This is a genomic window from Kocuria sp. CH-021 (genome assembly GCF_049716185.1).
Lineage (GTDB): Bacteria > Actinomycetota > Actinomycetes > Actinomycetales > Micrococcaceae > Kocuria > Kocuria cellulosilytica.
This window is the reverse complement of record NZ_JBNAFK010000018.1, coordinates 1-57,671: the sequence shown is the minus strand read 5'-3', so window position 1 is coordinate 57,671 and position 57,671 is coordinate 1. Positions and strand designations below refer to the sequence as shown.

Here is a 57,671-nt window from a genome sequence, read left to right as displayed (position 1 = left end):
GGCCCTGTTGCCGGCCAGGTGTCAGACCTGAACGGGTACATCACGTGGGGACCCCACGATGGCTGAGGAGGAAAGCTGCGGCAGGCTCGACCTCGTCTGCAACACGAAGGAAGGAATCAGCGATGCGCTCACCGGGGCAGCCGGGGATGCGCTGGATCAGATCGCGGACGGTGTGACCTCCGCCGTGGTCGACACGATCGCATCTCTTGGATCCATGTGGACCACGGTGGGTAGCGCCAGCCTCATTAGCGAGAACGGCGGCGCTGCTGAGGCTCCGGTCCGGGGTGTGTTCAACGATCAGGTCGATCTGCTGCTGAGCTACGCGAGCTGGATCGGGCTGGGTGTGTGCGTGTTCGGGGTGCTGTTCCTGGGCATCGTGTTGGCCACCAACGCCCGCCGCGGCGACGGGGCCGGCCTGGTGAACACGGCCACCGTGCTGGCCTCCGGGGCGGCCCTGATTGGTGGGGCCACCAGCCTGATCGGCTTCCTCGTCCCCGCCCGGGCGCCGAACCTGTCCGGGTCGGTGGGGTTCATCCAGGACCAGACCTTCTACCTCACCCTGGCCGTGGCCGCGCTGAGCGTGATGATCGCCGGGGCTCAGATGGCCTGGACCCAGCGCGCTGAACCGGCCCGCGACCTGCTGAAGAATCTGCTCACCCTGGCCGTGGTCACGGCCTCGGGGGTGACGATTCTCAACGTCCTGGTGGCCGGCACCGACGCCCTGGCCGTCCAAATCATCGACTCCGCCATCGGGGAGGACTTCCAGACCGACGTGCTCAAGCTCCTGGCCCTGGACAACGCCACCAGTACAGGTGCGGCGGATCCGGTGTGGTTGGGCGGCAACGTCATCCTGATCATCGTCGGCGGGATCGTGGCGATCATCGTGAACCTCATCCAGTTGATGCTGATGGTGCTGCGCACCGGGATGCTGTTCCTGATGGCCGGGATCCTGCCACTCTCCGCCGCGTTCCTGAACACCGAGACGGGCAAGAACTTCTTCCAGAAGGTCATCGCCTGGACCCTGGCCTTCGCCTTCTACAAACCCGCCGCCGCGTTGATCTACGGGTTGGCGATCAAGATGTCCACCACCGGGGTGTGGGAGGACTCCGGCAGCGGGCTGATCCAGTTCGCCGCCGGGCTGATGATGATCGTCGCCTCCGTGTTCGCCCTGCCCGTGCTCATCGGCTTCCTCAGCCCCGTGCTGGGCTCGATGTCCTCCTCCGGCGGTAGCAGCGGCGGGGCGCTGGGGATCGCGGCGATGGGCGCGGCGATCCCGCAGGGCGCCTCCCACCTGGCCCGGTCCGGGCGCGGGTTCGGCTCTGACTCCTCCTCCACGCCGCCCTCGAAGAGCGGCTCAGGTTCCGCGCCCGCTAGCCCGTCGCCAGCTGCCGGTGGAGCCAGCGGCGCCGCTGGGGCCAGTGCCACGGGCACGGCGGGCTCCGCGGGTGCTGCGGCGGCCGGCGCTGCAGCTGCACCCGTGGCGGCGGGCATGGCGGCCGCCAACGCCGTGCAGAAAACCGGGGAAGCCGTCTCCCAGGCCACCGAGTCCAGCGCGACGGCCGGCACCTCCAGCACCGGCGGAAGCACCGGCGGCACCGGAGCGGCGGGAGCGGGCTACCCGGGTACCCCCGGCCAGGACGGTGCACAGAAGTCCTCGACGGGAACCGGGGCGCAACCGACCCCCGGCACCGGGGCGGCACCTCGCACCGGAGCTGGGACAGGGGCTCGTTACACGCCCGGCTCCGGTGCTGGTGCACCACCGGCACGCTCCGGGGCCCGCCCCACGGGCCCCACCGGCGCGGGACAAGCGGCGAAGGCCGCCCAGCAACAGGCACGTGCGTTCAAGGCGCAGATCGCCAACGAGACCGGAAACGAGGGCCGCCCTGATGGCGCAGACCGAAGCTAGAACGGACGAGAGCCGGCCGCGGGTGTACGGCAACTTCCGCACGCCGGCCTCCAAGGGCTTGGCCGGGCTGTCGACCGCCGGCACCGTGTTGCTGATCGGTGGGGTGGTCGGCGGGATCCTGCTGATGATGCTCAACCTGTGGCTGGTGGCCCTGGGCTTCGAAGCGGTGATCCTCACCCTGATCGCGCTGTCCATGCAGAAGAACAAGCACGGACGCACCCTCATTGAGCGCATCGTGCGGCGCGCCGGGTGGGCAAACACCCGTTACAGCGGAGCCAATGTCTACCGGGCCGGGCCGGTGTCCCGGGTGCCTTCAGGGACCACGAAGCTGCCCGGGGTCTCGGCCCGATCCAGGATCACCGAGCACGTCGACGGCTACGGCCGCCCCTTCGCTCTGCTCGAGGTCCCGCAGAAACACCACTACACCGTGGTGTTCTCCTCCGAGCCCGACGGTGGAGGCATGGTCGATCAGGAGCACATCAACCGGTGGGTGGACCGCTGGGCGCACTGGCTGGGCATGCTCACCGACGAACCCGGGCTGACCGCGGCCTCGGTGACCATCGAGACCGCCCCGGACTCCGGGTACCGGCTGGCCCGGAAGATCGAAGCCCGCATGGTCGACAACGCACCCCAGTTCGCCCGCGACGTCATCAACGAGACCGTGCAGATGCTGCCCACCGGGGCCACCGTCACCCGGGCCTACATCGCGGTGACCTTCAAAGCCTCCGTGCGGGCCGGCGGGCGCATCCGCAACGCCGCCGAGGTGGCGGACGATCTGGCCTCACGGCTGCCCAATCTCACCCTGTCGCTGAACGACACCGGGGCCGGGGTGGCCGCACCATTGACCGCCCAGCAGCTGTGCGAGGTCATCCGGGTGGCCTACGACCCGGCCGAGGCCATCCTCTTCGACCGGGCCCACGCCCAGGGGGTGGCCCCGGAACTGGACTGGAGTGAGGTCGGCCCGCAGGCCGCCGACACCTTCTGGGACTGCTACCACCACAACAACTCCTGGTCGAAGTCCTGGGCGATGTCGGTGCCTCCGCGCTCGACCGTTCAGGCCAACGTGCTCCAGGGGTTGATCGCTCCGAATCCGGAGCTGGTGCGCAAGCGCGTCACCCTGCTCTACCGGCCCATCGACCCGGCGAGGGCGGCGCAGATGGTGGAAACGGATATCAACACCGCCACCTTCAACGCCTCCTCCCGCAACCGCGCCACCGCCCGCGACACGAGAGAAACCCGCGCCGCCCAGGCCACCGCCGCCGAAGAGGCCGACGGGGCCGGCCTGCTGAACTTCGGCCTCGTGGTCACCGCCACCGTCCGTACCCGCGGCGAGCTCGACGAGGCCGAAGCCATCATCGAGAACCTCGGGACCTCGGCGCGGATCCGCCTGGAGGAGGCCTACGGGGCCCAGGACTCCACCTTCGCCGCCGGCCTCCCGCTGGGCGTGGTCATCCCGGACCATCTGGCCCTGCCTTCGACCGTGAGGAACGCCCTCTGATGGCCACCACGAAACGCGATCAGATCATCCTCCCCGCCTCCCGGGGCAACGCCTCAACCACCGTCCTGGACCGTGCCTTCGCCCGGGTGAAGCTGGGCAAGGTGTTCGCCAAGCCCAAGCGCACCGGCAGCACCTCGGTGACTGCCGCCTCCACCCGTCGCCCGGGCCCGCGGGGCCACAAGGGCCGGGGACTGGGCGAGGCGCAGCTGCTGCACCCGATCCGGGAGATGCGCGGCACCAACTACCAGGTCTGCGGACTCTTCCCCTTCCCCATGGGCGGGGGCTCCCCATTGGAAGGCGTCCCTTTGGGCCGGAACCTGCTCTCCGGGGAGCCGGTGTGCTGTGACCCGATCTCCTGGTTCCAGAAGCTGCGGGTGATCGCCAACCCCTCGGCCTTCATCATGGCCAACCCGGGGCTGGGCAAGTCCTCCCTGCTGCGGCGGATGGCCATCGGGCTGGCCGCCTTCGGGGTGTGGCCGATGGTCCTGGGAGACATCAAGGGCGAACACGTCGCCATGATCGAAGCCCTCGGTGGGGCCGTCTTGCCGTTGGGCCGCGGGGTGGGCCACATCAACCCGCTCGATGACGCCGGAGCGGTCGCGGCGGCCAAGCTGCTCTCTGCCGCGAAGGCGGAGGAGCTGCTGGCTGATCTGCACACCCGGCGCTTTGACCTGATCCGGTCGCTGATCGCGATTCTGCGCAAGAAGCCGCTGGACGAGCGCGAGGACCAGATCCTGGATCGGTGCCTCACCGTCCTGGAAGCCCGCCACGCCGAGTCCGGCACGGTCCCGGTCATGGCGGACCTGCGCCAGGTGCTCAAGGACAAGCCGGTCGAGGTGCGCGAGGTCTCCCTGGATCGCGGCAACGACGAGCGTTACGAGGCCATCACGGAGGGTCTGGAGTCCTCGCTGAACTCCTTGTGCGGGACCGGGGCCTTCGGGCAGATGTTCGCCCGCCCCTCCACCAACAAGATCGATGCCTCGAGGCCGATGGTCTTCGACCTCTCTCGCATCTCCCAGTCCGAGTCCGACCTGCGGGCGGCCACGCTGTTGGCCTGCTGGTCCATCGGCACCGGAACGGTGCGGACCTCCAACATGCTCGCCGATGACGGGGTGATCGCCCGGCAGCGGTTCCTGCTCATCCTCGATGAGCTGTGGAACACCCTGGCCGCCGGGCCCGGCATCGTCGATCAGGTCAACGCGCTGACCCGTTTGAACCGGGAGATGGGGGTCGGGCAGATCATGGCCTCCCATACCCCCTCCGACCTGTTGGCCGTCCGCGGCGAGGAGGACCGTGCCAAGGCCAAAGGCATTATGGACCGCTGCGGGATCAAGATCCTGGGTGGGCTGGCCAAGTCCGAGATGCCGCTGCTGACCGAGTCGGTGCCGCTGTCGATGCGTGAGCAGGAGCAGCTGGCGATCTGGCAGGACCCGCCGGCCTGGAATCGCCGGGGTGATGAGGAGATTCAGTACACCAACGATGACGTGTACACCCCCACCGGCGCATCGGCCATCAATGAGGCCGAGCTGCGGGCCTGGTTGGAGGACCCCAAGAACCGCCAGTGGTACTTCGACGATCGCACCACCTCCCCGCCGCCGGGTCAGGGGAAGTTCTTCATCAAGGTCGGTGCGAGGGCCGGGATTCCGTTCTCGATGGAGTTCACCCCCACCGAGCGCCGGTCCCAGGTGCACGACACTGAGAAGAAGTGGCACGAGGCCAAGTTCCGCGCCGCTCAGGAGAGGGGCGAACGATGAGCTCCCTGGACCGCAAGTACAAGGCCGGTGGCGGGGAAGTCGCCCTGCTGCTGACTCTGCTCTTCGCCCTCGTCGGCATCCCGGCCATCCTCTACGTTCTCGCCAGCGCCGGCCATGCCCTGACCCCGCGTACCGACCCGCTGCCCACCGGGTACTGGGAACGGTCCCTGGGTGTCTTCACCGGAGACCTCCCGTGGCGCACCACCGAGATCGTCCTGGCCGCCGCCCTCGGGCTGCTGGCGGCAGCCCTGTTCGTGCTGTGGGGCTTCAAGCGCCACCAGAAGGCGAAGAAGGTCGTCAAGCACGACCGCGCAGCGCCGCGCATGGCGTCGGTGCGCGACGTCGCCCCCTTCACCGAGAAGCAGGCCAAGGCCAAGGCGGCTCGCTTCGGGGTGGAAGCACCGGGGGTGATGATTGGGAAGATGGTCCGCGGCGGGCATACGTTATATGCCTCCTGGGAGGACACCCTCCTGCACATCTGGGGCACCCGTACCGGCAAGACCACCTCCCAGGCGGCCCCGTCGATCATCGAGGCCCCGGGACCGGTGATCGCCACCTCCAACAAGCGCGACCTCTCCGATCTGACCCGCGACGTCCGCGCCACCGACGGCGACGTCTGGGTCTTCGACCCGCAAGGAGTGGCCGGGGAGACACCCACCTGGTGGTGGAACCCGCTGACCTACGTCACCGACAGTGAGCGCGCCGCCGAGATGGCGAACAACTTCGCTGCCGGCTCCCGCCCCGCCGGAGCGAAGATGGGCGATGCCCACTTCGACTCCGCCGGCAAGGACCTCTTGGCCGGGCTCCTGCTCGCCGCCGCCTGTGGCGGGGAGCCGATCGAGCGGGTGCACTACTGGCTGACCCGCTCCACCGACGACACCCCCGCCAAACTCCTCGACGCGCACGGGTGGGGCAAGGAAGCCGACTCGGTGGCCAGCACCATCCGCCAGCCCGAGAAGTACCGGGGCAGCGTGTACTCCACCGCCCTGCAGATGGCCGCGTGCCTGAAGAACGAGAAGATCGCCGCCTGGGTCAACCCCACGGGACCGGACGATGACCGCCCGCAGTTCTCGCCGTCAGCGTTCGTGCGGGGGAAGCACACCCTCTACGCCCTCTCCAAAGAAGGGGCCGGCACCGCCGGTCCCCTGGTGACCGCCCTGACCGTGGCCACCGTGACCGCCGCCGAGGAACACGCCGTCACCCAGGCCGGAGGCCGGCTGGCCACCCCCATGGTCTGCGTGCTCGATGAGGCCGCCAACGTCTGCCGCTGGGCGAACCTGCCCGACCTCTACAGCCACTACGGGTCCCGAGGGATCGTGGTCTCCACGTTCCTGCAGTCCTGGTCCCAGGGCGTGGACGTGTGGGGAGAATCCGGGATGCGCAAGCTGTTCTCCACCGCCAACGTCGTCACCTACGGCGGCAACGTCAAAGAAGAGGGCTTCCTCAAGATGCTCTCGGAGCTGATCGGCAAGTACACCTACACCTCCGTCTCCTCCTCCCGGCAGAAGGACAGTGGTTCCACCTCCCGCCAGGACGCCACCGACGACATCCTCTCCGTGGCGGACCTGGCCGCCCTGCCCAAGGGCAGGGCGGTGATGCTCGGCTCCGGGGCCCGGGCCGTGCTGCTGCGCACCGTCCCGATCAACGACCGCCCCTACGCCGACGCGGCCGCGGCCTCCGAAGCCGCACACAACACACCCACCGACGCCCCCGCCGCAGCAGCGCCCGCACCCGAAATCCAGGCCGCTGAGCCGAGCCCGGCCGAGCCCACGGGGAACCGGTGGGCGGCACTGGTGAAGGAGTAGACCATGGACATGGGTGCCCGCCGCACCAACTGCCACGACGACATCGACGACGAAACCCTCGAGGAAACCGGACCGGGGGAGGGGGAGCGGGAGCTCGTCTACGCGAACGTGGCCGAGTTCGTCACCGAGCACCTGGCCTACCAGTACCGGCGCGACATCGACCTCGCCGGCCGGGCCACCACCTTCACCTGGTGCGCCCAATGGTGGCGCCACGAAGAAGCCGTCAGCCGCCTCACCGGCCTCTGGCGCGCCTGGGAGAACCTGCGCACCGATCCCACCACAGGGTTGGCGGTGTGGTGGCGCGACTACGCCGACCCCACCATGCGAACACTTTTCGACGAAAAAGGGCCCTTCCACGGCTGCACACCCAAAACACACGGACCCAAAGGGATACCCCTACCACTGGATCCACCACCTGCTGGGCTTTTCGAGTAAGCGGCTCAATTAATTCCACACACGGGTGTGCACCAGGGGGATGCACCCGTCAAACCGCTCTTCCCTAAAACACTGTGATCAAAAGTTTGACATATAAGCGCATAAGTGGCTCTTCAACAAGTAGTGTGAGACCGATTGGCCTAACCCCGTACGGGACATGACGGACTCCAACGCGCGGGCCATAAAGGCACTGGTAAAGCGCACCTTCTACTGCTGACACAAAAACCGTAGCCTACAACCAGCAAATGAGGGCGGAGCTGTTGGACGATCACTTGCGCGCTCGGCGTGGCACCACGGTCAGTTCAACAACGGCGATGTGTCGGGTTCGGCTTCCCCGCACCACACACTCCATGCGCCGTCATTTTGTCTTGAACCACAAGAACAATCTGTATCTCATGGAGGGAAGTAAATGCTACCAATTTTCGCTAGACGTATACTCATCACTCGAATACGGCTTATTGAACCACATGACGCATTTCCAGTCATCGCGAAACTCGAACAAACGAATATTTCGGAAAGTGGCATCAATTTCTTTTCCATTGCGAGTACCCTTGAGATAAACAAGGATAATCACGATAGCCTGCGTACCACGAACCTCGATCAGAACAATCTTACTTCTCAGTTCAGAAGTTAAATTTCCCTCGTTCTCAAGTGACGCCAGAAACTCTTCTTTAGTGGCGATTGTTCCATCCCCTCGACGAAATACCATCTCATCGTCCAAGTAGCTTTGGAACTCCGCGCGAGTATCTATCATTTTTTCTTCAGCATCGACTCTATCGGAGAACTTCGTCTCCCCAACCATTTCCCTGGAGGCCTGTAACTCGAGTTCTCCAAACCTAAAATTCATATCGGCAAGCTGAACCACATGTTGTTTTTCAAACATCATATTCCTTATCGACATATAGATACTACGTTTTAAGTGAAACGACATTAGCCTGAATGATATTGTCCAGGAAACACATTGCCACTTCATTTTTCTACAGCCCCAGCTACAAGTCGTAGGCAATACCATAGTGAAAAAACAGAAGGTATTGAGCCGGACAAATTCTAGCCGGTATTCGGGCTCCGTTGTCATGCTGCATCCATCAGCCGATACCTCCACTGTTCAAGCGGTAGCCGGAAGGTTGATCCGGAGGAAGAACGCTCATTTTCCGACAGTGATGGTCAGATATCAGGGATCGACCGGCGATAGACCTGGACGGGCAAGATCCACTAGATCGCCGGCCAGGGACAACCGCGATAAGGTCAGTTCGATGTCCCGGTAGAATTCCTGGTGTTCTACGGCATCCAGAGCATTCTGGTAGGCAACGACACGCTCTGCCAATATCTGGAGGGGCAGCTGCCTGACCTCATTAAGGTAGTCGACAAATCCTTTGTCTACGGGTGCAGGTGACGGCTTATCACCTGCAGGATCTAGATGAGCCAGGAACTCCCGAGAGCCAAAAAGGCCGACACCATCTACCCACATAGGACGCCCGTTTAGTAGTGCCACCAGCATTTCGTCGTTGACACGTGCTGTGGGCAAACCCAAGTCCAAGAGGCAGTCAACCAAACGGAGTGCCCCGTCGAGCTCATCTGCAGCAATTCGCAGGGGGTCGTTGACGGTGACGTATCCGAGTTGCTTGTTCCACAACGTCGGATAAAAATGATCCTTCCACAACCAACGACGTGAGACGTCGATATCTGACAACGCGGCGGTTAAATCCAGGTCACCTTCACTTTTGATATGCCACCGCATCTTAGACCATGCCTCGCCAAACGACGCTCCCATGTCGTCGTCGTGGGAGCCTGCGCCGATCACTTGTCCCTGATACGTGAGTTGAGCGGTGTACTCAGTACCCGTGTGACGAATGTACACGTCCTTCGTTTTCGGAGGTTCCGGCGGTTCGTCGGGGTCAATAGGTCTAGGAATACCGGGGCGATGATCAGGGACTGTCACCCACTCGCCCCACTCGTATTCTCTGACGGTGACGGTGACTCGCATCACAGGCTTGGCGGGAGGGCTATTGGTAAAAGTGGCGTTTCGGAAGACCGCCGGGACATTCTGCACCAGGCGCGGGGCCAACTCGAAGCCAGGTTCCGGGTCTGCCGCACCACCACGCCAGACATACACTCTGGGGACGTAACCGTAATCGTGACGAGGGTCGGCACGAAACACGGGCACGCGCACTGCTGCTGGATCAACTTGCAGAATCGCTGGTAATACGTCACCAGCCTCCCATTGATCTTCAGCGGCCTGTATCTGCTGTTCATATAAGAGGTACTTATTTTCGAGATTTTCAACGGCCCGCTCGAGAAGATTTCCGCTGTCGCGCTTGGGAATCTGTCGGAGCGCGGAAAGAATGGCGTGTCCAGGAGCCGCGACTTCGTCGCGTCGCGCATTAGGAGCTGCGCTGGTAGTTTGGGCAGCCAGCGCGGTCCACTCACCTTCCAGTTGACTGTATCCACACGCGGCAATCATCCATGTGTGGGCATTGACTAGCCGTTCGGTCTGCCCTGTGGGTGCAAATGCAGGCCACCCTTTTTCAGCTACAACCTTGTTTAGATACGCGACATTTTCGAGGGGGAGACCCTTCAACTCGTTGTGAAGATCAGCGTCAGCTACACTTTTGGAATTTACCGGAACTTCGATGTCCTTAGCACAGTGGACTGTTGCCCATGCACGGAAAGTACCTTCGTAGCTTTGAAATTCGGCGGGAGTCATGAGAGGGTTTACCGCAGATTTAGGCCGCCCCAGAGCCTGAACAAACGTGGTTTGCAATTCCTGTCTGTGCGTTTGTTGGAAAAAATCGATGATTAAAGCCTGTTGCCGGTACAATTCAGCTTGGATGGCATCCAGCTCATCGAGAACCGTTTCCACCCTGCGGTTCACCTGCCCTACTGCGACGTCGATTTCATCAAGTTTACTTAACACGTCGACGTAAATTTTGTTCAAGGACTCATCGATGCGGTCGAAGCGCTGTGTCATATCAGTGTGAAGCTGTTGCATATCCTCGCGGAGGGCCTTGATCTCATCAAGAATCATCTGTTCGGGGGTGGGTCCACTGGGGCCGAAGGCCCCGATAAGGGCGACAGCTGCCCCTATAAAGTTTCCGGTTGCCGCAGCAGAGCCCAGGGCGGTGGCGACCTTGAAGCCTTCGCTTAATGCAGATGCCGCTTTCACCATGGCGACGCCTGCCTTGACAACTGCCAATCCCGCCGTACCGACCCGCTGAATATCGCTACCCAGTTTTTTGTCGAACAACCCAACGACTATCGAAGCAACTTCGATGCCTTTTTGGACATTCGCCCACCTTTGTTGGATTTCTGCTTCGAGGGCTGCCTGTCGCTTTAATGCCTCTTCTTGCGCGCTCTTGTTCTTAAGCCAAGTTACCAGGTTTGTCTGCTCAATTTTTAGTGCTTGAAGTTCTTCTTGGACGGCGACCATGTCTTCGTGCAAAATTTTTGTGTTGTCTTGGTATTCAGAAATGAGTGAATCTTTAAGTTCGTCTAGGTCAACGATTACCGTGAGATCGGTCTGCACGGAAATTTGAAGGAGCTCATTAAATACATCGGGATTTGCGTTAATGACAGCCCCGGGTCGAACATCAACTTTGTCTGATCCAGCTGCAGCAAGATTTGGGAAAACTATTGCCGCTGCCTTTTGGCAGGCTTCGTCCTCTAAGCATTGGTCATGGAAGTCCTTGATCATGCTTGAGCCTGTTTTATTATACTCATCAACTAGGTCATACGTTGCGTACGTGCTAAAGAGGTTGCGTTGTTCTCGTACAAGATCTTGGACGGGCGTTAGATCTAGGGCATTTTCACCCATGTCTTTGAGAACATCAGTAGCTTCCGACAGAAGCAGGCCCGCAGCTGCTAGTGGGGGACTCTTCGCAGCTAGTGCCAGAGACAACCCCTTCGCCGCACCCGAGGTGATGCCTGCTATTCGCAACGCATCTCGCGCTGTGTCGTCAAAGTCGGAACCCCAGGCATCTCGCCCTTCCTTGTATTTTTTTTCCAGCTGTGTCTTGTATTCTACGGTGTGTTCTACAATCTCCTCTTGCGACAACCCTTGCTTAGCCAGACCCGCCATGAACTTCAGCACAGCCGCGACGGGAGCGCGTTCGGTTACCTCAGGATATTTTGCCCTTATAGCAGCCTCAATTAGTTCCGGACTCGTTTCTATTTTTGTATTTGCCACTGGGTACCCCCTACGTTCCGTTTTCCCTGCAGGCTGACATATAATTTCTTTGCCGAGAGATTCGAAAGTTCTGCCGTTGCAGATCCTGGGTTAGTCATGAAATATCGCACATGAATCCGTCGTCATTAGACTTACGGGACACTTCCCCAGACTCATGGTGATCGACAATATGGCTTTAGGGTAAAGTCCCATGTCAGACGTCGGGCAAACGTTTCTCGCGTACGCCCCAATGCGACGATTCGGATTCGATGAGATAACGACGAGACCTGCATGGTGCGCCTTCGACGAAGGTCTAGCCCATGCTGGCGATGCGTGCCCTGCAAGTCGCTTTACGAAGGGGGGGTGTTGAAGAGACGGGAAGCGGGCGCGTCACTTAAATAAAGGTGGCTGCAATGTCCGCCCGCAGGCAGAAGTCCCAATATGACTCACACTGGCCGCGGCATGTGGACGGCCGCGCTATCCACTGACATTAAAGTTAGATGCTACTAGCGTCCACGCTGAGCCTGACCCGAAGTCTTGCTCGCAAGGTAGCGCGGGTTGCCCGCGGCGGGAGATGGCTTGGACCGTGACGAGCCGCTATTGCGGAAGACCCGTGGTGATCCTTCAGCGCATGTGGTTGATTGGATGTGCACACCGCCTCGGGGGTCGGATTGGGATCTATGAGGTTTTCAGGGGGTGCTCCGCCGATGTCTAGCCCCTGCCTGCGGCGGGGCTATGGGCCGGCCGGCCTCGTTGCGCGTCCGCTGGCAGTGACTTAAGTGATGGGGCTGGCCTGGTTTGAGATGCCCGGGTCGATGCAGGATGTGGGGTGGAGTGACTAGCAACGGTGCTGTTGTCTCTCGATGGTCGAAACCTCTTGGATACTCACCTCGGGGTGATTGCCGCCGAAGATTAGTGGGGCCCGGTGGTCTCCCACGTTGTGGGCCTGCTCGGGGTATCAATCCTGACCGCATATGGGGCTGGCGGTGGACATCGGGGGACTGGCACCAATTCGCCGGCCGGTCCCTGGCCGCCTACGTCGGATCGATGCCCGCCGAGCACTCCTCCTGCACCTCGAGGGAGTAGGAGCCGATCACCATGACCGGCAACGGTTACACCAGCCGGTAGCTGGTGGAGTTGCCTGACAGCACATGAAGATGTACCTCAACCCTTCGCAGATGATGCACAGTCGGTGAGCCATTGCCTCCCCGGCAACGGCGACCCGCCGCCGTCGCCCGGGAGCTATGAGGGTGGTGCTGGTCGCTAGCCACCCTTGAGGACACGTCCCGGCCCGAAGTGAACCTTTGGGCCGAGTGAACCAGATCGGGGTCCGGGCCGGCACAACGTGGCCCGCAGTGAGAGCCCACGTGCGTGGGTAAGGCCACCAACCTGCGATGCGGCAATGAGCCGCCGGAGACGTGTTCGTCCCCGTTCTCGTGGCAACGCTAAAATCTGATGATCTAGCCCCGGTACCCACTCACCGAATCCCGTACCTACCGGATACCCCGTGGCGAAGAACACCGGGACGCTAGCGATTCCCGAACTTCCTCCCTGACCTCTCGACAGGCACTCCCTACATATCAATTACGGCGCGGAGAGCTTGCTATAGCGCATGTGCGCCGCTGACTTTCTCTTGAACACCAAGGGGAGCATGAGAGATGATCGACGCTGGATGCGAAAGGGAGCAGCGCACATGCTGACACCTCGATGGCACCGAATTTGCCAAGAGGAAGTCAATCGAACTGCCACCCTGCGTAAACAATTGTTGCCATTGGATGTAATTGTGCGGGCACGCGAGGTCGTCATGCTAGACACTCCATATTATACCGAACCAATATATCTCCAAGTGGATGTAACTCCATCCAAAAACGCACCACAAGGTCGGACTGTTTTTGGAAAACATGACCGATGGCCAGATCCACCTCGTGTTCATTCCGAATATCGCAATGAAACTATAAAGTTTCTAGGACGTGCGGGATTTCCCCTCAGTCCTGTACCTCGCTCTGGTGGCATGGGTGCAATGTTCGGTGCTGAAATCGGGATGGCCATAAAGGCAGCAGGCTGGTTGTTCCGGGCAACTGAGTGGGCTCAATCAATGCGCGCCAAACAAAGGCGTGCCGCAAGGCGCAAATTGTTGCCTGAATTAAATCTCATCATCAGCATTAACAAAGCACAACACGCGGTTTTACCAGCCCTTGCCGTTCTTCCCGAACTGATCGATCACTTGAAAGAAGAATTTCCACAAATTCGACCCTATGTAATCCTGGACTGTGCTGATTCCGATTTTCCCTGCACAATCCACTTTGCGCCGGACACCATAAATGACAAGCTGGCCTTAGTCACCATCAAGTATATTACAAAAACAACCATCGAGGGAAACCCTTTCATTGGATACAGAAGGCGCCCCGCTCGAATTTCATGGACGCAGAGAAAAATATACTCGGATTATTGGTCACTTTGGGAGTTCATGAACCCTGGCGAACCCAACCCAATGAAACGCGCTGGCACCGCAGTAACTGCAAAAGAGCAATTAGACATACAGGATGAATAAATAGCAATTCCACTTTCAGGTATTTATCAAAATAGATTATCAATTGAAAACTCGTCTAAGAATTAGCGATACAATTTTGTGGCATCTTTTCGGGCATGCCCCGGGAGCAGGCTTGGCCAAGCGCCGACCGTCCGAGCATCCAATCGCGGGAAACGCCTTGACCAGAGGTACAAGGACCGCCTGAAGTTCGACTTGACATAATCTCTGTTATCGGCGTTAAAGCAGGCCGAGTAGCAACAGATGAGAGAACTCGTCCCACCCTGCCTACGGGCGTCTGCCTAAGCCGCGACAGGGTGTGCGGCGCATCGGCGGGGTCCCCGAGGTCTCGGCGTCTGTTGCGTCCGTGCAGGCCAGCGGGTCCATATGTCGTTAGATGAGAGATTCGCGCGGACAGCTGATCCATGAACGGATCCTCATGCGTACCCCGGAGCCATCGTCGCTGAGGGCATCGGTGATCTCTGACTGAGGCTCGGGGGCGCGACACAGACGGGTGGCCGCTCCAGTAAACTGGCCTGCCCGCGCAGCACGGAACTATTCGTCCATTCTCGACACGTCTCACTACCGGTTGAACCCGCGGGAGTTCTTGCAGCTGGTGAAACTCCCGTTCGGCCGATTCTGCTGGGGTTCCGCGGTGATCTGTGGTCCGCCGGGCTGTAACGGACATCGGGTTGCTCACGGGGATATTGCGGCGCCGTTGCCCAGCATATGTTTTGTGCAGGGCCGCCACCAACTACGTCGAGCATTGGGTTTATGAGGCCAGGCTCTATAGCGCCGCCTACCGTTCCCGGATCAAAATTCGTGTCATGCGGTTCGTCGTACTCCGATGTTCAAGTGGCTTCTGTCGACCGTAGGAGATGGTAAACCCACCGTCAGCCATTTTTCCCCCCAGGTGGCTTCGAAACATTACGGTATCGATCTTCAGTTTTGGGTGTAAATTTTCCCCTATCCACACCCTACCGTTAATGCCCGGCTTGCCCGTAAACGGAGCAGACCACGACAGCGTTGCTGTGACGCCCTCGTTCTCAAACTGCCCTCTCCAGACGATTGTGCATTTAGTCCCTTTGAATATTGGCCAGGTGCTCTTTGCGCCGAGAACGACGCCCCTGTTCGGGCCGATCTCATTAGGTGGCCTTACCACCCAAACAGTATGACTACGCTCTTCCCTCAAATGGGACCATGTGATGTCTGTACGATTGTCGATGGTGATGCGAGCAGGATGACCGCTAATAAGTTTCAATAGGTTGTCAGTGAAACCAATTTTCACGTCCACCTGTGGATCTCCCACCAGATCATAAGGAATAGCAGTGGGGAGTTTGCGCCTATCTCCGGGAGCCAATTTATTCATGTGTTACACGTCCTTCCGCCAGCCACGCGACTTCGACCTGGGACCCCAAAAGCTCGCTGCCGCGTGAGCACACGGCCTTTGAGGTTAAAAATAATAACCCTCCGTGATCGGCGCGATACTACTGGCCAGTTGGAAGCGCACCGCAGGGTTGGTTTCCCGCAGCGCGTGAAGATTTGCTGTCATACGTACTCGCGGCCGACGTCAGCACGTGCAGTGGTAGGCCGTAGGTCGTTCCCCTCGGTGATCGGGTAATACCTCGTCCGCGGTTTTCCACGGTCGGTGGGGGCGTGGCCAGTCCGGGATCAGCGGCGTTCCTGCCGGGATACACCCCCGGAGCCACCCCGGCCCCGCACCGGTCACCCCTGGCCACCGCCGGCCCCGTGGGTCGTCAGGCCCCACGCCTACGCTGACACCATCAGCCCACGACCCCAAGGAGTTGCCACGTACGACAACGACACCGACGACCGCCCCCTCATCGTCCGCGAAGCCGATGACGTCGACGAGTCCGTGCGCGCGCTCAACGACGCCACGATCGATGCTCACTCCATTCCCGCTCCCGTCGTCTACGACGCCCTCGGCAACCTCAAATTGGCCCTCGGGTACAGCACGCACCAGGCCCTCACCCAAGTCGCAGACGGACTCCTGCGCTCCCTAGACACTCACGATGTCTACGACGACAACGGAGACCCCACCGATAACGCCGCGGCCGCCGCCGCACTCATGCGCGAGGCCGCCGGCCTCGCCACGCAGATCGGGACGCTGCCGGAAGAAGTCCAGTCCCGCATCAGCCGCCAGAGCTACAACGCCCCCGACGCGCCCTGAGCCCCGCGACCTGCCCTACCTCAGCACGGGGAGGCACCATGGAGCTGCCCGCAGTCGAGGACAATAGCCGCCACGCCGCCCGGCTGCCGTGGGACACCCAGAACGAGCTGCGTTCCGACTGACGGCCGGGCGCTGACCCCACCAAGAACTAGGCTGCCGCGCTCCAAGAAACGAGAGAGCACATCGTTCACGCGGAGATTGTCCTCGAGCGCACCGCCGGCTGACTCGATCGCCTGACCGACCAGACAACCTCCCCGCAGAAGCGCCGGTGTGTGTGCACAGTGGGCGCCCGAGAAGTCGATTGACGCGCCGGGCGGCCCCTCCCCGGGTCACCGGCAGAGGTGGTCGCTGAACCCCGACACCACAGACGGTTCCCATGCCGCCTGACCACGGGCAACCCCAGGAGGTGGTGCTGCGGTGGAGGCGTGGTTTTGGGTCAGGTGGCGGGGAGAGAGCCGCCGTCGGTGCCCTCGAGCACATACCGAAGATCCGCAGGATCGGGCCACCGGTTCAGAAGTTCCTCGGCGATGTCGTTGGCGCCCTCGTCCACGACGTCGTCCGCGATGTCGACGGCGAGATGGGCCAGCTTGCCCTGATCGAGCTGCAGGCTCACCTGCAGCTCGGTGCCATTGGAAGCTCGGAATCGGGCCTGGACCGGGTAGACCTGGTTGTGAGGCACCACGCGGACTATCTCATCGGGCACCTCGAACCCCACCATGGTGGAGAACCCGTCGTCGCCGTCGTCAAAGTAGGACTCCTGAGCCACCGCCAGCTGCGTCAGCAGCACGTGAGCGTCGGGAGTGTCGCTGGCCTGCAGGATCCCGCGGACGACCTCGCGTACTTGCCGTGTCACCGGGCGAGTGCGCATCAGATCCTCCGGCCGCACCTCAGGCTCGGCGCCGGTGGATGCGCGATCCACGGCGAAGGACACCAGGACACTAGCCGCCGAAAGCGCAGCCACCCAAGGCCGAGGATGACGCACGCCGGCCGCCTCCAACCTGGTCATGATTCGAGCATCGAGGGTTTCGGACGCCTCGGCCAAGGCCCAGACCGTCCCGCCGGCGAGCAGACCGGCCACCACATTGCCAGGCACGTACACGGTCCGGTTCCGGTCAGTGGTGACTGCAGTCCACCACGCCGTCGTCGTGGCCAGGCCTGTCCGGTAGGCCCGACGACGTGCCGGGCTCAGCCGGGCAGGGTCCACGAGACTCAAGGCGCCGAAGGCAACAGTCGATGCAACGCCGAAGACCGGCGAGGTGGGGTCAGTGAACCTGGCGAGACCATTGCGCATGGAAGCATCCTTTCGGGCTGATGGCATTAACCCTAAGCATCACCAGCACCGGGATGTACTGCGTCTTTAGGGTCCTACGGGCTAATAGGGTCCGCCCAGCTTGGGGGCAGAGTAGTTCGGCTTTCGGCTGTCGCGGGCGGAGGGACGCAGGTCACCCCACCACCTTCCTAGGGGGACCGATGCACGGATAGGCGACGAAGACACATCCATCGTTAACGTCACTTATCCGCGGCAGTCCCATTCGGTCACCTTCGGCGCATGTCGGCAGAACTTCAGCCCAGACCGAGTCCGTGCTCTCGCTCCTGCCCACGCCCGAGATTCTTCCGGACACGCGGGGAGCGTTTGGGGAAGCGCACCGCGTCAATGGGAGGCGTGCCTTGGTCCCGGTCGGCGGCCAGGCGGGCCTGCACACCGTCACGGCCTTCCTCGGTACCGCCGTGGGCTGCCATGAGCTTGTCTGCCAGGCGGGCCCGGCGGTCTCCAGAGTCCCAGAGCTCTTCGGCCTCTGCGGCGGCGCGGCGGGTATCCGTGTTGTTCTGCAGGTCGCCTTGTGCAGCCGCGGCGGCGTTGCGGGCGGCTTCGGAGTAGTCCCGCTGCGCGTCTGTTGCTTCGCGAGCGGCCAACTCGTGCTCGGGGGAATCGATGCGCTGTTGCTCCGTGGTGTGGTCGGTCAGGTAATCCGCCACGGACAGTCCGTGGCGGTCCTTCACTTCCTTCTCGATCCGTCCTCGAGCGGCCTCGGCGACCTCGTCGTGATGCTCCCACTGTCGAGCCAGTCCGTAGTGGCCGGCGATGTCGGCCGGTTTCGCGAATTCCCAGAATCGATCCTGTTCCACCGGCGCCAGTTCGGTGCGCATCACGGCGCGTTCGGCCTCGAAGCGTTCCTCGAGTTCACGCCGTCGGTGCTGCTGTTCCATGAGGCGTTGACGGAGTCGCTCGGCGCGTTGGCGGGCCATCATCTCGCCCCAGCGCCCGGCCACGGCCATCGCCGCTTGAAGGTCCCGGGAGAGCAGGTCGTTCACGCCGTCGGGTTGTGTGCTCGTCACTTACAGCTCCATTCCGTGCTCGTCTCGGGTGTGCTCCACGTACGGGCGCACCGTGGCAGTGGGTCCCTGCGTCTCCCGCAGTACCCTGCGCTCACGCGCGGGGCCGGCGTGGGAAGCCGACCGCGTAGGGGTGGAGGGCCCGACTTCCGGCAGGGGCTCGGCGACCACAGCCAGGTGCTGCTCGAAGGCGTCGTTGATGAGCTGGGTCTCGCGCAGGTCCTGGTTGGTCTGGTGCATCTCGTAGAACGCCTGGGTCATCCGCAGCATCTGGTTCATGATCAGCGCCTGCGCCACCGGGGACGGCGCCTGGGTGGCCGCCAGCAAGAAGGCCGTGGTGCCACTGGTGCGCAGCGGCGCCTGAAGCGGGGTGGTGATTTTCACCCCGGACCGATGGGCGGAGCGGGCCAGCACCCGGGCAGTCCGTCCCAGCGGCCCCTGGCCGTCCTCGGTGGCATGGGACCAGGCGGCGAACACCCCGGAGGCTTCCCGGGCCGCGTGCGCCCAGGACTGGTGGTCGTCCGGGGCGATCTTGACCAGCCGCCGGCGGACCTCCTTCAGCTCCCCGGCCAACCGCCGGGCGGTCTCCTCGTCCAGGGCCGCATCGGGGGCGTCGGGGTGGACGATGCGGCGGTGCCGCTTGGCCGCCATCCACTCCTCGGACGACTCTTGCGCCGAGACCGGGGTGTCCGGCCAGCGGGTCCGCAGGGACGGCAGCGTGAGGTCCTGGGCGAGCTTGCCGCCCCCGAACCACAGCGGCCGCATCCCCTTCGGCGGGCGCTCCGCCACGGAGTATCCGGTGACCACCGAGTCAGTGCCGGCGGCGAACCTAGGGTGCACCAGCAGGTTCGCCCGACGCATCTGCCGCACGAACTGCGCCTCCGATTCGGCGGCCACCGCGCACGCGCGCACGGTGCGCTCCAACGCGAACCGGGTCGGCTCCCGAGTGCTGTCCCGTCGCATCTCGCCCTGCTGCAACCACCGTTCGGAGTGGTTGCCGAGCTGGATGAGGTTGAAGTCCTTCTCGATACCTCGGGCGGCCTTCTGCGCCCGCGCGTAGTCGTTGCCGTCGGCCCACTTCGTGCCGTCCTCCCGGATCGTGGAGGCCATGATGTGGATGTGGTCGTTGCCCTTGGTGGAGCGCCCGTGATGCACCGCGACCCACTGGCACGGGGCCTTGGCTTGCGCGTCGGTGAAGTCCATCTCGTCCATGAATCGTTGCGCGATGTCCGACCATTCCTGATCGGTGACCTCCCGGTCCTGGTACGGGATCGACAACGAGCAGTGCCAAACGTGCTTGGCGTCAGCGTCCACCCCGAAGGCGCGTCGGTTCAGATCAACCTCCCGGGCGATCGACACGGCGGCTTCCTCATTGAGCTGCGCGTCGTCGTGCCAGGACATGATGAGCGGCGAGCCGTTGATCAAGTGAGGGTCGGTGTGCTCGTTGGCCCGGCCCGGACCCACCAGGTACTTCATCAGCCCGATCGGCTTGTCGCCCTTGGTGATGTTCGGGATCACGGGATCAACTCTTCGATCTTGGCCAGCACTTCCGCACTGAACCGGCGAGCCTCGCGCATCGTCTCGACTGTCTCGGGAAGGACCTCGCCGGTGCTGTTGGCGTGCCGGGCGATCTGGTTCACGTTGTTCGAGATCGTGGCCATCAGCCGGCGCATCGCCAGCAATTCCGCCAGCTGGTTCCGCCGCAGCTGCACCGCCACCGGATCGGCCGAACCGAACACCGCCTGCACCATCAGCGCCGAGGGTGAGAGCCCGGTCTGCTGTTCCAGCACCATCAGCTGAGCACGCTCGGCTTCCGACATGGAGACCCGGACGTACTGGGTCTTGCCCTCGATCCGCTTGCGGCGGGACTTCCACACTCGACGCGGATTCTCCTGCTCCATCACAGCACCTCCTCTCCTTGCCGGCCCAGCGCAGCGCCCCCACCTTGGTGGGCCCCACACGACCAGTGTGCCACCGCAAAACCGGCAGGGCCAGCGGTACACCCGTTTTATGGCACATAAAACATAGCTTTGCTCCGCTGGGGCACCACGGGTGCGAAGCGCCGGCTCAGCGGGCGCTTCCTCTAGAACGAACGGTGTGCGTCCGTTAACCTGGGGGCATGGCGAAGCTCACTGACCCCCAGCAAGCAGAAGAAGCCGCGCAGCGGCTGCTCAACGACCGGATGGACTACGTCCGCCGTGCGATCACCGCGCGTGGCGCCCTCGACGAAGCCCGTGAGGCCCTCAAGGAAGCCGAGAAGAACGACGTTCAGGCGTTCCAGGCCGCGGTGAACAACGGCGGCTGGACCGCCGAGGAGCTGCGCAAGATCGGTCTGGCCGCACCCGAGAAGGTCCAGCGCGTGCAGCGGCGTAAGGCAGCGAGAAATGGTGCCAGTCCTTCGTCGGACAGTGCTCAGGAGCAGCTGGCGGAGTCGGCTGACACTGCCTCCTGACGGAGTGAACCGTGGCTGAGGCACTGGCCCCGTGCCCACATGGGCACGGCAAAAGCTCCAATCGCTCCGCGGCTTTTCCCGCACCCATGATGGACACGGGGACCCCATCCGACCACCCGACCACAGCCGGCAGGTCACCTCACGCACAACCGTGACACTTCCGCTTCCGCCGACCGTGGACGGCTTCCACTGCGGGTAGCCACCGAAGCGAGCCGTGGGGTGCTCCACCGATGCGCAGCCACCGACGGCTTCTCCCCGTTATGTCGGATTGCTCAATGCTGGAGTAACGACATTGAGAATTCATTGACCGCCCCGCGCACCGGGAAGATGATCACAGCACCCGATATGCGATTCGGGACCACGCCGCTCTCGCCTCAGCCGGTGCACAGCGGCCAGAGAAACGGGAGCCACCATGACATCACTACGTCGCCTCACTACCGCGCTCACAGTCGCCGGACTGCTGACTCTCGGGGTCGCCGGCCCCGCCGCCGCCGGGCCCAGAGACAACCCTGATGACATCAAGTCTGGAGAACCCACCACGCAGGAAGCCACCGCTGTCGAGTACGGACTCATCGTCGGCCTCGTAGCCATCGCATAGTAAGCGTCGGAGAGGAGTCAGCCCGTCCTATTCAGTGCGGGCTCACTCCCCTGCTCAGTCCCACAGACAAGCCCCGATGCTCGCATTGGTCACATCACGACGTTCTCTCTCGTACCTGTTCTCATGCAGAGCCATCGGTTCTAGGTTGGGGCGCACGTCGTCCAACACCAAGGAGGAACCATGATCAAGTGGACATCGAAATTGAGCACCGCGACACTCGCCGCTGCTCTTGTCATGGGGGCCTCTGCGATCGTGGCCGCACCGGCTGCAGCCGCTCCACCGGACAACGCCAGTTGCACGGGCCGGACCGTCTCCAATGGAGCGCAAAACGCCCCGGGCCCGTTCGGGGGCATCGTCAACCAGTACGCGACCTACTACGGAGATGAATGGGGCGAGAGCATCTCCAAGGAAGCACGCACCAAGGGTGAATGCCCGGAGCCTTTGCCCTTCCCTCCGGCGGAGTAGCTACAACAAGAAGTGCGCAAGGAGATGACATGAGAATCATCCACTGCGCCGGCGCCGCTCTGGCCGCCGCGGCGCTGCTCGCAACCGGGATCACCGGCCCAGCCACCGCCGACCTCCGACCGCTCACCGACGACGAACGCGCCGCTGCCCGGGAAAAGGCCACCAGGGCTAGAACCGCCTCGGAACATCCACAAGACGGCATCTTCGTTACCCAGCGCGTCAACGAGAAAGAGCCCAGAGAAAGGACGCCGTAGCCCGTCGCGCTGCTTCGACAGGCAGTCCACCCTCACTGTGGAGAGGTCGCTCAACGTGGATTTCCACAGAACGGTGTCCGCCCCCGTTACTTTCTTCGGGGGCGGACACCGTTCGTCTGAGCTCCTCTCAGCGTGGGTGCTTACAACTCCATTCCACCCGCCTCTGGGCGCTGCTCATAGTGCCGGGACGCCACCTGCGGGAGGTGCTCCGAGCCGGCTCCACCACCTCTGGCATTGTTGCGGCCGGCGGTGGGAGCGCCGGGGAAGTTGATGCGCATTCTCTTCTTCAACGCCTCCAGCTCCGGGTCCAGGGTCGGTTGTGGCGTCTCTTCTCCGCGCATCGCACGTCCGATCCGTTCGACCTCCCAGCGGGCGGCTTCCAGTGCGTCCTGGTGCTTGAACGGCACGCCCAGCGCCTCCCGGGCGTCGACGGCTTCCTGCTGGGCGGAGGCCAGTCGGGCTTCGCGTTTGGTGACTTCCTCGGGCAGTGCCCGCACCTGATTTTCCAGTCGCTGGATCATGCCCACACTCGGATTCAACGACGTCGCCCGGGTAACTTCCACGGCGACACCGGGGGCGTCGTCGATGCGCAGCTCCACCGGGGACGCGCCCAGATCGGCCAGGTTGCCCGGCCGCTGCACCACCCGGATGTCGTGTCCGCCAATTTGGCCGGCGACCCCGAGGTCGATCTCCCCGCCCCGGGGCGGGCGCGAGGTGGCGTGGACACCGGCCCACCGCTGCCATGCTTCCGCCGCGTCGGCGCGCTTGTCGTAGGTGGCCCCGTCGATGGTCATCCGGAACTTCTCCCCGCCGAGCTCATCGGTGGTGCGCTCCGCCGCTGCGCGGAGCACGGGGATCTCTTGCTCCAGCGCGTCGGCGCGCGCGGCCGCGGCGTCTTTGCGGAACACCAGCGAGGACTGGTTGCGGTGCCAGGCCCGGTTCAACCGCTCCAACCGGGCAAGCTCCTGATCAGCTTTCGACTTCTCCAAGATCAACGGGTTGCCGCTGGAGATCGCCTTGACCTCGGCGAAGGACAGCGTGTTGTCCCCGACGTCCTCGATCTCGCGCACGTCCAGGCGCCCGCGCATGATCTGGTCGATGAACTTCGACTTCCGCTCCAGCGTCTGCCACATGAAAGTGTCAAACGACCCCTTGGTCACCACCTGAGAGATCGCCACCTCCGGGTTCTGATTGCCTTGCCGGATGATCCGCCCGTGGCGCTGGGCGACATCGGCCGGGCGCCACGGGGCGTCCAGGTCCACCAGGTGCACCGCCCTGGCCTGGATGTTGGTGCCCACCCCCATCTTCTGCGTGGATCCGATCAGCACCGCCACCTCCCCGGTGCGTGCGGCCGAGAACAGCCGACCCTTCTCCGCATCGTTCTTGGCTTCGTGCATGAACCGGACCTTTTCCGCCGGCACCCCCCGCTCGGCTAGCTGGGCGCGCAGTTCGTCGTAGACGTTCCAGGACTCCGAGGGGGTGCCCAGGTCGCAGAACACGATCTGCAGCGCACCCCGGGTGGGGTGCTCCTCCCCGGTGGAGGGATCCGTGAACACGTCCTCGCGGTGGTCCTCGTACACGCGGGCCATCAGGTCCGCGGCGGCGCTGATCTTGGTCTCCGCCACGACCGACCCCAGCTCCGGGTCGATCAGGCGCAGGTCCAGGGCGGCTTTGCGCCCGTCGGAGCTGATCTTGAGCATGTTGTCCTCGGTCGGGGACACCAACCGCGCCTGGATCGCCTCGGCCCGCCGGCCGATCTCCGCGATGTAGTCCTGCAGCTGCGCCGAGGCCTCCACGGCCACCATGCGCGGCAGCCGCTTCCCGTCCTCCCGCACCACCAGGTCGGGGGTGGGGAGTTTGAGGTCCTCGGCGGTCTTCACGTCGGCGAAGGTGTGGAACATCTTCAGCAGCTCCGGGACATTCTGGAACTTCGTGAAACGCTCCTTCATCTTGAAGTGGTCCCCGCCGGCCACCGAGAGTTCCATCTCGGAGACCACCTGACCGAAGGTCGCCGCCCACGAGTCGAAGTCGTGGATCCCGGCCCGCGCCAACAACTCCGGGCCCAGGTAGCGCTGCATCACGTACATCTCGGTGACCGAGTTCGCGATCGGTGTCGCCGTCGCCCCGGTCATCACCCGATCCCCGTGCACAGAGCGCAGGTACTCCACCTTGGAGTGCAGGTCGCTGGCCCGCTTGGACCCGTCGATCGCAGCGTCCTGGATATTCGAGGCGGTGTCGAGGTTCTTGTACTCGTGCAGCTCATCGACCAGCAGGTAGTCGATGCCGGTCTGCTCGAAAGTGATCCCCGGATCCGTCGCCCGGTCAGACTTGGCCTTGAGCTTCTCCTCACGGGCCTGGAGTCGGGCTTCCATCCGTTTGATCGACATGGTGTCCGCCCCGCTGGCCGCGGCCCGCTCGTTGGCGGCCTCGAGCTCGGCCCGTTGGCGTCCCATCTCGGCCAGGTCGTAGGCGGCCTTGGATTCCTCGGAGAGCTCGATGCGCTCGAACGCGGTGCGGGTCATGATGATCCCGTCCCAGTCACTGGCCGCGGCCCGGGCCACGAACACCCGCCGCTTGTCCCCGGCCAGATCCTCCGAGGAGGCGGCGAGGATCTGCGCCTGGGGGTAGAGCTGCAGCCACTCCCGGGAGAACTGATCGAGCATGTGGTTGGGCACCACGATCACCGGCTTGCGCGCCATGCCCAACCGGCGCAGCTCCATCGCCCCGATGACCATCTCGGCGGTCTTGCCCGCCCCGACCTCGTGGAAGAGCCCCACCGAGGGCTCCGAGAGCATCCGCGCCACCGCCGCCCGCTGGTGCGGGCGCGGGGTGAAGTTCTTCACCAGCCCGGGGAAGGACAACCGCTCCCCTTCCACGGTGTAGTCGCGCAGCACGATGGAGTTGAACCGCCGGTTGTACTCATCCACCAACCCCGCCGCCCGAGCAGGGTCCTCCCACACCCACTCGCCGAACCGTTCCTGCATCAGGGACGCCTTCTCCTGGGCGGCCGTGGTCTCGGTGGCGTTGACCACCCGGCGATTGCCCTCCGGGTCCGAGGGGTCCGGGTCGGTGACCTGCACCCGGCGCTGCTCCAGCAGCTTCTTGAAGATGTCCCCGGCCGCCATCCGCTCCGTGCCCCAGTCATTGCGGGCCGCGAAGACATGACGGCTGGCTTTCACATCCCAACTTGCCCCGCTGATCCGGTCCACCCGCGCACTGGGGTCCCTGATGATGTGGCGCAGGAACTGCTCATGGATCTGAGGTGACACCCACACCGCGCCGATCCGGGCCTCGATCTCATCGGCCCCCAACGGGGCCGGCAACACCGCCTCCAGGGCCGTCACGTTGGTCTGGAACCGGCCATCGGCGGCTGCCGCGGCCCGGGCGGTGTCCAGTTTCTCCCGCACGTCCCCGGACAGGTACTCCGCGCGGGTCTCGTAGATACCGTTCTCGCCGGGCACCTCGTAGACCAGCTCACCCAGTGCCTCGCGCGCCCCGGTCTCGTCGGTGCCCAGCAGCCGGGCGATGTGGGGCAGGTCCACGGTCCCCAGGGTGTCCAAGGTGACGGCCAGGGCTTCATCGGGGGTGTCGACCCCGAGCACGGGCCGGCGCGGCTGCACCTGCCGCTCCGAGAGCAGGCCGGCTGCCACCGCGGTGCCCGCGCCCTCGTCGAAGTGCTCCAGACCCAGCACCAGCGGCCCGAACGGGTCCCCGCGCAGCAGCCGCACCGCCGGCGGGGTGACTCGGGCCAGGATGTCCGCCCCGGCCTCGTCGTACTTGCCGGTGCGGCGTTCGGTGAACCGGTTGATCGGCCCATACCGGTCCACATACGCCTCATAGCTACCTGCCAACTGGGTCCTCATGGCCTCGAGCTCCGGGGTGTCCTCGACGTTGGCCGCCTCGAGGGTCAACACCGTCCGGGCCGCATCCCGCAGACCCAACAGGGCCCGCAGTTCGCCCTCCTGGGTGCGGGGCACCTTCAGCGGGGTGTGCACCCCCTCCACGGTGACCTGAGTGAAGCCCGCCTCCCCGCGGTCGGTGATGTGCCCGATCTGCTCCTGCTCACCAGCCGGCACCAGGGCCGCGACCTCGAGCTCCTGCTCGCCCGTGCGCTCGGCCATCCCCCGCCCCGCCGCCAGGGCTTCGGCTGTGATGTCCGATAGCTGCTCGTGCAGCCGGGCCCCGGTCGCCGCCAGGTCCCCCGCGCGCACGGTCAGGGTGGCGGCCCCGTACATGCCGTTGCCGATCACCGGCTCACCGAGCACCCGGGCGGGGTGGGCGAGGAAGTAGACGTTCATCCGCCCCTGCTGCCCGTCCAGCTCCACCGGGGCAGTGTCCACCCACGACAGATCCAGCGGTTCCTCCCCGGGCAGTCGGCGGCGGAAGATCAGCACGTCGGTCAGCGCGTCCGTGCCGGCCGCCCGGCGGTGGGCCCCGGTGGGCAAGCGCACCGCCCCCAGCAGATCGGCGGTCTCGGCCATCTCCCGGCGGGCCGCGGGATTCTGCGCATCCAAGGTGAATGCGCTGGAGAGCACCCCGACCACCCCGCCGGGGCGGGTAAGGGCCAGGGACTTGAGGATGAAGTGGTTGTGCATCGAGTGCCCCGCCGCGTTGTGCCGGGGATCGTGCAAAGAGTTGCGGGAGAACGGGACGTTGCCCACCGCGGCGTCGAAGACGCCACCGGGCATCCGGGTGTCCGCGAACGACTCCGTGCGGATGGTGGCCTCCGGGTAGATGGCCTGGGAGATCGCCGCGGTCACCGGGTCCAGCTCCACCCCGGTCATCTGCGCCCCGTCCGGGGCCAGGCCGATGAAGGTGCCGGCCCCGGAGCCGGGCTCGAGCACCCGCCCGCTCTGGAACCCCAGAGCCTCCAGGGCGCCCCAGACCTCGGCGGCGATCGACGGGTCGGTGTAGTGGGCGTTGATGACCGTGCGCCGGGCGGCGGCGTACTCGGCCTCGTCCAGCAGCTCGCGCAGTTCGGCCCGCTCGGCCTCGTACTCGGTGCGGGACTCGTCGAAGATCTCCGCGACCCCACTGGCTCCCCAGGATCCCCAGCGGGCCAGCGTGGTGCGCTCGGCCTCGGTGGCGGCCCGCTCTTCGGCCTGCAGGGTGCGTAGCACGCGCAGCGCTGCCAGATTGGCCCGGAATCTTGCTTGGGCCCCGGACGGGGCCAGGTCGTCCTGGGCGCGGGGGACGAAGCGCCCCGGGCCCACGGACTCCGAGGAAGCCGGGGCTATGCCTGTTCGGCGTCCAGCCGGTCCACCTCTTCCCAGTACTCCCGGTCCTCCCGGTTCAGCTGCTGCACGATCCGCAGCCTCCGCGCCACCCCGGACTCCTCCTCGTTCTCCTCTTCCGGTTCCTCCTGCACCGACGGGTCCGGGGTCAGCATCTCCGCGCGCACGATTTCCTCGGCCTGCATCTTCGACGCGTTCAACCGCCCCACCTTCTCCAAGTAGGACTCCCCCACCGGGTCCGGGCCGGCCAGCTCCATCATCAACTCGCCCACCCGCTGCGCCGCCTCCTCCCCCAGTGCCTCGAACCACTGATCCGGGTCCGGGATCAGGGCGTACTCCGCCGGCGCGGTCGCCTTCCACGCTTCCTGCGCGAACTTGCCGTACATGTTCATCACGAACCTCCTCGGGTTCCGGGAAGAGAAAGGCATCAATACTCAACTGCCCCTCGACTTGTGTCCTCTTGCGGGCTCTGACCATGGGGATCTCCTGAGTGCAATTGGGAATCTCCCTCACACGCTACCCAGCAACCCGCAGCCCATCTTCGAGTACACGCACCACCCAACCCCGATTATGTTGATATGTCAACATCGGAGTGAATCGCCTACTCCTTCCCCCGTCTGCTTGAGGACCTCAAGCGCAGCGGCGCGGTCCCTGCAATCATCCAGCGCTTCAGCATCACCTGGCTGCTCACCGTCATCGTGATCAACGCTGGTCTCGCCAAACAGAAGAACCACCCCCGAGGGCCGTGCCCTGGGATGGGTCCAGGCCTGTCCCAATCCGACCTGCCAGACAGAGTTTCTGAACCGAGCTCACAACCAGCGCCGGCGCTACTGCTCTCCACGATGCTGTACCCACACGCGCGTGGCACGGCGCCGTCAACTCCGTAGCGAGTAGCCACAACTGGGCACGAACCCATCGGACTGAGCGGCCCCAAACCGACTGTATGCAAAGCGTTCCTTTAGGCTTCGTTTGAGTTGCTGCACACGACGAAGAGGGGCGCATGGCACGGCACTTTGGACACGTAGATGGTCAACGTGTCGGGCAGGTCTATGAGAACCGCGAGGAATTGTCCCGTCACCGGGTTCATGGTCCGCCGCAGGGCGGCATTTGGGGCACCCCCGCGGAAGGATCTTCTTCCATTGTTCTCAATGGTGGCTACCCTGACGACGAAGACCACGGCGACTTCATCATTTACACCGGTCACGGCGGGCAGAAAAATCGAAGGCAGGTCGCCGACCAGCGCCTCGACGACTCCGGCAACGCCGCTCTAGTTCGCAGCGAACTTGATGGTCTGCCAGTACGCGTCATCCGCGGATTCAAGGGGGACCCCCTCCATTCGCCGACGAGTGGGTACCGTTACGACGGTTTGTACCGGGTGATGGATCACTGGTCGACAACCGGCGTCAGCGGGTTCTTGGTGTGGCAATTCCGCCTTGAAAAGATGGCGGAGGACGTGGATTTCACGGTTTCCGATACTGCAGCGCCGCCACCGGGCAACCACAATCCTCGACGTCGAGCCGCGACCATTCAGCGAACTATTCGGACGACCGCTGTGTCCGAGTGGGTGAAGCGACGCCACAAGCACACCTGTCAAGTGTGCGGACTCAGCCTCATCACTGCCAGTGGCAGCGGGTACGCCGAAGGAGCACACATCCGTCCACTCGGGCGGCCGCACTCGGGCCCTGACGATGCGAGCAACATCCTCTGTCTGTGCCCCAACCACCATGTTCTGTTGGACAAGGGTGGCATCACCATTGAGGACGACCTCACCGTCCGCGATCGAGCCGGCGACAGCATTGGCACGTTACGGACGGTGCGTGGGCATCGGGTAGACATCCAGCAGCTGAAGTACCACCGAAAGACCTGGGTGTCTGCTTAAACCGAGTCTGTGTAATCCAGATGCCTTGCCCCTAAATCTAGCAACCCCCTTTTTGCCCATTCGTTACAATGACAGTTTCGAGCTGCACATGCGTCAGTGCAGCACAAGAGTTTTCCACTGCCAGAAGTCTATGAGAGTGGAATTTACACACACAACGGAGAGTGAGTAATTACCCAATGGCTCTATCTGCACGGCAATCGGATCACGAACCATACGAGCTGGCCGAGCGACTTGTTTGGCTCTGCCTCACCTCGGATGGCTCGTTGTACACGGACGATGAAGTGTGGACCGTTGACCATGTGGAGTGGTTACGCCAATCCATGACGGGGAAGAACGCGGACTTGAGCCCACGGGATTTCTACACAAAGCTCGACGACCAGCTGGAGCAGCTGGCACGCGAGCATCCGGATCGAAAAAAGCCCGTCGCCAGACTGCTTGTTGAGATGTTGCATCTGTTTTATGCATACAACGTCGATGTCAGTGCTACAAGAACCAACCGACGACTTGAGTTTGTGTATGACGCCTGTGAATATACCCCTCAAGAGCGCCAAATGGCCGAGAGTTCACCGTGGATTACCCAGGGCATTGGCCGCGTGGGAATGGCCCAGGTTCAACTGTTCGATTGCCTCTGTTTTCTGATGGACTTAACGACCTCCCTTAAACAGGAAAACAATCAGTCCGAGGTCGAGCAAATGTTTCTGGAGGCAGAAAGCGGCTGGCGCGATTTTGTCCGGCGGATCGAGTCACTGTCGGAGGGCAGGCGAGACCTCATGGTCTATTATACCGTACCTCACCTGATTTACCCGGACTACATCGAGGACTCCTCCACACAGGGCCACCGCCAGCGTATTGTCGCCGCGTACGATGAATTATTGCCAAAGAACTCCGATGACCTGAACACCGATGAAAAGCTCTGGGAAATTCGATCTGCTTTGGTCGAACAGCAGTTAATCGACGACCCCGCCCTAAGTTTCTATGACGAGCCTCTCGCGTCTGGTTGGGGCCGAATCGAAGGGGAGGATGAAGCATTCTCAGATATGCTGGCCGGTCTCGAGTTTAAACAGCAAATCATTCTCTATGGGCCTCCTGGCACTTCCAAGAGCCATGATGCAAAGCAACTTTCCAGAGCCCTCATCCAACGAGAGCGGATCGCGAGCATCGGAGCGGTCGCCTATCTAAAGGAGCGCCGCATCAAGGCCGGCAACCAAAGCGTTGACGATATTTACACTAGCTACGTCCATGAATTACAGATGCATCCAACATTCGCCTATGAGGACTTCATCGGGGGATGGCAGTTCCGCGATGGGGCAACAAAGTTTATTCCAGGCTTCCTCCCCCGCCTCGTCAATCGAATTAATGACATGAATCAGGCCAGCACGGATGAAGGACGCAAACCGATTCCTCACGTCCTAATTCTCGACGAGATCAATCGTGTGGATCTCAGCCGCGCCATGGGGGAAGCATTTACCCTACTCGACGGACGCGGGAACTCCGTGATCATCCCAGCCCCATCGCCTGAGACATACGAGGAAGAGGGATATCGACTCAGCCTCCCGGAAAACCTTTACATCATTGGTACGATGAACGAGATCGACCAGTCGCTTGAGCTCGTGGACTATGCCATGCGTCGCAGATTCTTGTGGTTCGAATGCACCTACTCCCCCGAGCGATTGCACCAAATCATCCGACATCGCTGGGATAATACTGACACCACTGGGCGTCGACAGTTTTCACGAGTCGAGGCAGCGTTCACCGACTACGTCGCTGCATGCTCCCTTCTAAATCAGCGAATCCGCGAGTCACCGGTACTCGGCCGCGACTACGTAATTGGTCAGACGGTATTCGGTGAAATCGTCTACTTCGTCGGGAAGAAGCTCTCCGCAACTCCTCAGACCAGCACCCCGATATGGACCACTAAGGACGAAGCCGCGGAACCGGTTCAGCGGCTATGGGACCTGTCAATCCGTCCGTTGCTCAAGGAGTATCTGCGCTCAGCTGACCCAGACAGCCGAGACCGCACCGTCGATGAACTTGGTGCCACCTTCTTGCGCCGCCCCGTCTCCTAATGGCACCGGCCGACTACATCTGGCACGATTGCCGACCCATACGGGAGGCTGATCCTGCAAGACTGAGAGAGCTTGCCTCGTGGCAGTTCCCGGAAGAGGCTGTCCTTTCCCTTGGAAGGGCTGGTAGTGGTCGTACACGCCCTCTCGAGTCGCTTGTGGCCTGTGGACCGGACGGGCAAACCTGGTGGAGTGGCAGGTATATAGGTCATGTTCAGCACGCGGGCATGTCCATCGACATCCGTCCCCGAGTCGGACGCAATGTCCTACTGGAATGGCTCGGGATGCCCCCCGACCGTCTACGCATCTCAAAGGACGACAAAGGACAAACGGACAGTCAAACCTTCGTCGTGGTGCTCATCGCGTTGCTGTGGCGCGATTCCTTCGACCGAGCCGCGCGGTTCGGAGCTCTTCCCTCAGTCGTCCGAGTCGAGAAGGGCCACGGCTCCGTGCTTCGTGGACGTCTTGATGTCAGAGGAACAGTGCGACGTTGGCAGGCGGGGTGGGACGACCTCGCCTTTACACACCGAGAAAAGGAACGCGACACCCCCTTCGCTCGCGCAGCGGTGCGTGCCTTTGACGTCCTGGAACACCACCTTCCAAGTCTTCTGGACTTGCTGCCACCTCACCTACAAGAGACCCTCCAAAAATTTCAAGCCGTCGTGGGACGGCGCCCAGCGCTGCCCACCTGCCAAGAAATCGATCGCACGCGCGTATCGCCGATGACCATCGACTACAGACCATTCGGCCGGTTCTGTCTCGACGTCGTCAACCGGCTTGGCCAGCTCTCCGGACCAGAAGAGAGCGAACAGTCGTGGACACTACTCGTTGACGTCGCCGAGCTATGGGAACACCACGTCGAACGCGCGCTGGTCGAGGCATTACCCGACGCCCGGGTGGTGAGCGGTAACCGTGCCGCACGCGACGCGCACCTACTTGTGAACTCTGCTGGTCGGCGTCGTGCGGCTTTAGTTCCAGACTTTCTAGTGCTCGAACCAGGCACAGATCGCGTCCTCAGCGTGGTAGACGCAAAATACAAGCCCCACGATGGCCCGTATCCATCCAACGCCAGAGAAGACCTCTACCAGCTGACGGCATATCTGGACCACTTCGGATCGAATCAGGAACCCCTGACAGGATTGCTCGCTTACCCAGCTCTTGACACCGTGGACGAGCAAACCTCAAAAATCGAGAACTCATTGGATGGCGTCTGGTCCATGCAATCGGGCAAGAGGATCGCCTTCGGGCGGATCGGTTTGACCCGCGAGGTGGCAGGACCCGACATGGCACGCGTTTTCAGCGGGCTCGGACTGGCAACGCGCCCCGCCGTAGGGCCGGCTCCCTCATCCGCCACAGCTCGAGGCCGAGTGAATGAAAATGTCTGCACCAACACATAGAGTGGAAATCAACGGAAGGGGACAATGGTGGTCGAACTTAACGCACTCCTCAACAAACTTCAAGAACGCACTGCTACAAAGTTCGAACGGATGCCGTCGGTTGTACTCAAAGATGGCGCCTTTGACATCACCAAGCTGCCGGTCGACAAGCCGGAATGGCACCGACTCACAGATCTGGTAGCTGTGATGTTTGACCTGAAATCTTCAACTAATTTGGAAAAGGGGCGTAAGCCGGCCAGCACAGCCAGCATCTATGACTCGGGCGTTGGAGGTGTCGTTGAAATCTTCAACTCCTTTGATGCCGACTTTGTCGACATCCAGGGGGACGGGGGCTTTGGCTTGTTCTGGGGGGAACGCAAGTACGAGCACGCAATGTGTGCCGCTATCTCCATTCACACCTTTAGTGACGACTTCGAAAACCAGCTCGAGGCTAAATGGCCAGAGGCGCCATCAACGGGTTTCAAGGTCGGCATCGCAAGCGGACCGATACTCGCAAAACGCGTAGGTCTCGCTAGACATCTGGACATGCAGGAACCGGTATGGGCTGGCCGGCCAGTCAACTACGCAGCCAAAGCTGCTCAACAAACTGACCCTGGGAAAACTCTTGTAACAGGTAGCGTCTGGGATGCAGTATCAAGTAACGATTACATCGCCTTTTCTTGTGGTTGCAACGGAGGGGTTGAAGGTGGCGATCCCTCATTCCTATGGGAAGAACGAACCTTGGACAATATCCCCGACGCGAATAAATATGGTCAGGTTCTGAAAAGTGGTTGGTGCGTCAATCACGGCGAAGAGTATTGCAATGCAATCCTTAATGGCAGCACCTACCGTGAAGAAATCGATGAAAACTTACGCAGTAAACTCACGTTGGTTGCGGCCGGTTCCGAGGGGGCCAAGGTGAAGGCACGTAAGGAACGACAGGCTGAGCGCAAAATTCTCGAGTCGGAGGTACTCGCCCTGCGAGGAGATCCACGAGCTACCTATAACCAGGTGAGCCGATGAAACGGTGTGGCAAAGACCGCGACAGCCCAGCTCCTCATCTCGCCCTTGCCAACACAATCCTGCGAGAAGCCCGAGAAGAACTGGCACGCGCCGATGGTAAGGCTTCAATACTGCTCGCCGCCATCGGCGTCATCATTGGAGCGATCATAGCCGCGATCCTAGGAGGATCGTGGCATCCAACTCACCTCGACGACAATATCCAGTGGCTTTGGTGGATCGGAACGGCGATTGGGTTAGCAGGTGCCGTCGCTTTCGGTGCTGCCGTGTTTCCGCGAACAACATACCGAGCAAAGCGTCGATCAGGCATCGTATCGTACTTTGGAGACGTAGTCGGCCTTTCTAAGGTTCAGCTAAAGGAAGGCCTGATTACTACGGCCAAGGATCCCAACGCCGCAACACTAGATCAGGTTGAGGCCATTTCATCTGTCGTTGATAAAAAGTACCGCTGTATTCAGGTTGGAATGATCTGCGTAGGAGCCGCGGCACTTTTCTGGTTGCTTGCGGTTCTTATCGGCGGTTGAATAATCCTCCGCTGATTGCCAACAACACCTCTATTTTACCGAATGCATTTTATAGGATTGACAGATTCTGACACTCATGGCAAGAGCAGGTCACCGATCCCCTCGATCGACTTCTAAAAATCGACATCAATTTCGTGGGTGAGTGTCCGGTAACCGGCCATATGTAAAGCCGGGGACGGAGCCGTCTTGGCTTTGCTCTCCATCTGGCAACCAACGGCCCTAAAAGGGTGGCTGACCTCTCTGACTCAGTCAGGGAGGTCACCAACCCTTGCTGAAACAGGGGGTGGGGAACTTGCACGTGCTTGTTCCTCACCCCCTGTTGGACTGTTCTTGTTACTTGGTGGGCGCCTGCCCGGACACGGCGGCCTCCTGGCCGGAGGCGAGGGTTCCCGTGGCCAGCTCCTGGAAGGTCTGGGCGACCCAGTCGGCGACGTAGGCGCTGACGTAGGGCAGGTGGTCCAAGCCGATGTGCTCGGCCCCGCCCTCCTCCTTGGTGAAGATCCGCAGCTGTCGCTTGGGGCTGTTGACGGCCTGGTCGTAGGAGCGGTGGGCGTACTCCAGGGGGATCTGGCGGTCGTTCTCCCCGTGGACGATGAGGAAGGGCACGGTGATGTTCTCCACGACCCCGTCGAGGTGGACGTCGTCGGCGAAGTCGATGAAGGTGTCCAGGTCCTCGTGGCCCCACACCCACATGACGTGCTCCCAGTAGTGCGGTACGGGCCGCTCCCCCTCTTTCTGCAGGCGGCGGCGCTGGACGGCGCCCCAGTTGTGGTTGGCGCCCCAGGCCACGACCAGGGCCAGGCGCTTCTCGAAGGCCGCGGCCCGCGGGGCGTAGTAGCCGCCCAGGGACCAGCCGGCCAGCCCGATCCGGGCCGGGTCGACGTCGTCGCGGGTCTCGAGGTAGTCCACGCAGGCGGCGGCCCATTTCTCGGTGTCGATCTGGGAGGTGAGCCCCTGCAGGCGTAAGGCCTCCCCGGTGCCGGGGGTGTCGACCATCAAGGTGGAGATTCCCCGGGTAGCCAGCTCGACCCCGTGCCCGGAGCAGTAGATGTGTTCCTTGGTGGAGTCCAGGCCGTTGAACATGATCATCACCGGGGCGGGACCGTGCGCGGTGGCCGGGGCCTGGGTGAAGTAGGCCGGCAGGGTGGTGTCGCGGAAGGGGACCTCCACCCGGGTGGTGGCCGGGTCGGAGAGCCGGAAGGCCCGCTCGAGCAGCTCCAGGCAGCGGCGGTAGGTGGTCAGGCGTCCCTCGGAGCCGGCCGCCTGCATGCGTTCGGCGTTGATGAGGTAGTTGGTGGCCCGGGCGTAAGTCTGCCCGGCGGCGCGGGTGCGGCCGGTGGCTTCCATCTCCTGGGCCTGGGCGACGAGCTGGTCGACGAGCCCCGTCCAGGCGGTGAGGAAATCTTGGGTGCCGACATCCTCGTTGGTGGTGGCCACATCGCGCAGGGGGCGGCAGGCGCGGTCGACCTCGTCGATGTAGCCCCCGCTGTTGAGGGCGGCGACCACCCCGAGGTTCCAGACGTAGTTGCCGGGGAAGTACTCGAACATGTGCAGGTCCTTTCGCAGAACGTGGAGGGGAAATCGGGAAGCTCAGCCCGGGAGGACGGCCGACCAGCCGCCGTCGACCATGAGGTTGGTGCCAGTGACGTAGGAGGCCTCCTCCGAGGCGAGGAACAGCGCGCAGGAGACGACCTCCTCCGCCTCCCCCACTCGGCCCAAGGGGATGTGGCCGGCGATGGCGCGCATGGGATGGTCCTCGGCGAGCAGGTCGGCCTCGGTGGCGGGGGTGCGGATCATTCCGGGGCTGACACAGTTGACCCGGATGCCCTTGCGCGCGCCCTCAGCGGCCAGTTGCTTGGTCATGGCCACCACCGAGCCCTTGGTCGCGGTGTGGGCCAGCCGGGCGTTGGTGACCGACCCGGTCACCCCGGCGGTGGAGCCCACCAGCACCACTGCCGACCGCTGCGCGGCGACCAGCAGGGGCCAGAAGGCGCGCACGGGCAGGAACACGACGTCGACCTCGTGGCGGAAGTTCCACCGCCAGTCCTTGAACGAGATGTCCTCCACCGGTGCGAAGCGGGTGGCGGCGGCATTGGCGTAGAGCACGTCCACGCGCCCGTGGGCCGTGCCGACGTCGGCGGCCCAGGCGGCCACGGCCGCCTCGTCGGTGAGGTCCACCCGCCGGGCGTTCTCGGCAGTGCCGCCTGCGGCGCGGACGGCGGCGATAGTAGCGGCCGCACCGTCCAGGTCGAGGTCACAACCGATGACGGTGGCGCCTTCCCGGGCGAAGGCGCAGGCGGCCGCTCGGCCCTGGCCGGAGGCGATGCCGGTGATCACCGCGACCTTGCCCTCCAGGCGCCCGGTCCGGTGCGGTGGCGTGGTGGTCATGTGTGCTCCTGTCGATGTGCCGCGGAGGTCCCGGCCACTGTCGCGGTGGCCGGGACCCCGGCGCCCGGGCCGTAAATGCCCGGGCGTGTGGTGCATTGCTCAGCCGCGGCCCTGAGTCGCGTAGGGGTTGATGATCGCGGCCTTCATCTCCTCCGAGGCCCCTTCCTCGGTGGCGGTGAAGCCTTCGGCATGGGGGAAGGACTCGGTCATGGAGTTTGGCATGATGCCGTTGCGGTAGAAGTTGGAGGATCCCTCGGCCGGGGTCCAGGTGTTGGGGGCCCAGTCGGGGACGTAGTTGCGGTAGCCCCCGGAGTTCAGCTCGATGCGCAGGGTCGAGGGCTCGCGGAAGTACAGGAAGTTCTGCTCGCCGACCCCATGGATCGAGGGGCCGTACTCCATGGGGGTGCCGTGCTCCATCATGACGTCGGCGGTGCGCAGCAGGTCCTCGTGGGTGTCCACCCAGAAGGCGATGTGGTTGACCCGCCCGGCCCGCTCGGAGGTGTCCAGCACCACGCCCAGGTCGTGGGACTTCTCGTTGGTGGTCAGCACGGAGAACACGGTGATGGGTGCCTCCTCCAGGTCGACGAAGGCCATGGTGCGGTAGCCCAGGGTCTCGGAGTACCACTTGGCGAAGCCGCGCACGTCCTGGGTGGCGACGGTGACGTGGTCCAGGAAGCGCGGGGCGGCGGCGTGGGCGCTGCGCTTCTCCGGACGGTCGGGGTAGGTGGAGGCGAACTCCGCCGGCGCCTCGTACTTCTGCACCTCCCACACCAGGCGCATGGGGTGGCCGTAGGGCCCGGTGAACTCATAGGCCCGCCCGTAGCCGTAGCCACCCTCGGTCCACTGGCCCTGCACGCCGGTGGCCTCCACACGGGCGGCGGCGGTTTCCAGGGCCTCGGGGGAGGTGGTGCGCCAGGCCATCCGGCCCAGCGAGGGCTCCTCGCCGGGGACGACGACGAGGCTGTAGGTGTCGTAGTCGCCCCAGCAGCGCAGGTACACCCGGCCGTCTTCGCGGTGGACCTCCCGCAGGCCGAACTTCTCCACGTAGAAGGCCGCGGAGGCCTCGACATCGGGGCTGGTGATCTCCAGGTGGCTCAGGTGAGCCAGCAGCTTCTCCACGACGGGGAACCTTTCGTTGAAGGGTGAGGACCGATTGTGATCCTGAACACCATCCTGGGAGGGTTCCGCCGATCGGGGAATCGGCATCTGTGCATAGCAAGTATCCGCGCCATGGATGCCCGATAGTAGTGACGACGAGTGGATCACTGAGTGGGCCGGGCAAACAGGTAGCGTGCGGCCGCTTCAGCCAACGAGTCCTGGAACTGCTCTTGGGACACGGCCGGAACGGCGAAGCCGGGCCCGTACATGGTGCGCATCACCACCGCGGAGTGGATCAGCCCGAAGCAGAAGCGCAGGGCCTCGACGGGGTCCTCGTGCTGAACCTGTGGCACCAGGCGCCGCAGGGCGACGACGAAGTTCTCGCCCAGCTCCTGGCTGTAGGCGCTGCCGCGGCGGTGGACCTCCGGATGGGTGCTGGACAGGAGCAGGACCGGCTTGAGGAAGGCCTCGTGGCGGTAGAACACCCCGGCAATTCCGTGCACGACCTCCCCCACCAGATGCCCCGGGGAGTCGCCTGAGACCGGCAGCCCGTCGAAGAGCTGCTGGATGTGCTCACGCACCTGCGCCAGGCCGTGCTCATAGACCGCCAGGAACAGGGCCTCCTTGGTGTCCACCCGGGCATAGATCGCCCGCGGTGGCACCCCAGCCCGTTCGCACACGGCCGCGATGGTGAAGGCGTCATGCCCTCCCTCGCGCAGCAACTCGACTCCAGCGGCCAGGGTGCGTTCCCAGGTCTGGCGGCTGCGTTGCTGCAGGGGTGGGCGCACGGTGTAGTCGACGTCCTCGGTCATTTCGTAGGGCCCCGGCATCAGTGCCTCCCGTTCATCCGTCGTGCAGCCTTCTGAGCGGAATGTCCCCCGCAAAGGGGTTGACACCGCTGTGAGAGAGGACACATCCTTCTGTCTAAAGCGTAGTGCATACTACGTTTTTGCTCGTCTTCCACCATCATCGCCTCATCGAGGAGGACCCATGATCATCGCCATCGGCGTCGCCCGTCCCGCACCCGGTCGTCGGGAGGAGCTGCTGCAGGCCTGCCGGCGGGTAGCCGAGGCATCCCGGCACGACGAGGGATGCGTGGAGTACGGCTTCCACATCAGCCTCGAGGACCCCGACGCGATCACCAGTGTGGAGATCTGGGCCTCCCAGTCCGCCCTGGAGGCCCACATGGACCACGAGCACACCCGTGAGTTCCTCTCTACTGTGGCCGGTCTGACCGACGGGGAGCCACAGATGCGCCTGCTCCAGGCGGACCCCGCCTCCTGAGGCCTTCGCTTTTCCTGCACCACCTTCACGCCGCACCACTTTTCTTTGCACCGCTTTCCTTGCATCAGTTCCTTCACACCGTTTTGAGGACCTTCATGAACTCCACTCCTTCCCGTGGCCGGGTCGCGGTCATCGGCGCCGGGCCCGCCGGCATGGCCACCGCTCTGTCCGCCCACCAGGCCGGCCACGACGTCATGCTGTTCGAGCGCTACGCCCAGGCCCGCCCGGCCGGCAACATCCTCAACCTGTGGCCCCCGCCCATCAAGGCCCTGGGGCTGATGGGGGTGGACCTGGAGGACTTCGGGGCCCCGTGCCGTTCCGAGTTCCAAAACGTGCACGGGCACCGCCGGGTGCACGTCAATCTCCCACAGGACGTCGTCGACCAATACGGAGGTGGGTTCATCGGCCTGCTGCGCCCGGAGCTCTACGAACGCCTCCTGGGAGCCCTGCCCGAAGGCATGCTGCAGACCAACCGCGGGGTCGAGCGCATCGAACAGGACCGGAACGGGGCCCGGTTGTTCATGGCCGACGGGGAGGTGGTCGAGGCCGACGTCGTGGTCGGGGCCGACGGGATCCATTCCATGGTCCGCAAGACCCTCTGGGGAGACCAGCCCATCCGGGAGCACAACCTGCACATCTTCGGCGGGTTCATCTACGATCCGCCCGTGGAGGCCGAGGCGGGGCTGTGCCTGCTCACCCACGACCGCACCACCCAAGGCGCCTGGACCTCGATCCGCCGCAAGGGCCGCGACGGCTTCCAGTGGTGGGTGCTCACCGCCCACGACGCCACCGAAGAGTTCACCGCCGACCTGCACGACGCCGCCGCCGACCTCGCCTCCGGGTTCCCGGCCCCACTGCCGCAGCTGATCGCCGCCACCCCGCCCGAGAACGTCCAGCGATGGGTGCTGCGCGACCGGAAACCGCTCAAGCAGTGGTCGCAGGGCCGGGTGACCATCGTCGGTGACGCCGCCCACCCCACCTCCCCCTACGCCGCCTACGGGGCAGGGATGTCGATCGAGGACGGCTACTTCCTGGGCCGGGCCCTGGCCGGAGTGGACCTCAAGAATCACGACCAGGTCAGTGCGGCCCTGGTCGCCTTCGAGGCCCCGCGCCGCCCGCACACCGCCCGCCACACCCAGGTCGCCTGGGCCCTGGGCAAGGTCTTCCACCACGCCCCCCGCCCCCTGCAACCGGTCCGCGACGCAATCCTCGACCACACCCCGCTGCTGCAGAAACTGGCCGGGGACTCCAACCCCCAGGAGATCCTGGGGCAACTGGACGAGATCGATGAGGCCGAACAGCGGTTCCGCGCCACGACGGGCCAGTCAGCCACCTGAGCCGCCCGGCCGTCCCGGCATCCACGGCATGGATAGCAGGCATCCGGGGGCCGCAGGACCACCCTGCGGCCCCCGGCCCCACACTGGTGACCGGCACCACACCACAACGGGAAGGACCCACCATGGATCACAGCACGGCCCCGGCCCTCGCGGCGGCGGACACGGGCATCGACATGACCGGACGGGTGGTGGTGGTCACCGGCACCAAGGGAGGATTGGGACTGGCGGCCGTGCAGCTGCTGGCCGCCGCCGGCGCCGAGGTGGTCGCCACGGCCCGGGGCGCCGAGCCCTCAGAGGAGCTGCACCAGGTGATGACCGACTCCGGTGACACCGTGTCCTACCACCCCCTCGATGCCGCCGATGCCGCCGGATGGTCGGACCTGACCCGGACGGTGAAGGATCGCTTCGGCCGGATCGACGGGCTGGTCAACAACGCCGGGATCACCCGCAGGCCGCGGCTGCTCGAGGCGACCCCGACCGATCTCGCCGAAGTGGCCGACATCAACGTCGCCGGGCCTCTGCTGGGCATCCAAGCCTGCGTGCCCTTAATGCGCCCCGGTTCGGCGATCGTCAACATCGGCTCCGTGGCGGCGCTGACCGCCCACTACCCGGTGGCCTACACGGCCAGCAAGTGGGCCCTGCGCGGGCTGTCAGCAGTGGCCGCCACGGAATTGGCTCCTCGGGGCATCCGGGTCAACACCCTCCACCCCGGATTCATCGAGACCCCCATGACCGCCGGAGCTAACCCCACCTTTCTTGACGCCGCGTTGCGGGAGATTCCGCTGGGCCGGCCCGGGGTGCCGGCGGAAGTGGCCGCCATGGTGATCTTCCTGCTCAGCCCCCTGGCGTCCTTCGTCACCGGCGCCGACATCCCTGTCGACGGTGGGCAAAGCGGCCACGGCGGGGCTAAGTCGATCTCCGACGCCCTGCGCTGATCCGGTTTCTTTAACTTCCCGTCTCACGGCTGAGCCGGTCCCTGTGGGGCCGGCTCAGCCGTGGGGTGCCGCCTCCACGCGGACCGGATGCGCGTCGATCACGGGGTCATCCAAGCCCTGGGCCGCCCGCTGCACCAGGGACCGCAGCCACACGTTGGCCGGGTCCGCGGTCTGCAGAGGGTGCCAGTACATCGACTCCACCAGGGGCACCTCCAGCTCGGGGGTGAACTCCACGACCACCACGCCTTGAGCCCGGGCCGCCAGCATCCGGGGCACCAGGGCCACCAGGTCGGTGCCTTCCACCACCGAGGGCAGGGCCTGTAATCCGGCCACCCGGGCCGCCACCGCCGGGGACTGTCCCATGCGCTGGAAGAACTGCATCGGAGGCGTGACGATGCTGCCGCCGAACTCGCCGACTGCTTGGGGGGCTGTGGCGATGTCGTGCACCGTGAGCACGTCTCGCTGCAACAGGGGGTGAGTGGGGTCCATGATCACGACGAACTCGTCGCGGAACAGCTGCCGGGTGCTGCCGGTGAGATCAAAGCCCATGGGTCCTACCAACAGGTCGATGCTGCTGAAGGACTCCAGCCCGGGCTTGATCCGTGCCCGGGAGGTGGGCACGAAGTCCACCGTGATCCCGGGGGCCTCGGCGGCGATCCGGGCCCGCAGGTGGCGGATCAGCACCCCGGTGACGTAGTCCGAGGACGCCAGCACGAAGGTCCGGTCGCTGGCGGCCGGGTCGAAGCCGGCGCGCAGCTGCAGAGCGTCCTGGACCTCGGCCAGGGCCTGGTCCACCTTGGGTGCCAAGGCCTGGGCGAAGGGGGTGAGCTCGTAGCCGCGCCCGGCACGCACCAGCAGCTCGTCGTTGAAGTGTCGCCGCAACCGGGACAGCGCCGCGCTCATGGCCGGCTGGCTCAGGTGCACCCGCTCGGCCGCTTTCGAGACGTTGCGCAACTCCAGCAGCGCCTGCAGGGAGGGAAGCAGGTTGAGGTCGACGTCCTTCATGGCCTGATCATGCCCCGCCCGCCTCTGCTCACAGCTGCGTGGGAGCCGTGGCGGTCGGCGCGCCGGTGCGGGCCCGGCCGCGGCGGCGGGCGGGGGCGGCCGGGATGCGGTCGTGGCGGCGGGCCCCGACGGTGTTCTCGATCTCCCCAATCCCCTCCACCACCAGGCGCACCCGGTCACCCTCGTGCAACGGCGATGGTTGGAGAGCCCCGTTGCGGCCCCACAGCTCCGCCAGGCACCCCCGCCCGGAGGTGCCCGAACCCAGCACGTCCCCGGGCACCACCAGGGAGTCCTGGGAGGCGTAGGCCACCAGCTCCGCGAAGGGCCAGCCCATGTGGGCCAGCGAGTCCGTGCCCAGCGGCTCGTCGTTGACGTAGGCCGTCATGGCCAGGTCCAGGAACCCCTCGGCGTCGTGGCGGTGCTCGAGCTCGTCGGCGGTGACGATCCAGGGGCCCAGGGTGGAGGCGAAGTCCTTGCCCTTGCACGGGCCCAGCCGCACCTTCATCTCCCTCGCCTGGACGTCTCGGGCGGACCAGTCGTTGAGGATCGTGTACCCGAAGATCATCCGGTGCGCCTGCCCCGCCTCCAGGTCGGTGCCGGTGAGCCCGTCGACGGCACCGAGCACGGCGGCGACCTCGGTCTCCAGGTCCATGCGATGGCACCCGGCCGGCACCGGGATCGTCTCCCCGGTGGCTCGGACCGTGTGAGGGTTGGTGAAGTAGAACGTCGGGGCCTCGTACCACTCCTCCACGACTTCGCTGATGCCGTCGATGGTGGCGGTGACCCCCTCCACGTGCTCCTCGAAGGTCACGAAGTCCCGCATCGTCCGTGGCGCCAGCGGCGCCAGCAGGCGCACCTGCTCCAGGGTGGGGGCGTCCGCCGGGGCGGCCGCGACGGTGCGGGCGGCCAGCTCCAGGGTGGCGTCCAACCCGGCGTCGAACAGGTCCTGAGGTGTGTAGTGCTCAGGCAGGGCCAGGCAGCGGTCCTGGTGCACGAAGCCGGTGCGGACGGAACCGTCCTGAGTCCAGCGGGCGATGGTGACCATGGTGAGTCCTTTCAGCGATGAAGCGTTGACCAGCGATGCTGCGATACCCTGCGGTGTGCTCGCAGGGCCTACACCGGCACCTTGACCGTGTCGGCGACAAGCTGCATCAGTCCGGGGACGTCGGCGTCCTTCTTGCCCTCGAGCATCCATTGCCCAATCTGCACCGAGGCCTCCACCACGGTCTTCGCCCGCGGCAGGCGTCGGTCCCGGTAGCGGGTGAGCACCGCCTCCTCGAAGGTCGGTGCGCGGAGGATCTCATCGGCCAGCACGGCGGCGTCCTCCACGGCCATCGCCGCGCCCTGGGCGATGGTGGGTGGGCAGCTGTGGGCGGCATCGCCCAGCAGCACCACCCGACCCCGGTGCCAGGGGCCTTCCACCAGGTGGGTGGTGAAGTGGGTGTAATTGACGTTGGCGTCCTCGTCGAGGTTCTGGCGGACCTCGTGCCAGGGTCCGCCGTAGGCGGCGGCCAGCTCCCCCATGATGGCCGGCCCGTCGTGGACGTCGCGTTCCTGGGCCTTTTCGACCAGGTAGGCGTACATGCTGTCCGGGCCGGTGGGGGTGTAGCCGGCGATATAGGCCGGCCCACCGTAGTACAGGTCGCTACGGGTCACCTCGGCCGGACGTGGGACGAAGGCACGCCAGATACCCATACCGGTGCGGCGCGGGCGCTCTTCAATGCCGATCGCGGCCCGCACCGCGGAGTTGAGCCCGTCGGCACCTACCAGCAGGTCGTAGCTGAGGGTTTCACCGGTGGCGGTCGTCACCGTCACCGCGTCGCCGGTCTGCTCGAGACCGGTGACGGTCACCCCGTAGCGGATCACGGCCCCGGCCTCCTGGGCCCGGCCCCGCACGATCGCAGCCAGGTCGCGCCGAGGAATGCCTATCGTGGCCGGCAGGTCCTCCCCGCCCACGCGCACATTGTCGAGCACGGCGAGGACCGTGGCCTCCGGATCTGGGGCGCGTATGCCCAGATCGTTGAAGGGGTAACCCTTCTCCTGCAGCTGCTCCCAGATACCCAGCTCACGGAAAATGCGCAGGGCGTTGCCCTGCAAGGTGATGCCGGAGCCCAGCGTGGAGGGCCCGTCGGCCTTCTCGAGCACCTCGACGGTCAGGCCTGCGTCGGCGAGCAGGGCGGCCAGGGTGAGGCCTCCGATGCCAGAGCCGACGATGCCGATTTTTTGGATTGCGGGCATGATGCTCGTCCTTTCTGAGGGGCGGGCCCGTCATTGGGGCGCCGCAGAAGCAGATGGTGTGCGGGGCGCTCTAGGTCAAGGCCACGGGATTCAGCGGGGACCCGACCGCACCGGTGATCGGCAGCGGCGGGGCCGAGAGCAGGAACTCGTAGCGGCCCAGGGCCGCGCAGTGGGCGGCGAGGTCGTCCAGGGCCCACATCTCCCCGATGAACAGGCCCATGTTGGGGATCACGATCTGGTGCAGGGGCTGGAAGGCGTCGTCGAACTCGTTGGGCCGCACCTCGAAGCCCCAGGTGTCGGTGGCCACCGCCGCCACTTCCCTCGCGTGCAACCAGGGGGCGGTGGTGAAGGACAGTCCCGGGGCGGGCCCGCCGGCGTAGTGCCCCCAGCCCTCGCGCCGGGTGCGGGCGTACTGGCCGGTGCGGATCAGCAGGATGTCCCCGCGGCCCACCGCCGAGGTGACCCCCTGGGCGGCGATGGTGGCCTGAAGGTGGTCCGGGGTGATGGCGAACCCGTCGGGCAGCTCCGGGTGCTCCAGGCTCAGCTGCTCCTGCAGGGCCCGGCCGACGTCGAGCAGCACCCCGCGGCTGACCACCTGCGCCGCGGCGGTCTCGATGCCGGTGACCCGGTCCCCGTCGGAGGTCACCACGGCCCCGGCGCGCCGACCGTTCCAAGCCTTGCCACGGTCGAAGATGTGCCCCAGCCCGTCCCACTGGGTGGAGCACTGCAGCGGCATGGCAATCACATCGTCAGCCCCGCCGAAACCGTGCGGGAACCCTTGGTCGCCGAACTCGGCCTCCAGGCCGGTGTCGGTCATGGTGTGCACCGGATTGGTGCGGCGCCGCCAGCCTGTTTGCGGGCCGTTGGTGTCGAAGGCCTGCGCCAGGGAGAACACTCTCCCGGTGCGCACCAGCGACGCGGCGTGGGCACGCTTGGCCTCGTCAATGAAGTTCAGCGTGCCCAGCACATCGTCCTCACCCCACCGGCCCCAGTTGCGGCACCTTTCGGCCATGGCCTCGATGCTGCCCATCGCGTCGCTGCGCTCCACAGGTTCTCCTCGGTCGATTGTCGGCGCGTGTCCCCACCGTCCCGTCCTGCTGTGCCTGTTGACACCGAGGGAAAGGAGGGGTGCCACGCTGTGATCCCAGTCACCTACTCTCCCGACAAGCGGTGGGAGGGGGAAGTCGTTTGACCGGATGGCAGGTATCCACTCCGTCGATAGGTCCAGGCCAGCCGTGGCGCACCATCACGTAACACCCGGAAAGGATTCACTGCTTACCCCTTTCTCGTCTCCCGTGTGGAGTGCCGTCCTCACCTCGACTTATCCGTCGGGCGCATACCTGGTATCCGAACGACGGCATTCCCGGCTCGACTGGTCTCCCCGGACAGTGAGCTGTATCACGGTCCGCCGGTTGGCTGGACATCCTGATTTCAGAGGGGAATTTCCATGGAGAACATTTCGACCGGTGCAGCGGCAGCGATTGCAGCTCCCGTGTCCACCGCCGCACCCGGGGCCGGACGCCTCCCGGCCGTCCTGCTGCTGGCCGGCAGTTGCATGCCGGTGCTTGGAGCGGTGCTGCTGGCGCCGATCCTTCCCTCGATGACCCAGGCCTTCGCCGGCACCCCCGGGGTGGAGTTTCTCGTGCCGGTGGTCCTCACCGTGCCGGCGCTGATGATTGCGCTGTTGGCGCCCTTCGCCGGCGTCATCGCCGACCGGGTGGGCCGCAAGGTGCTGCTGCTGGTGGCCATGGTCGCCTACTCCCTGTTCGGCACCATGCCGCTGTGGCTGGACTCGTTGACGTCGATCGTGGCCTCCCGGGTGGGCGTGGGTATTGCCGAGGCGGCGATCATGACCGTGTGCACGACCCTGATCACCGACTACTACACCGGTGCACGGCGGGACAAGTACCTGGGGATGCAGGTGCTGGTGGCGACCCTGGCCGCCACCGCGTTCTTCGCCCTGGGCGGGGCACTGGGTGCTCAGGGCTGGCGGGTGCCGTTCTGGCTCTACCTCGCCGCGGCCCTGATCGCGATCCCGATGGCCTTCGTGCTGTGGGAGCCGGCCAAGGACACCCAGAAGGCGGCCTCGGCCCCGGTGCCGTGGCAGCAGATCGCTATCCCCTCGGCCGTCACCCTTTTCGGCGGCATCGTCTTCTACGCCCTGATCGTCCAGCTCCCGTACGTACTTACCAACCTGGGTGTTACCGACGTCAAGGTGATCGGCGCGGGCACCGCCATCGCTTCCCTGGCCACCGCCGCCGGCGCTCTTTCCTTCCGGTTCACCGCCAAGCACGGACCCGCCCGGCTGTTGCCAGTGGCGTTCGGGCTGGCCGCCGTCGGGCTGGTGGTCGTCTGGTTTGCTTCCTCGGTGCCGGTCGCCCTGGCCGGGGCGGTCATTACCAGCGCCGGGACGGGTCTGCTGCTGCCCACGCTGCTGACCTGGGCGGTATCCGGGCTGAGCTTGGAGCAGCGCGGCCGAGGCACCGGCATCTGGACCGGCTCTCTCTACATCGGCCAGTTCGTCTCCCCCATTGTGCTGGGCATCACCGCCACCACCCTCGGTGGGCTGCCCATGGCCCTGGGCGCGCTGGGAATCCTCGCCGCTGTAGCTGCTGTCGCCGCGGCCATCACCAAGCCGCAGCGACACGCACTGGCGCAGTAAGGGACAGCCTCATCCGTCACTGACATGGCGGGGGCCACCGACAGCATGTCGGTGGCCCCCGCCATGTCATCCCTAACAGCACGCGGGACTTGATCGCGTACGCCACATTCATGACGCATCAGTCCGTTGCCACTCAAGGGCATCCGCCCTGCACCGGAACGAAAAGGTGCCGTGAGGCCGGGCCGACCGCGACGGCCTCGTTGCAACGCGCAGCGGTCATCGACAGGACGGATAGCTGGTATACAGTCCCGCCTATTTCAGCCACGCGGGCCCATCGACACACCGAGGAACGGTTAGGCAGATGTGACGCCGGTTACAACAAGTGTCGCCTCATCAGAAACATTCAGCCTGTGCTGGGGCAGGAAAAATGCTGTCGCCGAGAAAAGGAGCGGATACATGTGTGATGTGGTCGGGAAGGCGCTCAATCAGGTAGAGGCTGTGGCCGCCCGTTCAGCAACGCGGCCGGCGCCCGAGGGTCAGTGTGTGTCGGGGACAGCAGGGCCCTCATCGCGACGCCGCTAATGCAACTGCTGTGACTGTCGTCCTCTATCCGGCCATATGTAAAGCCCTTGGTTCAACGGCCCAGGCTCAACTCGCTTCCGCGGTGGCGGGCGGTGGTGCGGTAGCGTCTCGGTGTCATCCCGTAGGCCTCGTGGAAGGAGCGGGAGAAGTTGGAGGGGTTGGCCAGGCCCCATCGGGCGGCGATGCCGGAAATGGTCCAGTCGCGGTACTGGGGATCGGCCAGGTCGCGCCGACAACGCTCCAACCGGCGTGCACGGATCCATTCGTTGACGGTAGTGCCTTCGGCCTCGAACAGTTTGTGCAGGTAGCGCACGGAGATGTGCTGGGCCTCGGCCAGCTTCGCCGGCCCTAGTTCGGAGTCGGCCAGTTGGTCTTGGGCGCAGGCTTGGACCTGGGCGAGCAACGACGCGGCACGGGAGATCTCCAGGGACGGTCGGTGCTCTTCGAGGGTCTCGGTGAAACAGGCGGAGAGGACATCGAGCACAGCATCGTCCAGGAACGGGCCGACCCGCCCGGGGCCGATGAGTGCCTTGCGGCCCAGGCCTGCGAGGAAGGGAGCAGCCAATGCTCCGGCTCCATCGCGGCCGGCGATGCGGCGGGCGGTCACATGGCGCATGGCGTCGGTGGTGACCCGCAGCAGGGGCCGAGGAAACATGGCCACCAGTACCCGGAAGTCCTCGTCGTAGACCAACTCGAACGGGCGCGTGGTGTCATAGACCGTGAGGTCTCCAGGGGTGAGCAGGGCCTCTCGGCCGTCCTGACGCACGATGCCGGTGCCGGCCACCTGGAGGCTGACTTTGTAGAAATCGTGATCCCCGGCGTCGATCGATCCCCGGGTGCGCAGAACGCGATGGGGCATGGCGGTGACTTCTGAGAGGACGACGGCCCCCAGGGTGGCCGTGGCCATGCTGGCCTGGAACTCCGTGGCGCCATGCGCATCGACCTGCAGTGGGCCGAACTCTCCGGTGACTGCGCTTTGAAAAGTACGTGGTGAACCGAAGCTCTCAGCCCGTGGAGCCGGTATCAGCTCAGTCATGACGCTCCTCGTGCGGGGGCCGGATCGATCAGGGGCGCTTCGTGCGCGCGGGGTACCTGATTCAACCATCGGCCACCCATGATCAGCCATTCCCATGTGACCGTCAACACAGACTGTGCACTGGGTGACACATGTAGTTCCTCCAGGGGCAAGACCGTTCGGCCTACGCGGCGAATACTCAATGGCAGTTCATCGTGGGCCGCTTCACCCCGCCAGTGGGCGTCGACTCCGGCGCCGGCGAGCCACCACATCCGACCGACCAGGGGGTCAACATGTCTTCACCGGCCGCATCCGGCACCAACGCCGAGGCCCATCTTGTGCCGGATCAGCACTCCGGCTCCGAGTTGCACGCCCGCTTGTCCTGGAAGGACGCCTTCGCGATGTCGATGGCCGTCTCCGGGGGGCTCTACGTCTCCTTCGGCGCCACCGTGGCGGTGGTCGGGGGCCTGTCAGCGATGGCGCTGTGGGCTCTCGCGGCGCTGATCGGCTGGGTGCAGAACAGCTTGTTCGCCGAGATGGCCTCGATCTTCCCCGACAAGCCCGGCGGGGTGCCGATCTACGCCCACGAGGCCTGGCGGGAGCGCTTCGCCCCGGCCGGGGCGCTGGCCACCTTCGGCTACTGGTTCGGCTGGTCGGCGGTGATCTCCATCGTGAGCGTGACCGCCGGAGCCGTCATCGCCGCCCGCTGGCTGCCCGAGGCCACCTGGGCACTGGATCTGGGGGTGGCCCAGATCGGGCCGGCGCAGCTGATCGGCATCGGGCTGATCCTGCTCATCATGGTGCCCAACCTCTTCGGCGCCCAGCCGGCCGCCTGGGTGAACAAGGTGATCGGGGTGCTGCTGCTGGCCTCCTTCGCCGTGTTCATCGCCGCACCCCTCGTCTCCGGGTCCTGGCAGGCCCCGAATCTCACGTGGGGCCTGGGCGATCTGGCCACCGACCCCTGGGCCACGCTCCAGCTGGCCCTGGTGTGGCTGTACCTGATCGGTTGGACCGCCTACGGCACCGAGATGTGCGCGGCCTTCATGCCCGAGTACCGCTCGAGGAAGGACGGCAAGAAGGCGCTGTTCACTTCCGGGGCCTACACCTTTGGGATCTTCCTGCTCGTACCCTTCGGTGTGGGCGGGCTGATCACCCAGGAGGAGGCCGCGGCAGATCCGGCCGGGATGTTCGTCACGGCCTTCACCCGGGTGCTGCCGGCCGGGCCGCTGACCGACGTGATGATCCTGGCCATCCTGGCCGCGCTGCTGATGGGGGTCAACGCCTCCATGGCTGATGGGTCCCGCGCCCTCTACGGGGCCGCCCTGGACGGGCTGGCACCCAAGCAGCTGGAGAAGACCAACCGCCATGGGGTCCCGGCCCGGGCGATCTACACGGCCGTGGTGATGAACATCGTGCTCCTCGTGTTCATCGCCAACCCGATCTCCATCCTGGTCGCGGCCAACCTCGGCTACCTGTTGGCGATCCTGCTGGCCCTGGCCGGCTTCCTCGTCCTGCGCCGAGACCACCCCGAGTATGAGCGCCCCTACCGGGTGGGAGGTTACGCGGTGCCCCTGGCGGTGGTCCTGGTCGTCTACACCGCGGTCGTGCTGGTGGTCGGAGCCTTGTCCAGTGAGCTCACCGGCTACGGGGGACCGAAGGAGCTGGCCATCGGTGTGGGCATTTTGGCCCTGTCCCTGGTGCTCTACCTCTACCGCCGCCGCGTCCAGGACCACCTGCCCCTGCTGCGCGACCCGCGCCCCGCCCCGGCCACCACCTCAGCCCCCGGACCCCGCTGAGTCCAACCCACCCGACCACGCCCCAGAACACCCCGTCTTGAAAGGAATCACCATGTCCGAGGTTCTCTCTGCCGTCTTCCACGCCGACACCGACACCACCGCGCCTGAACCCTTCGAGGTCGGCACCGTCCGGTGGCTGCGCAAGCCCGGACAGGGCGGGCGCGAGGCCCTGTCGGCCGGGATCTGGGAGGTCTCCCCCGAGCAGGCCCCGGAGGCCTTCGACCTGCCCATCCACCAGGACGAGAGCATCTACATCGTCTCCGGCCACCTGCGCATCCAGGTGCAGGGCGGGGACACCTTCGACCTCACCGCCGGGTCCATGGCCTCCTTCACCGAAGGCGCGATGACCCGCTGGCAGGTCCTGGAACCCACCGTCGAGTTCTTCGTCTACAGCTGAGCCAACAGCGCGCTACCTGCTCGCTGCACCAACTGCCGTCCCCTCCGTGATCCCCTCCGAAGGAGCTCTTTCCATGACCACCGACAAATCGTTCCAGGACTACGTTCCCGTCGATCAGTGGCCCTCCGTGTCCACCATGCTCGACGGCTTCGGAGACCAGACCCTGCCTGCCTCCCCGGCTCTGGCTGCCACCAATGTGACCCTGTCCGGGGAGGACGGCCGGAGCTTCACCATCGCCTTCCGCGACGACTCCTCCCTCACGTGGACCGTCGACGCCGCGACGGACAACCCGGAGAGCGTGGAGGCCACGTACAAGGCCATCGAGGCCCGTCCGGGGATCTTCATCATCGACTTCGTCCACGGTGCGGGCCGACAGATGCGCGATGTCACCGTGGTCCTCAACCAGAACACCGGTGCGGCCACCGTGGCCGTCTCCGCGCTTCACGAGCAGGACGGCGCCGTCAAGGGCAGCACCGAGTTCACCCACGCCCGGGCCGAGGGCACCGAGGCGGCCTTCCACCAGCGTTCCGCCGGGCTGGTGGGCAAGCGGATCTACTACCGCTACAGCGATGTGGAGGCCTACGAGCACATCTACCTCACCCCGGGCACCTTCGTGTGGCACTGCCTGCGCGGCGGGGAGAAGGGTCTGGCCGACGTCGATCGGACCCTGGCCTTCGAGGTGGCCGAGGACCTCTACCTCTTCTTCTGGACCGAGCGGGTCATGACCGTGGAGTCGGTACTGCTGGTAGACCTGCGCGAGCAGCGCTCGATCGGGCGGATGTTCGGCTGGGACGACACCACCGACGAACCGCTGGTGCTGCCCTTCAACTCCCGGCTCACCGTCATGAACACCACCGAATACCCCCAGGACCACACCAAGCACTGAACACCCGTCCATCGAGCACATCGCCACTTCCTGCTGAGGGCCGACAAGGTCGGCCCCGGGGAGCACGCCGAGGAGGCAGACATGATCACACCGGCCCATGAGCCGCCACGGGTGGCACTGGTCACCGGTGCGGGCAGCGGTATCGGCGCTACCGCCGCTGAAGCGCTCAGCGCTGCCGGGTGGCAGGTGGTCATCTGCGGTCGGCGGGCCAAGGCGCTGGAAGCGGTAGCCGCAGCGACCGGGGCCGTGCCGCTGATCGCCGACGTGACCGCACCAGACACGGCACGCCGCCTCGTCGAGCAGACGGTCGAGCGGTTCGGACACCTGGACGGGCTGGTGCTCAACGCCGGAATCGTCCGCCCCGGAACCACCGGAGAACTCAGCGACGAGGACTGGCAGGCTCAGCTGGACACCAACCTCACCGCCCCTTTCGCCCTGACCCGGGCGGCGCTGCCGCACTTGATCGAGCGCTCCGGTGCCGTGGTGGGCGTGGCCTCCGTGAGCGCGCTGCGCGCCAGCGGGGGGACCGTCGGCTACAACGTCACCAAGGCCGGGCTGAGCATGCTCATGCAGTCAGTGGCAGTGGACTACGGGCCCGCCGGCGTGCGCGCCAATGTGGTCTGCCCGGGGTGGACCCGCACCGAGATGGCCGATGAGGAGATGGCCGAGCTCGGCCGGGATCGGGGGCTGGGCGTGGAGGAGTCCTACGGGTTGGCCACCGCCGTGCTGCCCACCCCGAGACCGGCCGACTCAGCAGAGATCGCCTCGGTCATCACTTGGCTGCTCTCCCCTGGCGCGTCCTACATCAACGGCGCAGTCATTCCCGTGGACGGTGGGCTGACCGCCGTCGACGTCGGCGGGCTGTGTTTCGACCCCCGGGTTTCGATCGCCGCCACCGAGCACGGCGCCGACTCCCTCGGACGATAGGAGACCGCTCATGGACCTCCAACTGACCGGACGCGCAGCCATGGTCACCGGCGGCGGATCGGGCATCGGCCTGGCCTGCACCCAGGCCCTCCTCACCGAAGGCGCCCGAGTCGTGGTGGTGGACAAGAACCCCGCCGCAGCCAAGACCGTGGAAACACTCCGATTGCAGGGCCACCGGGTCGATTTCGTGCCGGCCGACGTGGCAGTCGAGGCCGACGTGCAGCAAGCCGTGCGCGCCGCGCTGGACCTTCACGGCCAAATCGACACCGTCATCGGCTGCGCCGGGATCTCCGGGCCGGTGGGCACCCCAGCCGCTGAGGTGAGCGTCGAGGACTGGGACCGGGTGATGGCCGTGAACGTGCGAGGCAACTTTCTGCTCGCCAAGCACACCATTCCCGCGATGGCCGTCAGCGAGGTCGCCACCATCGTGTTCCTGGCCTCGGACGCAGCACTGGTGGCCTTCGAGGGCATGACGCCCTACAGCGCCTCGAAAGGGGCGGTCTTGATGCTCACCAAGTCGCTGTCGGTGGACCACCCCGACGTGCGGGTGAACTGCCTGTGCCCTGGGGTCGTGGACACGCCCATGTCCCGCACCGACCTCGGCCGACCCGACGGCTTCGAAGGCTCCGGGCTGCCAGTCATGCGCCCGGACCAGCTCGCCCGGCACGCGGCCTTCCTCGCCTCCCCTGTCAGCGCGCCGATCAACGGAACATCGATCGTCTCCGACTTCGGGTACCTCGCCCGCTCGGCCGTTCCCCCACTGGAATTCACCGACGGAGACTCCCCCATCCAAGACCGGGTTGGGCAGCGCCCGTGATCAGCGTGCAACCCACGGTCCACACAGGGCACGCCACCCATCCAGGACGAGGCCAAGAGACCCTTTGTCCACCGTCAAGCGCCAGCACCCACCGTCCCACCACATGAAAGAGACCACCATGACAGAGACCACCAGTGACGTCGTCGTCATCGGCGCTGGTTTCGCCGGGCTGACCGCGGCCCGGGAGCTGTCCCAGCGCGGCCGCACCGTGACCGTGCTCGAGGCCAAAGACCGCATCGGCGGGCGCACCTGGCTCGAGGACCGGATGGGCCGGTCCCTGGAGCTCGGCGGGACCTGGGTGCACTGGATCCAGCCCTTCGTGTGGGCCGAGATGGGCCGCTACGGCATCAGACCCGTCACCGGCCCGGAGTTCACCACCGGCTACCGCCGCGTCGACGGGCAGATCGTCAAGGGCGGGGCCGAGGAGATCCTGGAGCTGATGGACGAGGCCAACACCGCCCTGCTGGCCCGCTCCCGGGAGGTCTTCCCGCTGCCCTGGGAGCCGCTGCACAACCCCGCCTGCACCGAGCTCGACGGCATCACCCTGGCTCAGGCCATCGACGACCTGGACCTGGAGCCGCAGGTCCGGGAGCTCGTGCGGTCGTTCTGGGCGCTGAACTTCAACGGCCGCCTGGACGAGGCGGCCTACACCCAGGCCCTGCGCTGGGCGGCGATCTCCAACGGGGACTGGATGCTGATGTTCGAGGCCTGCGCCACCTACAAGATCGACGGCGGCACCAAGGCGCTCATCGAGGCGATCCGCGCCGACGCCGAGATCGATCTGCACCTGAACACCCCGGTCACCGCCGTGAACCAGACGGACGGAACGGTGTCCGTCACCACCGCCGACGGGACCCGGTTCACCGGCGCGGCCGTGGTCCTCACCCTGCCCCTGGGCGCCCTGGGCTCGGTGGAGTTCACCCCGGCCCTGTCCGCGCCCAAGGCCAAGGCTGCCCAACGGGGTCAGGCCGGGCGCGGGGCGAAGCTGTGGATCAAGGTCGCCGGGCGCCAGGAACGGTTCGTGGCCTTCGCGCCGGCGGAGTCGCCGCTGAACTTCGTCCAGGCCGAGTACTTCGACGCCGACACCACCACCCTGGTCGCCTTCGGCCCCGACGCCACCGTGGTGCCCATCGACGACGTGACCGCCGCCCAGGCGATGCTCGATGAGCTCGCGCCCGGGCTGGAGGTCCTGGAGGTCACCGGGCACAACTGGGTCGATGACGAGTACGCCGGGGAGACCTGGCCCATGCACTACGCCGGTCATCTCACCGAGTGCTTCGAGGACCTGCAGCGCCCCGACGGACGGATGTTCCTCGCCGGGGCCGACTACGCCACCGGTTGGGGCGGCTTCATCGACGGCGCCATCGAGAGCGGGCTCACCGCCGCCCGCCATGTCCAGGAGCTGCTGGCCCAGCCCCAGCCCAAGGAAGCCGAGCTCACCGCCTGAGCCTCCACCCACAGACCGCCGGGGCGGGGCCGTTTCGCCGTGGCCCTGCCCCGGCCCCACCCCTCCACGAGATCGCCATCACCTTCTATTTGGCTCCGACCTGGAATCCATCGATCTTCGCCATCCGCCCCAGCACGACCAAGGAGAACTACCATGACTGCCGAATCCCCCACCCTGTCCACCTTCTCGAATGCGGCCGAGCTGCTGGCCGTGATCCAGCCCGCCGAGGGCGGGCGCACCATGCTGGATCCGGCCACCGGGGAAGTCGTTGGACGGGCCCCCAAGCACACCCTGACGGATCTGGAGACGGCCGTGAGCGCCGCCCGCACCGCGCAGCCGGCATGGGCCGCCCGTGGCCACACCGAACGCTCGGCCCTGCTGGTGGCCGCAGCCGACGCCGTGGAGGCCAACGCTGAGGCGCTGGCCGAGCTGCTGAGCCGGGAGCAGGGCAAACCGCTCAACGGCCCCAACGCCCGCTTCGAGGTTGGGGCGTGCGCGGCCTGGCTGCGCGCCACCGCCGCACTGGAACTGGAGCCGGAAACCCTGGTGGATGAGGAGGGCACGAAGGCGGAGCTGCACTACCGGCCCCTGGGCGTGGTCGGAGCCATCGGGCCGTGGAACTGGCCGATGATGATTCACACCTGGCAGATCGCCCCGTCCCTGCGCATGGGCAACACCGTGGTCGTCAAGCCGTCGGGCTACACCCCACTGTCGGTGCTGGCCCTGGTCCACGTGCTCAACCAGGCGCTGCCGGCCGACGTGCTGCAGGTGGTTACCGGGGACCGGGAGATCGGTGAGCGCCTGGTCGCCCACCCCGGGGTGGACAAGATCATGTTCACCGGCTCCACCCCCGCCGGGAAGGCGATCATCCGCAGCTCCGCCGACAACGTCAAGCGCCTGACCATGGAACTGGGCGGCAACGACGCCGGCATCGTGCTGCCCGACGTCGACCCGGCGGCCATAGCCGAGACCCTGTTCTGGGGGGCGTTCCTCAACACCGGCCAGACCTGTGCGGCGCTCAAGCGCCTCTACGTCCACGAAGACGTCTACGACTCCGTGTGCGAGGCCCTCACCGAGGTCGCCGCGGCCATGCCCATGGGCGTGGGCTTGGACGAGAACAACGTGCTGGGCCCGCTGCAGAACCAGGCCCAGTACGACGTCGTGGCCGACCTCGTGGAGAAGGCCAAGGCCGGCGGCGGCCGGGTGCTCATCGGCGGGAACCCCGAGACCGGCAAGCCCGGCTACTTCTACCCTGCGACCCTGGTGGCCGATCTGGACAACGACAACCCGCTGGTGGCCGAGGAACAGTTCGGCCCGGCTCTGCCGATCATCAAGTACACCGACCTCGAGGAAGCCATCAAGATGGCCAACTCTCTGGAGGTGGGCCTGGGGGCCTCGGTGTGGTCGGCCGACCCCGCCAAGGCCCGGGAGGTCGCCGCCCGTATCGAGGCCGGCACGGTGTGGATCAATAAGCACGGCAACGTCGACCCGCGTATCCCCTTCGGCGGGGCCAAGCAGTCCGGCTACGGCTTGGAGTTCGGCGTCGAAGGCCTCAAGCACCTCGGCGCCCCCCAGGTCATCAACAGCTGAGCAGCCCCGCAGGCGAACGACGGTGGCGCCGGCACCTCCCGTGGGAGGTGCCGGCCTCACCGTCTTTCGGGTCCTGTGAACTCAGACCGCTGATAGCGGCAACTCCTGGATCCGCCGGTAGAGGGTAGCTCGGGACATACCGAGGTCCCGGGCCACCTGGGTCGCCGGCTCCCCGGACTCGATCAGGCGCAGGGCGTTGCGGATCTGCGAGTCGGTGAAGGTCTGCCGGCGCCCGCCGAGATCCTTCCCGGCGGCCCGGCGCTTGGCCACCGAGTCGGTGATCCGCTCCCGTTTGATCTCCAACTCCATCTGGGCCAGGGCGGCCATGACGGTGAAGAGCATGGACCCCATCGGGGTGGCGGTGTCCACGTCTCCCCCACCGAGGTTGAGCACCCGCAGCCCGGCTCCCCTGCTCCGCAGAGCTTCCGCGAAGGCCAGCAAGTTCTGCGTGGAGCGGCCCAGACGGTCCAACGTGGTGATCACCAGCGTGTCACCCTTCTCGAGGGCGGCCACCGCTCGGTCGAACTCCGGACGCGAAGCACGCCCTCCAGACACTCCACTGTCCACATAGAGGTCATCGCGCCGCACGCCGGCATTCAGGAGGTCAGACACTTGACGGTCCGCGTCCTGCTGCCGTGTCGACACGCGGGAGTACCCGATCAGCTTCCCCATGTCCACCTCATCTGTCTCGCAACCGACGTTGAGTATCAAATTCTAGAGGCATGGATAAAGCACAAGGATGCGAGACAGGCCGAACCGCGGAATCATGCGGATGTGACCCGCAGCGATAAGTGGCGTGCTTCTGACAGAGCTAAATGACGGGAGCAAGGCCGAGCGGTCCGATCCGGGT

Annotated in this window: 46 protein-coding genes (1 of these 46 running past the window's edge); 28 read left to right on the top strand and 18 right to left on the bottom strand. The window is 65.0% G+C overall.

Annotated elements, in window-relative coordinates:
• The 6 genes in view from ACPYN7_RS13885 to ACPYN7_RS13860 are tightly spaced (at most 3 nt apart) and all read left to right on the top strand, a layout consistent with a single transcriptional unit that may run on beyond the window.
• Window positions 1-66, top strand: partial view of a hypothetical protein gene (locus ACPYN7_RS13885; RefSeq protein WP_424348028.1) — the final stretch only. 684 nt of this gene lie to the left of the window's left edge; 66 of the gene's 750 nt are visible here — the last part of the coding sequence; its start codon lies beyond the left edge, outside the window; it ends in the stop codon at window positions 64-66.
• Window positions 59-1,906 carry a type IV secretion system protein gene (locus ACPYN7_RS13880; protein WP_424348027.1) on the top strand — a complete coding sequence of 616 codons (1,848 nt, stop codon included), beginning with the start codon at window positions 59-61 and terminating at the stop codon, window positions 1,904-1,906. The genes ACPYN7_RS13885 and ACPYN7_RS13880 overlap by 8 nt, the downstream gene beginning before the upstream one ends.
• On the top strand, window positions 1,887-3,404 hold the full coding sequence (locus ACPYN7_RS13875; protein WP_424348026.1) for an SCO6880 family protein: 1,518 nt from the start codon (window positions 1,887-1,889) through the stop codon (window positions 3,402-3,404). The genes ACPYN7_RS13880 and ACPYN7_RS13875 overlap by 20 nt, the downstream gene beginning before the upstream one ends.
• Window positions 3,404-5,158 (top strand): ATP/GTP-binding protein, encoded by a 1,755-nt coding sequence (locus ACPYN7_RS13870; RefSeq protein WP_424348025.1) that lies wholly within the window; start codon window positions 3,404-3,406, stop codon window positions 5,156-5,158. Before ACPYN7_RS13875 ends, ACPYN7_RS13870 begins: the two co-directional genes overlap by 1 nt.
• The gene (locus tag ACPYN7_RS13865; RefSeq protein ID WP_424348024.1) at window positions 5,155-6,963 is read left to right on the top strand and encodes a type IV secretory system conjugative DNA transfer family protein; all 1,809 of its coding nucleotides are present in this window, start codon (window positions 5,155-5,157) and stop codon (window positions 6,961-6,963) included. Before ACPYN7_RS13870 ends, ACPYN7_RS13865 begins: the two co-directional genes overlap by 4 nt.
• 3 nt (window positions 6,964-6,966) lie before the next feature.
• Window positions 6,967-7,398: a DUF4913 domain-containing protein gene (locus ACPYN7_RS13860; protein WP_424348023.1), complete on the top strand. Its 432-nt coding sequence runs from the start codon at window positions 6,967-6,969 to the stop codon at window positions 7,396-7,398.
• Window positions 7,399-7,810: 412 nt separating this feature from the next.
• Here the strand turns inward: ACPYN7_RS13860 and ACPYN7_RS13855 are convergent, their stop codons facing one another.
• Together ACPYN7_RS13855 and ACPYN7_RS13850 are read right to left on the bottom strand one after the other, a co-directional pair.
• Window positions 7,811-8,284, bottom strand: coding sequence for a nuclear transport factor 2 family protein (locus tag ACPYN7_RS13855; RefSeq protein ID WP_424348022.1), 474 nt, complete (start codon window positions 8,282-8,284; stop codon window positions 7,811-7,813).
• Between the two features lie 285 nt (window positions 8,285-8,569).
• Complete coding sequence (locus ACPYN7_RS13850) at window positions 8,570-11,485, bottom strand: hypothetical protein (protein ID WP_424348021.1); 2,916 nt, start codon at window positions 11,483-11,485, stop codon at window positions 8,570-8,572.
• Between the two features lie 1,768 nt (window positions 11,486-13,253).
• On the opposite strand from ACPYN7_RS13850, the gene ACPYN7_RS13845 reads away from it, so the two are divergent.
• A complete protein-coding gene (locus ACPYN7_RS13845; protein WP_424348020.1) occupies window positions 13,254-14,111 on the top strand; it encodes a hypothetical protein in 858 nt (285 codons plus the stop codon).
• Window positions 14,112-15,963: 1,852 nt separating this feature from the next.
• Window positions 15,964-16,278: a hypothetical protein gene (locus ACPYN7_RS13840; RefSeq protein ID WP_424348019.1), complete on the top strand. Its 315-nt coding sequence runs from the start codon at window positions 15,964-15,966 to the stop codon at window positions 16,276-16,278.
• A gap of 436 nt (window positions 16,279-16,714) precedes the next feature.
• Here ACPYN7_RS13840 and ACPYN7_RS13835 read toward each other — a convergent pair whose 3' ends face one another.
• The 4 genes from ACPYN7_RS13835 to mobC form a co-directional block, all read right to left on the bottom strand.
• Window positions 16,715-17,569, bottom strand: coding sequence for a hypothetical protein (locus tag ACPYN7_RS13835; protein WP_424348018.1), 855 nt, complete (start codon window positions 17,567-17,569; stop codon window positions 16,715-16,717).
• Window positions 17,570-17,841: 272 nt separating this feature from the next.
• Window positions 17,842-18,591, bottom strand: coding sequence for a hypothetical protein (locus ACPYN7_RS13830; protein WP_424348017.1), 750 nt, complete (start codon window positions 18,589-18,591; stop codon window positions 17,842-17,844).
• A gap of 24 nt (window positions 18,592-18,615) precedes the next feature.
• Window positions 18,616-20,130, bottom strand: coding sequence for a relaxase/mobilization nuclease domain-containing protein (locus ACPYN7_RS13825; RefSeq protein WP_424348016.1), 1,515 nt, complete (start codon window positions 20,128-20,130; stop codon window positions 18,616-18,618).
• On the bottom strand, window positions 20,127-20,513 hold the full coding sequence (mobC, locus tag ACPYN7_RS13820) for a plasmid mobilization relaxosome protein MobC (RefSeq protein ID WP_424348048.1): 387 nt from the start codon (window positions 20,511-20,513) through the stop codon (window positions 20,127-20,129). The genes ACPYN7_RS13825 and mobC overlap by 4 nt, the downstream gene beginning before the upstream one ends.
• Before the next feature lie 218 nt (window positions 20,514-20,731).
• Between mobC and ACPYN7_RS13815 the strand changes: the two genes are divergently transcribed.
• The 3 genes from ACPYN7_RS13815 (at window position 20,732) to ACPYN7_RS13805 (ending at window position 22,381) form a co-directional block, all read left to right on the top strand.
• The gene (locus ACPYN7_RS13815) at window positions 20,732-21,064 is read left to right on the top strand and encodes a hypothetical protein (RefSeq protein ID WP_424348015.1); all 333 of its coding nucleotides are present in this window, start codon (window positions 20,732-20,734) and stop codon (window positions 21,062-21,064) included.
• 778 nt (window positions 21,065-21,842) lie between these two features.
• Window positions 21,843-22,127 carry a hypothetical protein gene (locus tag ACPYN7_RS13810; protein ID WP_424348014.1) on the top strand — a complete coding sequence of 95 codons (285 nt, stop codon included), beginning with the start codon at window positions 21,843-21,845 and terminating at the stop codon, window positions 22,125-22,127.
• A gap of 29 nt (window positions 22,128-22,156) precedes the next feature.
• Entirely contained in the window at window positions 22,157-22,381 is a 225-nt protein-coding gene (locus ACPYN7_RS13805) for a hypothetical protein (protein ID WP_424348013.1), read from the top strand.
• Window positions 22,382-22,521: 140 nt separating this feature from the next.
• On the opposite strand, the gene ACPYN7_RS13800 is transcribed toward ACPYN7_RS13805, so the two are convergent.
• Both ACPYN7_RS13800 and ACPYN7_RS13795 read right to left on the bottom strand, forming a co-directional pair.
• On the bottom strand, window positions 22,522-27,594 hold the full coding sequence (locus tag ACPYN7_RS13800; protein ID WP_424348012.1) for a helicase-related protein: 5,073 nt from the start codon (window positions 27,592-27,594) through the stop codon (window positions 22,522-22,524).
• A 20-nt stretch (window positions 27,595-27,614) separates the two neighbouring features.
• Window positions 27,615-28,007 carry a TnpV protein gene (locus ACPYN7_RS13795; RefSeq protein ID WP_424348047.1) on the bottom strand — a complete coding sequence of 131 codons (393 nt, stop codon included), beginning with the start codon at window positions 28,005-28,007 and terminating at the stop codon, window positions 27,615-27,617.
• A gap of 316 nt (window positions 28,008-28,323) precedes the next feature.
• Between ACPYN7_RS13795 and ACPYN7_RS13790 the strand changes: the two genes are divergently transcribed.
• The 6 genes from ACPYN7_RS13790 to ACPYN7_RS13765 all read left to right on the top strand — a co-directional run bounded on the left by ACPYN7_RS13790 (window position 28,324) and on the right by ACPYN7_RS13765 (window position 34,477).
• Window positions 28,324-28,509, top strand: coding sequence for a CGNR zinc finger domain-containing protein (locus ACPYN7_RS13790; RefSeq protein WP_424348046.1), 186 nt, complete (start codon window positions 28,324-28,326; stop codon window positions 28,507-28,509).
• Window positions 28,510-28,615: 106 nt separating this feature from the next.
• Complete coding sequence (locus tag ACPYN7_RS13785; RefSeq protein ID WP_424348011.1) at window positions 28,616-29,494, top strand: YDG/SRA domain-containing protein; 879 nt, start codon at window positions 28,616-28,618, stop codon at window positions 29,492-29,494.
• 281 nt (window positions 29,495-29,775) lie between these two features.
• Entirely contained in the window at window positions 29,776-31,560 is a 1,785-nt protein-coding gene (locus ACPYN7_RS13780; RefSeq protein ID WP_424348010.1) for an McrB family protein, read from the top strand.
• Window positions 31,560-32,954, top strand: a complete 1,395-nt coding sequence (locus ACPYN7_RS13775) for a 5-methylcytosine restriction system specificity protein McrC (protein WP_424348009.1) — start codon at window positions 31,560-31,562, stop codon at window positions 32,952-32,954. The genes ACPYN7_RS13780 and ACPYN7_RS13775 overlap by 1 nt, the downstream gene beginning before the upstream one ends.
• Window positions 32,955-32,978: 24 nt before the next feature.
• The gene (locus ACPYN7_RS13770) at window positions 32,979-33,956 is read left to right on the top strand and encodes an adenylate/guanylate cyclase domain-containing protein (RefSeq protein ID WP_424348008.1); all 978 of its coding nucleotides are present in this window, start codon (window positions 32,979-32,981) and stop codon (window positions 33,954-33,956) included.
• Window positions 33,953-34,477, top strand: a complete 525-nt coding sequence (locus ACPYN7_RS13765) for a Pycsar system effector family protein (RefSeq protein ID WP_424348007.1) — start codon at window positions 33,953-33,955, stop codon at window positions 34,475-34,477. Before ACPYN7_RS13770 ends, ACPYN7_RS13765 begins: the two co-directional genes overlap by 4 nt.
• A gap of 333 nt (window positions 34,478-34,810) precedes the next feature.
• Here the strand turns inward: ACPYN7_RS13765 and ACPYN7_RS13760 are convergent, their stop codons facing one another.
• From ACPYN7_RS13760 to ACPYN7_RS13745, 4 genes are all read right to left on the bottom strand, one after another.
• The gene (locus ACPYN7_RS13760) at window positions 34,811-36,025 is read right to left on the bottom strand and encodes an alpha/beta hydrolase family protein (protein ID WP_424348006.1); all 1,215 of its coding nucleotides are present in this window, start codon (window positions 36,023-36,025) and stop codon (window positions 34,811-34,813) included.
• Between the two features lie 42 nt (window positions 36,026-36,067).
• Complete coding sequence (locus ACPYN7_RS13755) at window positions 36,068-36,865, bottom strand: SDR family NAD(P)-dependent oxidoreductase (RefSeq protein WP_424348005.1); 798 nt, start codon at window positions 36,863-36,865, stop codon at window positions 36,068-36,070.
• A 99-nt stretch (window positions 36,866-36,964) separates the two neighbouring features.
• A complete protein-coding gene (locus tag ACPYN7_RS13750; protein ID WP_424348004.1) occupies window positions 36,965-37,984 on the bottom strand; it encodes a VOC family protein in 1,020 nt (339 codons plus the stop codon).
• Window positions 37,985-38,127: 143 nt separating this feature from the next.
• Complete coding sequence (locus ACPYN7_RS13745) at window positions 38,128-38,793, bottom strand: TetR/AcrR family transcriptional regulator (protein WP_424348003.1); 666 nt, start codon at window positions 38,791-38,793, stop codon at window positions 38,128-38,130.
• Window positions 38,794-38,953: 160 nt separating this feature from the next.
• On the opposite strand from ACPYN7_RS13745, the gene ACPYN7_RS13740 reads away from it, so the two are divergent.
• From ACPYN7_RS13740 to ACPYN7_RS13730, 3 genes are all read left to right on the top strand, one after another.
• Window positions 38,954-39,247, top strand: a complete 294-nt coding sequence (locus tag ACPYN7_RS13740) for a putative quinol monooxygenase (protein WP_368812446.1) — start codon at window positions 38,954-38,956, stop codon at window positions 39,245-39,247.
• Window positions 39,248-39,342: 95 nt separating this feature from the next.
• Window positions 39,343-40,584: an FAD-dependent oxidoreductase gene (locus ACPYN7_RS13735; RefSeq protein ID WP_424348002.1), complete on the top strand. Its 1,242-nt coding sequence runs from the start codon at window positions 39,343-39,345 to the stop codon at window positions 40,582-40,584.
• Window positions 40,585-40,706: 122 nt separating this feature from the next.
• A complete protein-coding gene (locus ACPYN7_RS13730) occupies window positions 40,707-41,519 on the top strand; it encodes an SDR family NAD(P)-dependent oxidoreductase (protein ID WP_424348001.1) in 813 nt (270 codons plus the stop codon).
• A 54-nt stretch (window positions 41,520-41,573) separates the two neighbouring features.
• Here the strand turns inward: ACPYN7_RS13730 and ACPYN7_RS13725 are convergent, their stop codons facing one another.
• From ACPYN7_RS13725 to ACPYN7_RS13710, 4 genes are all read right to left on the bottom strand, one after another.
• On the bottom strand, window positions 41,574-42,524 hold the full coding sequence (locus ACPYN7_RS13725; protein WP_424348000.1) for a LysR family transcriptional regulator: 951 nt from the start codon (window positions 42,522-42,524) through the stop codon (window positions 41,574-41,576).
• A 28-nt stretch (window positions 42,525-42,552) separates the two neighbouring features.
• Window positions 42,553-43,569, bottom strand: a complete 1,017-nt coding sequence (locus tag ACPYN7_RS13720) for a fumarylacetoacetate hydrolase family protein (RefSeq protein WP_424347999.1) — start codon at window positions 43,567-43,569, stop codon at window positions 42,553-42,555.
• A gap of 68 nt (window positions 43,570-43,637) precedes the next feature.
• The gene (locus ACPYN7_RS13715; protein WP_424347998.1) at window positions 43,638-44,762 is read right to left on the bottom strand and encodes an FAD-dependent monooxygenase; all 1,125 of its coding nucleotides are present in this window, start codon (window positions 44,760-44,762) and stop codon (window positions 43,638-43,640) included.
• A gap of 70 nt (window positions 44,763-44,832) precedes the next feature.
• Window positions 44,833-45,792: a cyclase family protein gene (locus ACPYN7_RS13710; RefSeq protein ID WP_424348045.1), complete on the bottom strand. Its 960-nt coding sequence runs from the start codon at window positions 45,790-45,792 to the stop codon at window positions 44,833-44,835.
• A gap of 462 nt (window positions 45,793-46,254) precedes the next feature.
• Here ACPYN7_RS13710 and ACPYN7_RS13705 point away from each other — a divergent pair, with 462 nt between their 5' ends.
• On the top strand, window positions 46,255-47,424 hold the full coding sequence (locus tag ACPYN7_RS13705) for an MFS transporter (RefSeq protein ID WP_424347997.1): 1,170 nt from the start codon (window positions 46,255-46,257) through the stop codon (window positions 47,422-47,424).
• Window positions 47,425-47,998: 574 nt separating this feature from the next.
• Here ACPYN7_RS13705 and ACPYN7_RS13700 read toward each other — a convergent pair.
• Window positions 47,999-48,982, bottom strand: coding sequence for a helix-turn-helix domain-containing protein (locus tag ACPYN7_RS13700; RefSeq protein WP_424347996.1), 984 nt, complete (start codon window positions 48,980-48,982; stop codon window positions 47,999-48,001).
• A 272-nt stretch (window positions 48,983-49,254) separates the two neighbouring features.
• Here ACPYN7_RS13700 and ACPYN7_RS13695 point away from each other — a divergent pair, with 272 nt between their 5' ends.
• The 7 genes from ACPYN7_RS13695 (at window position 49,255) to ACPYN7_RS13665 (ending at window position 56,821) form a co-directional block, all read left to right on the top strand.
• Window positions 49,255-50,757 carry an APC family permease gene (locus ACPYN7_RS13695; RefSeq protein WP_424347995.1) on the top strand — a complete coding sequence of 501 codons (1,503 nt, stop codon included), beginning with the start codon at window positions 49,255-49,257 and terminating at the stop codon, window positions 50,755-50,757.
• Window positions 50,758-50,809: 52 nt separating this feature from the next.
• A complete protein-coding gene (locus tag ACPYN7_RS13690; RefSeq protein ID WP_424347994.1) occupies window positions 50,810-51,154 on the top strand; it encodes a cupin domain-containing protein in 345 nt (114 codons plus the stop codon).
• 73 nt (window positions 51,155-51,227) lie between these two features.
• Window positions 51,228-52,040: a MoaF C-terminal domain-containing protein gene (locus ACPYN7_RS13685; RefSeq protein ID WP_424347993.1), complete on the top strand. Its 813-nt coding sequence runs from the start codon at window positions 51,228-51,230 to the stop codon at window positions 52,038-52,040.
• 81 nt (window positions 52,041-52,121) lie between these two features.
• Window positions 52,122-52,967, top strand: a complete 846-nt coding sequence (locus tag ACPYN7_RS13680) for an SDR family NAD(P)-dependent oxidoreductase (protein ID WP_424347992.1) — start codon at window positions 52,122-52,124, stop codon at window positions 52,965-52,967.
• A gap of 10 nt (window positions 52,968-52,977) precedes the next feature.
• Window positions 52,978-53,784 (top strand): SDR family NAD(P)-dependent oxidoreductase, encoded by an 807-nt coding sequence (locus ACPYN7_RS13675; RefSeq protein WP_424347991.1) that lies wholly within the window; start codon window positions 52,978-52,980, stop codon window positions 53,782-53,784.
• A gap of 118 nt (window positions 53,785-53,902) precedes the next feature.
• On the top strand, window positions 53,903-55,231 hold the full coding sequence (locus tag ACPYN7_RS13670; protein ID WP_424347990.1) for a flavin monoamine oxidase family protein: 1,329 nt from the start codon (window positions 53,903-53,905) through the stop codon (window positions 55,229-55,231).
• Window positions 55,232-55,384: 153 nt separating this feature from the next.
• Window positions 55,385-56,821, top strand: coding sequence for an aldehyde dehydrogenase family protein (locus ACPYN7_RS13665; protein ID WP_424347989.1), 1,437 nt, complete (start codon window positions 55,385-55,387; stop codon window positions 56,819-56,821).
• Window positions 56,822-56,902: 81 nt separating this feature from the next.
• On the opposite strand, the gene ACPYN7_RS13660 is transcribed toward ACPYN7_RS13665, so the two are convergent.
• Window positions 56,903-57,493 carry a recombinase family protein gene (locus ACPYN7_RS13660; RefSeq protein ID WP_424347988.1) on the bottom strand — a complete coding sequence of 197 codons (591 nt, stop codon included), beginning with the start codon at window positions 57,491-57,493 and terminating at the stop codon, window positions 56,903-56,905.
• Window positions 57,494-57,671: the final 178 nt, after the last annotated feature.

Coding starts and splice junctions, on each gene's coding strand:
- ACPYN7_RS13865 (WP_424348024.1), top strand. CDS start 5,155: ATGAGCTCCCTGGACCGCAAGTACAAGGCCGGTGGCGGGGAAGTCGCC.
- ACPYN7_RS13685 (WP_424347993.1), top strand. CDS start 51,228: ATGACCACCGACAAATCGTTCCAGGACTACGTTCCCGTCGATCAGTGG.
- ACPYN7_RS13770 (WP_424348008.1), top strand. CDS start 32,979: ATGGTGGTCGAACTTAACGCACTCCTCAACAAACTTCAAGAACGCACT.
- ACPYN7_RS13740 (WP_368812446.1), top strand. CDS start 38,954: ATGATCATCGCCATCGGCGTCGCCCGTCCCGCACCCGGTCGTCGGGAG.
- ACPYN7_RS13725 (WP_424348000.1), bottom strand. CDS start 42,524: ATGAAGGACGTCGACCTCAACCTGCTTCCCTCCCTGCAGGCGCTGCTG.
- ACPYN7_RS13665 (WP_424347989.1), top strand. CDS start 55,385: ATGACTGCCGAATCCCCCACCCTGTCCACCTTCTCGAATGCGGCCGAG.
- ACPYN7_RS13670 (WP_424347990.1), top strand. CDS start 53,903: ATGACAGAGACCACCAGTGACGTCGTCGTCATCGGCGCTGGTTTCGCC.
- ACPYN7_RS13690 (WP_424347994.1), top strand. CDS start 50,810: ATGTCCGAGGTTCTCTCTGCCGTCTTCCACGCCGACACCGACACCACC.
- ACPYN7_RS13860 (WP_424348023.1), top strand. CDS start 6,967: ATGGACATGGGTGCCCGCCGCACCAACTGCCACGACGACATCGACGAC.
- ACPYN7_RS13875 (WP_424348026.1), top strand. CDS start 1,887: ATGGCGCAGACCGAAGCTAGAACGGACGAGAGCCGGCCGCGGGTGTAC.
- ACPYN7_RS13880 (WP_424348027.1), top strand. CDS start 59: ATGGCTGAGGAGGAAAGCTGCGGCAGGCTCGACCTCGTCTGCAACACG.
- ACPYN7_RS13760 (WP_424348006.1), bottom strand. CDS start 36,025: ATGTTCGAGTACTTCCCCGGCAACTACGTCTGGAACCTCGGGGTGGTC.
- mobC (WP_424348048.1), bottom strand. CDS start 20,513: ATGGAGCAGGAGAATCCGCGTCGAGTGTGGAAGTCCCGCCGCAAGCGG.
- ACPYN7_RS13675 (WP_424347991.1), top strand. CDS start 52,978: ATGGACCTCCAACTGACCGGACGCGCAGCCATGGTCACCGGCGGCGGA.
- ACPYN7_RS13695 (WP_424347995.1), top strand. CDS start 49,255: ATGTCTTCACCGGCCGCATCCGGCACCAACGCCGAGGCCCATCTTGTG.
- ACPYN7_RS13795 (WP_424348047.1), bottom strand. CDS start 28,007: ATGAACATGTACGGCAAGTTCGCGCAGGAAGCGTGGAAGGCGACCGCG.
- ACPYN7_RS13730 (WP_424348001.1), top strand. CDS start 40,707: ATGGATCACAGCACGGCCCCGGCCCTCGCGGCGGCGGACACGGGCATC.
- ACPYN7_RS13660 (WP_424347988.1), bottom strand. CDS start 57,493: ATGGGGAAGCTGATCGGGTACTCCCGCGTGTCGACACGGCAGCAGGAC.
- ACPYN7_RS13775 (WP_424348009.1), top strand. CDS start 31,560: ATGGCACCGGCCGACTACATCTGGCACGATTGCCGACCCATACGGGAG.
- ACPYN7_RS13870 (WP_424348025.1), top strand. CDS start 3,404: ATGGCCACCACGAAACGCGATCAGATCATCCTCCCCGCCTCCCGGGGC.
- ACPYN7_RS13815 (WP_424348015.1), top strand. CDS start 20,732: ATGGCGAAGCTCACTGACCCCCAGCAAGCAGAAGAAGCCGCGCAGCGG.
- ACPYN7_RS13810 (WP_424348014.1), top strand. CDS start 21,843: ATGATCAAGTGGACATCGAAATTGAGCACCGCGACACTCGCCGCTGCT.
- ACPYN7_RS13700 (WP_424347996.1), bottom strand. CDS start 48,982: ATGACTGAGCTGATACCGGCTCCACGGGCTGAGAGCTTCGGTTCACCA.
- ACPYN7_RS13765 (WP_424348007.1), top strand. CDS start 33,953: ATGAAACGGTGTGGCAAAGACCGCGACAGCCCAGCTCCTCATCTCGCC.
- ACPYN7_RS13835 (WP_424348018.1), bottom strand. CDS start 17,569: ATGCGCAATGGTCTCGCCAGGTTCACTGACCCCACCTCGCCGGTCTTC.
- ACPYN7_RS13755 (WP_424348005.1), bottom strand. CDS start 36,865: ATGACCACCACGCCACCGCACCGGACCGGGCGCCTGGAGGGCAAGGTC.
- ACPYN7_RS13845 (WP_424348020.1), top strand. CDS start 13,254: ATGCTGACACCTCGATGGCACCGAATTTGCCAAGAGGAAGTCAATCGA.
- ACPYN7_RS13785 (WP_424348011.1), top strand. CDS start 28,616: ATGGCACGGCACTTTGGACACGTAGATGGTCAACGTGTCGGGCAGGTC.
- ACPYN7_RS13805 (WP_424348013.1), top strand. CDS start 22,157: ATGAGAATCATCCACTGCGCCGGCGCCGCTCTGGCCGCCGCGGCGCTG.
- ACPYN7_RS13715 (WP_424347998.1), bottom strand. CDS start 44,762: ATGCCCGCAATCCAAAAAATCGGCATCGTCGGCTCTGGCATCGGAGGC.
- ACPYN7_RS13855 (WP_424348022.1), bottom strand. CDS start 8,284: ATGATGTTTGAAAAACAACATGTGGTTCAGCTTGCCGATATGAATTTT.
- ACPYN7_RS13745 (WP_424348003.1), bottom strand. CDS start 38,793: ATGCCGGGGCCCTACGAAATGACCGAGGACGTCGACTACACCGTGCGC.
- ACPYN7_RS13720 (WP_424347999.1), bottom strand. CDS start 43,569: ATGGTCACCATCGCCCGCTGGACTCAGGACGGTTCCGTCCGCACCGGC.
- ACPYN7_RS13735 (WP_424348002.1), top strand. CDS start 39,343: ATGAACTCCACTCCTTCCCGTGGCCGGGTCGCGGTCATCGGCGCCGGG.
- ACPYN7_RS13680 (WP_424347992.1), top strand. CDS start 52,122: ATGATCACACCGGCCCATGAGCCGCCACGGGTGGCACTGGTCACCGGT.
- ACPYN7_RS13710 (WP_424348045.1), bottom strand. CDS start 45,792: ATGGGCAGCATCGAGGCCATGGCCGAAAGGTGCCGCAACTGGGGCCGG.